This window comes from Hyphobacterium marinum (genome assembly GCF_036330325.1).
In the GTDB taxonomy this organism is placed as follows: domain Bacteria; phylum Pseudomonadota; class Alphaproteobacteria; order Caulobacterales; family Maricaulaceae; genus Hyphobacterium; species Hyphobacterium marinum.
Genome location: NZ_JAZDRO010000006.1, coordinates 1 through 56,608, shown reverse-complemented (window position 1 = coordinate 56,608; position 56,608 = coordinate 1). Strand labels below are relative to the sequence as shown.

The window sequence follows — 56,608 nt, the reverse complement described above, 5'->3', positions numbered from 1 at the left end:
CGATCTTTGAAGCCTCACCGAACACGTCAGCCTTCATCACCGTGATTGGCGCAACGACGGCACTTTTCGCCGCGACGGTTGGCGTCGCCCAGAACGACATCAAGCGCGTGGTCGCCTATTCAACGTGTTCGCAGCTCGGCTACATGTTCTTTGCCGCTGGTCTCGGCCTTTACGGCGCGGCGATGTTCCACCTCTTCACGCACGCCTTCTTCAAGGCGCTTTTGTTCCTCGGGTCCGGCTCGGTTATTCACGGCCTCCACCACGAGCAGGACATGCGCAAGATGGGCGGAATCTACAAGGCGCTGCCCTTCACCTGGATCCTGATGATCATCGGCACGCTGGCACTGACCGGCGTTGGCATACCGCTGCTCAATCTTGGCTTTGCCGGCTTCTATTCGAAGGACGCGATCATCGAGGGGGCTTTCATGGCCGGGCAGGGCGGTCTGCCGTTTGGCGTCATGGCCTTCTGGGTTGGCACGATCGCGGCGCTCCTGACCAGCTTCTATTCCTGGCGGCTGATATTCATGACCTTCCACGGCAAGTATCGCGGTCCGAAAGAAGTGCTCGATCATGCCCATGATGCACCGGCACCGATGATGATCCCGCTCGTCCTTCTGGCCGTCGGCGCAATCTTCGCCGGGGCGCTTTTCCGCGGCCCGTTCATTGGCGAGGGATCAGGCGATTTCTGGCGCGACGCGCTACCATCTGCCTACCATGGCACGGTCGAGGAATCCCATGACGACGACGGTCATGGGGCCGCTGACGAGGCCCATGGCGAAGTGGCGGCAGACAGCCATGGCGCTGAACATCGCGACGACGTCATCGATCAGCTGAGCCCGGCTGAAGCGGCATCCCTGGATGCGGCCACGGACGAGGCCGATCATGCTGCCGCAGACGATCACGCAGCCGAAGGCGACCATGGCGGCGGTCACCATCCGCCGACCTGGGTGCTGTTCGCGCCCTTCGTGGCGACGCTGATCGGCTTCCTCGGCGCGATCTGGTTCTACCTGGTCAAGGAAGGCATGGGCGCACGCATCGCGGCCCGGGGCGGTCCGCTGCACGCCTTCCTCTACAACAAATGGTATTTCGACGAGATCTACCGTTTCGTGTTCGTGCGCGGCGCGGAAAAGCTCGGCGATCTGTTCTGGAAAGTGGGCGACCGGAAGATCATCGACGGCTTCGGTCCCAACGGCTTTGCCGGCAGCGCGATGAGCGCCGCGCGGCGGCTGTCGAAAGCCCAGTCGGGTTATCTCTACCACTATGCGTTCGTGATGCTGATCGGCGTGGTGTTGCTGACGCTCTGGGTTGTCGCCCGGACGGGAGGGCAGTGACATGAGCGAGATCGTGCAATCCCTGCCGCTCCTGTCGGCGATCACCTTCCTGCCCACTGCCGTGGCGGTCTTCCTGGTCGGGCTGAAATTCCTGATGCGGGGCGAGGACAGCAAGGCGCTCGAAAAGAACGCCAAGGGCGTCGCCCTGTTTGCGACGCTGGCGACATTCGGCCTGTCCATCCTGCTGATCGCCGGATTTGATACCGCCGATCCGGGCTTCCAGTTCGTCGAGGAGCTGGAATGGTTCTCGGCCTTCGGGATGGGTTACCGGATGGGCGTCGACGGCATTTCGGTGCTGTTCGTCCTCTTGACGACCTTCCTGATGCCGATCTGCATCATCGCCAGCTGGCGGATCGAGAAGCGCGTCGTCGACTACATGATCGCCTTCCTGATCCTGGAAACCCTGATGCTCGGCGTGTTCTGCGCGCTCGACCTCATCCTCTTCTACATCTTCTTCGAAGGTGGCCTCATCCCGATGTTCCTGATCATCGGCGTGTGGGGTGGGGCGAACCGCGTCTATGCGGCGTTCAAATTCTTCCTCTACACGCTTCTGGGCTCGGTGCTGATGCTGGTGGCGATGATTGCCATGTTCCTGCAAGCCGGAACGACCGACATCACCGTGCTGATGGAGACGCCCTTCCTGCGTGAAGCGCAGATCTGGATGTGGCTGGCCTTCTTTGCCTCCTTCGCGGTGAAGATGCCGATGTGGCCGGTCCACACCTGGTTGCCGGACGCTCACGTGGAAGCCCCGACGGCGGGCTCGGTCATCCTGGCCGGTGTCCTTCTGAAACTCGGCGGCTACGGCTTCCTGCGTTTCTCCATTCCGATGTTCCCCGAGGCGAGCGCCTATTTCGCTCCGCTGGTCTTCGTCCTGTCGGTGATCGCCATTATCTACACCTCGCTGGTGGCCTTCCGGCAGACCGACATCAAGAAGCTGATCGCCTACTCGTCAGTTGCCCATATGGGCTTCGTGACGATGGGCATTTTCGCGATGACCCAGCTCGGCGTGCAGGGCGCGATCTTCCAGATGCTGTCGCACGGCCTCATCTCCGGCGCGCTCTTCCTCTGTGTCGGTGTGATCTATGACCGCATGCACACGCGTGAGATTGCCTTCTATGGCGGTCTTGTGCACCGCATGCCGGTTTACGCAGCCGTCTTCGCGCTGTTTGCGCTGGCCAATGTCGGCCTGCCGGGCACGTCCGGCTTTGTCGGCGAGATCATGACCATGGCCGGGACGTTCCAGGTCTCGGCGCTGGCGGCAGCCGGTGCCGCGGTCGGTGTCATCCTGTCGGCGGTCTACATGCTGACCGTCTACCGCAATGTCGTCTTCGGCGAACTGGTGAATGAAAAGCTTTCGGCGATCACGGACATGAACCGCCGCGAGTGGTTGATGTTCACGCCGCTTGTCATCGGTACACTGGTGCTCGGCTTCTTCTCGACGCTGATCACCGACGTCACGGCAGCATCGGTCGATTTGCTCATCGAAAACTATCAGGCGGCTCTGGCCGCCGCGCAGAACTAGGGGGGCGGGACAGTGACCGCATCCAGTCTTACGGCCGACCTGACGCTCCTTGCGCCGGAACTCATTCTGGCTATCGGGGCCATGGCCCTGCTCATGGCCGGTGTCTTCTTCAAGGACGAAGCCAGGGCGGCCCGGTTTATCGGCCCTGCCGGTGTTGTCCTCCTGGTCATCGGCCTGGCGGCGGCGTCCTACCTCGTGCCGGCCGGTGTCGCGACGGCCTTTGGCGGGGCCTTTGTCTTCGATCCGCTGGCGCTCTTCTCCAAGGTGGCGATTTTTGGCGCGGCGGCGCTCGCCATCCTTCTGGCGATGCCCTATCTGCGCGACGAGCGCCTGGCCCGATTCGAATACGCCATCCTCGTCGTGCTGGCTGCGGTCGGCATGGGTATGATGGTCTCGGCCAATGACCTCATCGCCATGTATATGGGCGTCGAGCTGCAATCACTGGCGCTCTACGTGCTCGCCGCCTTTAACCGGGACTCGCTGCGGGCCTCCGAAGCCGGCCTGAAGTATTTCGTCCTGGGCGCGCTTTCCTCGGGCATGCTGCTCTATGGCGCGTCGCTCGTTTACGGATTTACCGGTGCGACCGGCTTTGCCGAAATCGCGATTGCCGCACAGGAGCCGTCGGTTGGCTTGATCTTCGGCCTCGTCTTCGTGATCTGCGGCTTGGCCTTCAAGGTCTCTGCCGCGCCCTTCCACATGTGGACGCCGGACGTCTATGAAGGCTCGCCGACCCCGGTGACCGCCTTCTTCGCCACGGCACCGAAAATGGCGGCCATGGTGCTGCTGGCGCGTGTCCTGCTTGAGCCGTTCGGTGCAGCGTCCGACCAGTGGGTGCAGGTCATCTCCATCATCGCGGTTCTGTCGATGGCGGTCGGGGCGTTCGGCGCGCTGACCCAGCAGAACATCAAGCGTCTGATGGCCTATTCCTCCATCGGCAATATGGGCTACGCGCTGGTCGCGATTTCGGCGGCCAGCGAAACGGGACTGTGGGCGCTTCTGGCTTTCCTCGTCCTCTACATGATCAGCGTCATTGGCGCGTTCGGCGTCATTCTCGCCATGCGCACCGCGGAAGGTATGGTCGAACAGGTCGACGATCTTGCCGGTCTCGCGCAATCGCGTCCGGGCCTAGCCTGGGCCATGACCGGTGTGATGTTCTCCATCGGCGGTCTGCCCTTCATGGTCGGCTTCTTTGGCAAGCTCTTCGTCTTCTACGCTGCGCTGCAGGCGGGCCTTTTGTGGCTCGTCATTATCGCGGCGCTGATGTCGGTCGTCGCGGCGGCCTACTATCTGCGCGTGGTGAAGGTGATCTGGTTTGGTGAGCCGACGGCGCGTTTCGTCAATCCGGCCTTTACCACCGGCACGATTGCCAATCTCGCCGGTCTGGCGAGTGTCGTACTGGTGCCTGTGGCAGCCCTGGTCTTTCTGTGGGCGCGCGGCTCGGTGACGGGCCTGTTCTGACCGGGCAGGCGAGGGTGCGTATCGACTGGCTGGAGAGCGTCGACTCCACCAATGAGGAAGCCAAGCGCCGCGCCCGCGCCGGTGAAGCGGGGCCGGTGTGGATCGCCGCGCGCCGCCAGACGGCAGGCCGGGGTCGGCGCGGGCGGGCCTGGGAAGGCATGAGCGGCAATCTCTTTGCCACCGGCCTTTACACGCTGAAGACCGATCCGGCGCGTGCCGCGCAGCTCTCCTTTGCGGCCGCGCTGGCTGTCGCCGAAGTCTGCGAAAGTGTCATCGACCGCGACCGTATCCGGGTGAAATGGCCCAATGATGTGCTCGTCGGCGGACGCAAGAATGCCGGAATTCTCCTGGAAAGCGGCACGACGCCGGGCGGCGATCTCTGGCTGGCAGCCGGGATCGGGATCAACCTCGCCGCTCACCCGTCAGACACCGACCGTCCCGCGACGAGCCTCAAGGCCGAGGGCGTAAGCCTCGCCCCCGAAACCGCGCTCGACCGGTTGGTTGATGCCTTCGAACGCTGGCGGGCGGTCTGGTCGACAGAAGGCTTCGCGGGCCTGCGCGGCCCCTGGATCACACGCGCCTATGGCATCGGCGAGCCGTGTGAGGTCAGGCTGGAGGGCGAAACCCTGAAAGGTGTTTTCGCCGACCTCGCTCCGGACGGCGCGCTACGCCTTGATTTGCCGGGAGGGCAGCGGCGCATGATCACTGCCGGAGACGTGTTCTTTCCCGGCGCAGTGGGCTAAGAGGCTTCCATGCTTCTCGCGATCGACTGTGGCAACACCAATACGCTCTTTGCTGTCCACGACGGCAAGGGCTGGCGCGCGCAATGGCGCACGGCGACAAATGCGACCCGGACCGCCGACGAGCATGCTGTCTGGCTGACGCAGTTGATGGCCATGTCGTCCTTGTCTCTGCAGGACATCGACGCCTGCGTCATCTCGACCGTCGTGCCGCAGGCGCTGTTCAATTTCCGCAATCTGTCGCGCCGCTATCTCGACCGGGACCCAATTGTTGTTGGAGAGCCCGGTGTCGACCTCGGCATCACTGTCCGGCTCGAACGCCCGCAGGACGCCGGGGCGGACCGGCTCGTTAACGCGCTCGGCGCACGGATGAACCATGAAGGCGCGCTGTTGATCATCGACTCCGGCACCGCGACGACGTTCGACGTCGTCTCGGCGGACAATGCTTTTGTTGGCGGCATCATCGCGCCGGGCATCAACCTGTCCATGCAGGCACTTCACAAGGCGGCCGCGCGCTTGCCGCGTATCGCCATCCAGCGCCCGGCCAGGGTGATCGGCACCGATACGGTCAGCGCGATGCAGTCCGGTGTCTATTGGGGTTATGTCGACCTGATCGATGGCCTGGTCGGGCGGATCAAGGCGGAACATCCCGAGCCGTTGACGGTTATCGCGACGGGAGGCGTGGCCTCGCTGTTCGAGGACGCGGCGCGCACGATCGATCATTTTGATCCCGACGTGACGATCCGGGGGCTTCTGGAAGTCTGGCGCCGCAATGGAGGCCGCTGCGTATGAGTATCGAGGACGACGGCCTCTATTTTCTGCCCCTGGGCGGGTCCGGCGAGATCGGGATGAACCTCAATCTCTATGGCTATGGTCCGGAGCACGCACGGAAATGGATCATCGTCGATTGCGGGGTCACCTTTGGGGATCTGACGACGCCTGGTGTCGACCTGATCATGCCCGACCCGGCCTTTATCGAGGAGCGGCGTGACGATCTTCTTGCCATCGTCCTGACCCATGCCCACGAGGACCATATGGGCGCGGTCGCCCAGCTGTGGGAGCGCCTGCGCTGCCCGGTCTATGCGACGCCGTTCACCGCCTGGCTGATGCGTGACCGGCTGGCCGAAAAGGGGCTCGACAAAGTGGTTGAGCTACACGAAATCGCGCTGGATGGACGCCTGACGCTCGGACCATTCGACCTGCAATTCCTGACGCTGACCCATTCCATCCCCGAGCCCAACGGGCTGGCGATCCGGACGCCGGCAGGGCTCGTCCTGCACACGGGTGACTGGAAGATCGACCCCGATCCGTTGATTGGGGAAACCACCGATGTCGACGCCATCACGGCGCTTGGCGAGGAGGGCGTTCTCGCCCTTGTTTGCGATTCCACCAACGTCTTCACCGAAGGCGTGTCGGGCTCGGAAGGCGATGTCCGGGAGGAATTGATCAAGCTGGTCGGCGAACAGACCGGACGCGTCGCCGTCGCGGCCTTTGCCTCGAATGTTGCGCGCATGGAAACGGCGATCCGCGCCGCTGAGGCCAATGACCGCCGGGTCTGCCTGGTCGGCCGGTCGATGCACCGTATGGCGGCTGCGGCCAAGCATGTCGGCCTGCTGGCGGATGCGCAGCCCTTTGTCGATGAAGAAGACGCGGCGCATTTCCCGAAGGAGAAAATTCTCTATCTGTGCACCGGTAGCCAGGGCGAGCCGCGCGCGGCCTTGTCACGCATCGCCGAAGGCTCTCACCGCAATGTCACCCTGTCGAAGGGCGACAGTGCCATTTTCTCGTCGCGTGTGATTCCGGGCAATGAGATTGGAATCTTCGAACTCCAGAACAAGCTCGCCGAGCGCGGCGTTGACATCATCACCGAGCACGACCGGGATATTCATGTCTCCGGGCATCCGTGCCGCGAGGAATTGCGGGCGATGTACAACTGGGCCAAGCCCCGTATCGCCATCCCGGTCCACGGCGAGCGGCGGCACCTGATTGAGCATGCGGACTTCGCGCGCAGTCTGCAGGTCCCGATGGCTCTGGCCCCCAAAAACGGCGACCTGATCAGGATCAGCGCCGACGGCCCGCAGATTGTCGATGAAGTGCCCAGCGGCCGGCTCCATGTCGACGGCAATTTCATCACGGACGCCGATGCGGACTCGATGCGCGAGCGGCGCAAGTTGGCCTATTCAGGCCATATCGCGGTCTCGCTCGCCATCACCAACACCGGTGAGCTGGCCGCCGGCCCGGATGTGCGCGCGGTTGGCGTAGCGGACTCGCGCGACTACCCCCTGGAGCGCTTTCTCGACGATCTCGCCGATGCGGCAGAGCAGGCTTATGAGCGGCTGAGTCGCCGCGACCGTAGTGACGAGGAAGCGACCGAAGAAGCGATCCGCCGAGCCGTGCGCAAGGAAGCGAACCGGATCTGGGGCAAGAAGCCCATCGTCGATGTGACCGCGCTGACGGTCTGAACAGCTGCAGGAGTGACGCGATGAAAATCGGACGGCTCAACCATGTCGGCATCGCCACGCCCGATATCGAGGCGACCAAGGCGATGTATGCCACGCTCTATGGCGCAGACCGCGCCACCGAGACGAAGGATTTTCCTCATCTGGGCGTCCGGGTCTGTTTCGTCAGCCTGGAGAATTCCGAACTGGAATTGCTTGAACCGCTTGGCGAAGCCTCGCCAGTCCACAAATTCCTGGAGCGAAATCCCAAGGGCGGCCAGCATCATGTCTGTTTCGAGGTCGATGACATCATCACTGCGCGCGACACAATGCGCGCGCGCGGCGCGACTGTCCTGGGAACCGGAGAGCCCTATATTGGAGCGCACGGTGTGCCGGTCATCTTCGTTCACCCGAAGAATTCGGACGGCGTGCTGGTCGAACTGATGCAGAAACCGGATCACGACTGATGCTCAAAGGCGTCTCCATCGTTCTCGTCGCCCTGACAGTGGCCCTCTGGCTTGCGCAGTTTTTCCTGCCTGCGCACGGCATCGGTGTCGCGACAGGGCTGGTCATCTATCTGGTAGCGTGGTGGATCGTGCTCTTCACAATCCTCCCGCTCGGCGTGCGGGGCCAGCACGAGGATCACGAAGTGGTGGCCGGTACTGAACCAGGGGCACCAGTCGATCCCGGCCTGAAACGCAAGGCCTGGCTGACGACCGTTGTCGCCTCGATTGTCTGGCTCCTCATTTTCGCCGTTGTCGAATTCAGCCTGATCGATGTGAACAGCCTTCCGTTTCCGCGCTAGTCCTTCGCGCTCATGCGCGCATGCTCCCAAGAGATGAGGAGCACGCCGGCGAAAACGGTCGCGAACCCGGCGACGTGGATCAGCCGGAAGTCGTCTCCGAGCAGGACGTAGGAGAGGAGAAGCGCTGACGCCGGCATAACGCCCATGAAACCGGCCGCGACCGAGCCTTCCGCCTTTGCCACGCCCTGGTACCAGAGCCAGCTACCCAGCGCGAGCGTTCCGGCTCCATACCAGATGACGGCGGTCCAGCTGCCCGCGTCCATGCCCGACAGGTCGAACCCGCTCCACTGCCAGATGGCGAGCGGAACGAAGAGGGGCAAGGACATGGCCGCGGCGAGGAAGGCGACGACGACCGGATCGACGCGCTCCGAGGCCGTCTTGCCGACCAGCGTGTAGACACTTTCACAGCACACAGCGGCAAAGACGAGGGCGATGCCGAGCAGCATGGTTCCCGTGTCCGTGCCGCTGCCGCCGCTCCCGCCGAGATTGAGGATACCCACCCCGATGACGGCCAGCGCAATGGCGGCGAATTTGCGCCAGGTCGGTGCGTCCTTCAGGAAGATCATCGACGCGGCGGCCGTGACCGCCGGTGCGGTGCTCATCACGATGGCACCGGTGACCCCGGAGACCATGCGCATACCGTAGAGCATCAGGGCGGAAAAGCCGAACATGCCGAAGAGGGCGATGATAGTGATGCGCAGCCAGTCTCCGCGACTGATTGACCTGACATTATGGCGGCGGGTCCAGATGAAGGGGAGGAGAGCGAGGGCACCGATCCCGACCCGCAACGCTGAGCCGACGAAAACGGGCATGGCCTGGGTGACGATCTTGCTGACCGGCGTCGCGGAGCCAAAGGCGGCCATCCCCAGCGCCAGTTGCGCAAAGGTCATTGCTGGCTTTTCGCGTGGCGTTTCAGACATCGGGGCAGGGCGTTTTGCCATGACGATGCAACCCGATGGCGCTGCCAACGGTTCCGAAATGCGACACGCGCCCTTCATGGATGACAGTCAACTTGCTCCACCCTGCGGCACCGTCTAATGCTTGGTGCAACGCAACACGACCGCTCCGGACCGCTTCCCCATGCGCCTTTCGAACTATTTTCTCCCCGTCCTGAAGGAAACGCCTGCTGACGCGCAGATCGCTTCGCACCGGCTGATGCTGCGCGCGGGCATGATCCGCCAGGAATCGGCGGGTATTTACGCCTGGCTGCCGCTCGGCCTGAAAATCCTGAAGAAAATCGAGCAGATCGTGCGCGAGGAGCAGGACCGCGCCGGGGCTGTCGAGCTTCTGATGCCGACCATCCAGTCGGCCGATCTGTGGCGCGAAAGCGGGCGGTTCGACGCCTATGGCAAGGAAATGCTGCGCATTGTCGACCGGCATGACCGCGACATGCTCTACGGGCCGACGAACGAGGAGATGATCACCGAGATCTTCCGGGCCTATTGCAAGTCCTACAAGGACGTTCCGAAGCTGCTCTATCACATCCAGTGGAAGTTCCGTGACGAGGTCCGCCCGCGCTTTGGCGTTATGCGCGGCCGCGAATTCCTGATGAAGGATACGTATTCCTTTGATCTGGATGAGGCTTCTGCCAGAGCCGCTTACAACAAGATGTTCATTGCCTACCTGAACACGTTCGCGCGCATGGGCCTTAAAGCGGTGCCGATGCGGGCCGACACCGGACCGATTGGCGGCGATCTCAGCCATGAATTTATTATCCTCGCGGATACCGGCGAGAGCGAGGTCTTCTGCCACGCTGACCTCGTCGAGATGGGCGCGCCCGGTCCGGACGTCGATTTCAACGGCGACCTCCAGCCGCTGGTTGACCAGCGCACGGCGCTCTACGCCGCGACCGAGGAAATGCACGACGCCGCGAAATTCGAGGCCGAGGTGCCCGACGGCAAACGCCTGTCTGCCCGGGGCATTGAGGTCGGGCACATCTTCTATTTCGGTACCAAGTATTCCGACGCGATGAAGGCGATGGTCGCCCATCCCGACGGCTCGACCGTGCCGGTCCACATGGGCTCCTACGGTGTTGGTGTATCGCGGCTTGTCGGCGGGATTATCGAGGCGAGCCACGACGAGAACGGCATCATCTGGCCGGACTCGGTCGCGCCCTTCGGCGTCGGCATCATCAATCTGAAGGCGGGCGACACGGATACCGACGCCGCCTGCCAGTCGGCTTATGACGCGCTGTCGCGCGCGGGACGCGAGCCCTTGCTGGATGACACCGATGCCCGGCCCGGCGGCAAGTTCGCGACCATGGACCTGATTGGTCTTCCGTATCAGCTGGTCATCGGACCGCGCGGCCTGAAGGACGGCAAGGCCGAAGTAAAGGTGCGCCGCACCGGCGAGAAGCATGAACTGTCGATCGACGATGCCGTTGCACGCCTCGCCGAAGGCGCGTTCGCCGCATGAGTGAGCCAGCGGCACCCGGACGCGCGCGCCCCTTCGCGGGTCACGAATTCCAGCTGGCCACACGGTATCTGCGCGCCAAGCGCCGTCATGGCGGTATCGCCCTGATCGCGATCATTTCCTTCCTCGGAATCACGCTCGGCGTGGCCGCCCTGATCATCATCATGTCGATCATGAACGGCTTCCGGCACGAGCTCTTGAGTACGCTGCTGGGCGTCCAGTCGCATGTCTATGTTCATGCCCAGAACATGACGCCGGAGGAGCTCGACGAGTTATCGGGCCGGATCGAAGCGCTGGACGGTGTCATCAGTGTTGGCGCGCGCTATAATGGCCAGGCCCTGGTCACCGCCAATGGCCGGACCATCGGGGCCAATGTGGTCGGGATCACGCGCGAGGAACTGGCTCAACTCGAACGCATCGTCACCCCGGTCGAGGACAATCGCCCGGGGCTCCGCTATGGCAGTTTCGAGACGTTCGGGCAGGGCGAATACGGCGGGGACGACATTCTGGCCGGCCTTGGCGTGATCAACCAGCTCAATGTCATTGAAGACGAGGATATCACGCTGATCGCGCCCACGGGGCGCGCCGGGCCGTTCGGCACCCGCCCCAATCGCAAGCCTTACCGCGTGGCCGGCATTTTCACGAGCGGCATCTATGCCTTTGACCAGGTGACGGTATTCATGCCGCTGGAACAGGCGATGGTGTTTTTCGCCGCTGACCGGCCCCATTCCATTGACGTGCGGGTCGAGGACCCTGACGGCGTTGGACCGCTCGTGGCCGAAATCCGCGCCCTGGTAGGCAGTGCCGGCGTTGTTCAGGACTGGCGCGAGCGTGACCGCAGCTTCCAGACGGCGCTCAATGTCGAGCGCTTCGCCATGCGGCTCATTCTGGGTGTGGTCATCCTGATCGCCGCGCTCAACATCATCACCGGCCTGGTGATGCTGGTGAAGAACAAGGGGCGGGACATTGCCATCCTGCGCACCATGGGGGCGACGCAGAACTCGATCCTGCGTGTTTTCCTGCTGATCGGCCTGATGATCGGCGCGGTTGGTGCCATTGGCGGCGTCGTTCTGGGCGTTGTGTTCGTGTTGAACATCGACGCGGTCAAAGCCTTCATCCAGTTTATCACCGGCGTGAATGTCTGGGATCCGGAAGTCTATTTCCTCTCCAACCTTCCCGCGCGGCTGGACTGGGCGGAAGTGGTCTTCGCGTCGGTCTTCGGACTGGGCGCGGCCCTGCTTGCGGCGATCCCGCCAGCGCTGCGCGCGGCACGTCTCGATCCGGTGGAGGCGCTTCGCTATGAGTAAGCCGACGCCCGTCCTCGCGCTGACCGGGATCGAGCGCACCTACAAGACCGAAGCCGGCGCACTGAATGTGCTCAAGGACGCCGGGATGGAGCTCTTTCCCGGGGAAGTGGTCGGTCTCGTCGGACCGTCCGGTTCGGGCAAATCCTCTCTCCTGCATATCGCCGGACTTCTGGAAAAACCCGACGCGGGACAGGTCTTCCTCGACGGGCGCGATGTGACCGCGCTCTCCGACCGGGAGCGGACGGGGCTGCGCCGGTCGATGATCGGTTTTGTCTATCAGTTCCACCACCTGCTGCCGGAATTCGATGCCCGGGAAAACATTGTCCTGCCCCAGCTGATCAACGGTCAGTCGCGGCGCATCGCTCTGGCCGAGGCCGACCGCCTGCTGGCCTCGATGGGCCTGACCCAGCGCGCCCAGCACCAGCCGGCCCAGCTCTCGGGCGGTGAGCAGCAGCGCGTCGCGATCGCGCGCGCCTTTGCCAACAAGCCGAAGATCATCCTGGCCGACGAACCGACCGGCAACCTCGACCCGGCAACCTCGGACTCGGTCTTCCAGGCTTTTTCAAATGCCGCCCGGGACGAGGGCGTTGCCGCACTGGTCGCGACCCACAATCTGGCGCTCGCCGAGCGCATGGACCGGGTTTTGACCTTCCAGGATCACCACGTCACGGCCTGGCAACCCGCTGCCTGACCCGCCCGCCGTTAACGAAAAACTTTCCCGCGAATCACGGATTTTCCTTGACCGTACTCCGTCAATCTGAAAAAGAACAAAACAGGAACATTGATAACACGACGGAGATTTCTCATGCGCCGCATCATCATGGACGCCACCGCTGCCACCGCCCTGATGGGCTTTGCCTGGATGATCCTGGTGTGGGGGTCGGTTCTCGCCGGCTGATCCTTTCGCTAGGCTCGCGGCCCGGCCGTCGACTCGGACGGTCAGGGCGGGGCTTCAGGGAGCAATGGATACGGATATGGCAGCATCGGGACCCAGCTTCGTTCATTTAAGAACGCGCTCGCCCTATTCGCTGCTGGAAGGGGCCATCCGTATCAAGGACATGGCCGCGCTCTGTGTCGATGGCGGCATGCCCGCCGTGGCCCTTACCGACACCAACAATCTCTTCGGTGCGCTTGAGTTTTCCGAGACCATGGCCGGGGGCGGGGTTCAGCCCATCGTCGGTTGTACGCTCTCGGTCCTCATCTCGCCGCCCCATCCGGGCGAGCGGGTCGAGCCGGAAGGCACGATCGTCCTGCTTGCCCAATCTGAAACCGGCTACCGCAATCTCATGGCGCTATCGAGCGCTGCCTTCCTCGAGGCCGGGCCGACCGACCCGCCTCACATTTCCGCCAACCGCGTCCTGGAACTCAACGAAGGCCTGATCGCACTGACGGGCGGGCCGGAAGGGGCGCTCAACCGATATGTCGTCGCCGGGCGTGAAGCCGAGGCTGCGGCCTGGCTTGACCGTCTGGCGGCGGCTTTTGGCGACCGGCTCTATGTCGAGCTTCAGCGCCACGGCCGCCGCGAGGAATTACAGGCCGAAAACTGGCTCGTTGATGCCGCCTATGACCGGGGCCTGCCGCTGGTCGCAACCAATGAAGCCTTCTTCCCGCATCCTGACATGCATGCCGCACATGACGCGCTGCTGTGCATATCGCAGAGCTCCTATCTCTCGGTCGAGGACCGCCGCCGGGTCACGCCCGACCATCACTTCGCGAGTGCGGAGGAAATGGAATCCCGTTTCTCCGATCTGCCCGAAGCGCTCGCCAACACGGTCGATATCGCCCGCCGTTGTCATTTCCGTCCCAAGACCAGCCCGCCGCTACTGCCGCGGTTCGAGACCGCCGATGGCCGTGACGAAGCCGAGGAACTCGCCGCCCAGGCGAGGGCGGGGCTGACCGAACGCCTCAAGGCCGTCGAACCGGCAGCGCCCGAGTCCGAATATTTCGAGCGGCTCGACTTCGAGCTGAAGATCATCGCCCAGATGGGATTCCCGGGTTATTTCCTGATCGTTTCGGACTTCATCAAATGGGCGAAGGACCGGGACATCCCGGTCGGCCCGGGCCGGGGGTCAGGTGCGGGTTCGGTTGTCGCCTGGGCGTTGACCATCACGGATTTGGACCCGCTGCGGTTCGGCCTGCTGTTTGAACGCTTTCTCAATCCGGAGCGGGTGTCGATGCCCGACTTCGACATCGACTTCTGCCAGGAACGCCGGGGCGAGGTGATCCGCTATGTGCAGGAACGCTATGGCAGCGACCACGTCGCCCAGATCATAACCTTTGGCACGCTCCAGGCGCGCGCCGTCGTGCGCGATGTCGGACGCGTCATCCAGCTGCCGCTCGGTCTTGTCGACAAGATTGCCAAGCTGGTTCCGGCCAACCCCGCCAATCCCGTCACGCTGGCCCAGGCCATCGAAGGTGAACCGCGCCTGCAGCAGATGCGGGACGAGGACCCGGCGGTTGCCAAGCTCCTTCAGACCGCGCTGAAACTCGAGGGGCTCTACCGCAACGCCTCGACCCACGCCGCCGGTGTTGTCATCGGCGACCGGTCGCTGGTTGAACTCACCCCGCTCTACCGCGATCCACGCTCGGACGTCCCGGCCACCCAGTTCAACATGAAATGGGTCGAGCCGGCGGGCCTGGTGAAGTTCGACTTCCTCGGGCTGAAGACGCTGACCGTCATCGCGCGCACGCTCGATTATATCCGCAAGGGCGGGGGCGAGCCACCCGACATCGAGGCGGCGGATTACGACGACGCGGCCGTTTACGAGCTGCTGGCGACGGGCGCGGGCATTGGTGTGTTCCAGATGGAATCCACCGGCATGCGCGACACGCTGAAAAAAATGAAGCCGGACAAGATCGAGGACCTGATCGCGCTCATCTCGCTCTACCGTCCCGGCCCGATGAAGAATATCGACGTTTATGTCGACCGGAAATTTGGCCGGGCCGATGTCGATTTCCTGCACCCTGATCTCGAACCTGTCCTGAAGGAGACGCACGGCGTCATCATCTATCAGGAACAGGTGATGCAGATCGCCCAGATCCTGTCCGGTTACTCGCTCGGCGAGGCCGACCTTCTGCGCCGCGCCATGGGCAAGAAGAAAAAAGAGGAGATGGACCGCCAGCGCTCGCGTTTCATCGAGGGTGCGCGCGAGAAGGGCGTGGCCGAAGGCAAGGCAGCCTACATCTTCGAACTGGTCAACGAATTTGCCGGCTACGGTTTCAACAAGAGCCACGCGGCCGCCTATGCCGCCATCGCCTATCGCACCGGCTATCTGAAAGCCCATCACCCGGTCGAATTCCTCGCCGCGCTGATGAGCCTCGACCGGAACAATTTCGACAAGCTTGCGGTCTTCTTCCAGGAAGCGCGCAAGATGGACGTGCCGGTCCTCGCTCCGGACGTGAACCGCTCTCGCGCCGATTTCTCGGTGGAGGGCGGGGCGGTGCTCTATGCGCTCGGCGCGATCCGCAATGTCTCGCTGACCGCGATGGAACATGTCGTCGCCGAGCGCGAGGCCAACGGACCCTTCGCGGACCTCTATGACTTTGCCGAACGCGTGGACCCCAAACAGGTCAATCGCCGCACGCTGGAAAATCTTGCACGCGCCGGGGCGCTGGATTGCCTGGAGCCTGATCGCGCCAAGGCATTCGCTGCCGCGCCCATTCTCGCCGCCATGGCAACGCGCGCCGCCGACGAACGCGAAAGTGCGCAAGCCAGCCTTTTCGGTGCAGGGCCGGCAGACGAGGGCGGGTTGGCCCGTCCGCCCCTGCCCGAGGCTGACCCCTGGACGGGGACTCAACGCCTCGATGAGGAACTGGCGGCCATCGGCTTTTACCTGTCCGGTCACCCGCTCGATGATCTCTCGAGCGCGCTGGCGGCCCGCGGCGTGGTCTTCCTCGCCGATGCCCCGGCCCGCGTGGCCGAAGGGGCGACGGCCCTGCGCATGGCCGGCATGGTCCGCCGCCGCCAGGAACGGGTTTCGGCCAAGTCCGGCGAACGCTTTGCTTGGCTCTCTCTTTCTGACCCTACCGGCGAGTATGACGCACTCATCCCGCCCGAACTCCTGCGCTCCTCCCGTGATGCGCTGGAGACGGGCGCGGCCGTGCTTGTGGCGGTTCGGGTGGACGACAAGGAAGAGCAATTGCGCTTCTTCGCGGATTCGGTCGAGGTGCTCGATGCCGCCCCGGCCGCGGACGGTTTGACCATCCGACTCGACCGCGCGGCGCTCGAAGGCGTACGCAGCCGCTTGCAACGCGCCGCATCCATCGGTGGCGGGCAGGGCGGGGGCGGCGAAGTCCGCCTCGTCATGGGTATCGGCGGCGGGCGAGAGGCTGTTCTGCGCCTGCCGGGCAAGATCCCCTGCAGCCAGGCGGTCCAGGCCGCCCTGAAATCGGTGCGCGGCGTGGAAAGCGTCGAACCGCTCTGACACCCGGCCCGCTTACCGCCATCAGGCCTTGCGCAATGGGTATTCCGGCCATATAAGCCGCGCCATCACGCACGCGGGGCATCGGCGGCCATCTGGTCGTCGTTTCCGGTGTCGTCCGTCTCAACTGGAAAAGAGGCGGCGGCTCCGTCCTGCGGAGGCCAACCGGAACAAAGGAAACTGCACGATGGCACTGCCTGATTTTTCCATGCGCCAACTCCTCGAAGCGGGCGCGCACTTCGGACACCAGACCCACCGCTGGAATCCCAAGATGAAGGAATTCATCTTCGGCGAACGGTCCAACATCCACATCATCGACCTGTCCCAGACGGTCCCGCTGCTGCACCAGGCGCTCGTCCAGGTCCGCCAGGCGGCGGCTGGCGGTGGCCGCATCCTCTTCGTCGGCACCAAGCACCAGGCCTCCGAGCCAGTTGCCCAGGCCGCGAAGCGCTGCGCCCAGTACTATGTGAACCACCGCTGGCTCGGCGGTACGCTGACCAACTGGCGCACCATCTCTCACTCGATCTCGCGCCTGCGCGAACTCGAAACGCTGCTTGACGGCTCTCAGGAATCCTCCGGCTTCACCAAGAAGGAACTGCTGAACCTGACCCGCGAGCGCGACAAGCTTGAGCTGTCGCTCGGTGGTATCAAGGACATGGGCGGCATTCCCGACCTGATGTTCGTGATCGATACCAACAAGGAAGCGATCGCCGTCCAGGAAGCCCGCAAGCTGGGTATCCCGGTCGTGGCGGTTGTCGACACCAATTGCGACCCCGATCCGATCAACTTCCCGATCCCGGGCAATGACGATGCATCGCGCGCCATCTCGCTCTATTGCGAACTGGTGGCCGATGCGGTGCTCGACGGCATCACCGAAGGCGCGGCTGATCTCGGCGTGGATCTCGGTGCGGCCGAAGAGCCCGTCGAAATCGCGTTGAACGAAGCCGAGCCGGCTGCCGAGGATGCGGCTGCGGCTGAAGACGCCCCGGCGGACGCCGACGCGGGTGCGGACGCCAAGGACGAGAGCGAAGAGAAGGCCGGCTAACCGCCACCTTCTGTCACACATTACGTATAGAACGATCACGGATCAGGAGTGAAACCGATGGCTGAGATCACAGCGGCCCTCGTCAAGGAACTGCGCGACAAGACCGGCGCGGGCATGATGGATTGCAAGAAGGCGCTGAGCGAAACCGGCGGCGACCTGGAAGCGGCCGTCGACTGGCTGCGCACCAAGGGCCTGTCGAAAGCGGCCAAGAAGGCCGACCGCGTCGCCTCCGACGGCCTCGTTGGCGTGGCGGTTGCCGAATCCGGCAACGGCATGATCGGCGCGGCGGTTGAAGTGAACGCGGAAACCGACTTCGTCGCCCGCAACGAGCTGTTCATGGCCACGGTCAAGGAAATCGCCGGCCTGGCGATCCCGGCCAGGGGCGATGTCGCGGCGATCAAGACGTCGAAAATGGCGTCCGGCGAGACGGTCGACGAAGCGCTGACCAACCTTATCGCCAAGATCGGCGAGAACATGAATTTGCGCCGCGCGACCACGATCGAGGCCGATCCCGGCGTCGTGGCGACCTATGTCCACAACGCGGCGGGCGAAGACCTTGGCAAGATTGGCGTGCTCGTCGGTCTGAAGTCGGACGGCGACAAGGCCAAGCTGGCCGAAATCGGCCGCAAGCTGGCCATGCATGTCGCAGCCGGCTCCCCGGCCGTGGCGCTGTCGGTCGACGTGTCCGACCTGGATCCGGCCGAAGTGGACAAGGAACGTACTGTCCTGTCCGAACAGGCCCGCGAATCCGGCAAGCCGGAAGCGATCATCGAGAAGATGGTCGAAGGCCGTATCCGCAAGTTCTACGAGGAAGTCGTGCTGATGAAGCAGGTCTTCGTGATGGACCCGGACAACACGGTCGAGCAATTCCTGAAGAATGCCGAGGGCGATGTCGGTGCCCCGATCACCATTACGGGCTTTGCCCGGATGGCGCTCGGTGAAGGTGTCGAGAAAAAGTCTGACGACTTCGCCGCCGAAGTCGCGGCGATGTCCGGCAAGGGCTGACGATGATTTTCCTGGTGCCGGGGCGTTTCCGCCCCGGCACGCTTCGTCTAGTGTCCGTCTCGTGACCGATTCAGTGACCGATACTCCCGCCGATCTTCCGCCGCCCGTCTACAAGCGGGTCTTGTTGAAGATATCCGGCGAAGCCCTTATGGGCGATCAGAATTATGGCATTGACCTCAAGACCGCCGAGCGCGTCGCGAGCGAGGTCAAGCAAGCCGTCAATTCCGGTGTTGAAGTCTGCCTTGTCATTGGCGGCGGCAACATCTTTCGCGGGCTGTCAGCAGCCGCCAAGGGCATGGACCGCGCCGCGGCCGACTATATGGGCATGCTGGCGACCGTGATGAACGCGCTCGGCATGCAGACAGCGCTCGAGCGCATCGGCGTCCAGACCCGCGTCCAGTCCGCTATTCCCATGACCTCGATCTGCGAGCCCTATATCCGCCGCCGGGCGATCCGGCACATGGAAAAGGGCCGCGTGGTGATCTTCGCCGCCGGGACGGGCAATCCCTTCTTCACAACCGATACCGCTGCCGCCTTGCGGGCGGCCGAGATGGGCTGTGACGCGCTCTTCAAGGGCACTCAGGTCGACGGGGTTTATTCCGACGACCCGCGCAAGAACCCGGACGCGGAGCGCTATGACCAGCTCGACTATCTCGAAGTACTGTCGCGCGATCTGAAGGTGATGGACGCGGCGGCCGTGACCCTGATGCGCGAGAACGCCATCCCGATCGTGGTTTTCAGCATCCATGACAAGGGCGGGCTCGCCCGTGTACTGTCGGGGCAGGGCGTCTGCACCGTGATCGGTCAGCGGCCCGCGGCAAACGCTAACTGACACATCAGGACGGACTTCCATGAGCGGTGATATCAATATGAAGGATCTGAAGCGGCGCATGGACGGTGCCGTGGAGGCCCTGAAGAAGGATTTCGGCGGACTGCGCACCGGACGCGCCAGCGCCAGCCTGGTCGACACGATCAAGGTCGATGCCTATGGCTCGGTGACGCCGATCAACCAGGTCGCGACGATTTCCGTGCCCGAGCCGCGCATGATCACGGTCCAGGTGTGGGACAAGAACCTCGCGCCGGCCGTCGAAAAGGCAATCCGGAATTCCCCCATCGGCGTAAACCCGGTGGTGGAAGGCGCGATGATGCGCATTCCAATTCCGCCGCTTAATGAGGAGCGCCGCGCCGAACTGGCCAAGGCGGCCAGCGGTTTTGCCGAGAATGCCCGCGTCGCAATCCGCAATGTCCGCCGTGACGGTATGGAAAGCCTGAAGAAGGCGGAGAAGGACGGCGATATCGGCGAAGACGAACACAAGTCCAGGGCCGATGAGGTCCAGAAGCTGACCGACGACGCCGTGGCCAGTGTCGATGCTGCGCTGAAACACAAGCAAGACGAAATCATGCAGGTCTAGGGCCCGTTTTTAAAGGCTCCATCAGGAGACGCCCATGCCCGCCCCGAACACCGAAACGGCCACACCGGCCCATGTCGCCATCATCATGGACGGCAATGGACGGTGGGCGGCTGCCCGCGGGCGTCCGCGTGCCTTTGGGCACAAGCAGGGTGTCGACGCCGTGCGCGGTGCCGTGCGTGCGGCAGGCGAGCTGGGGATCCGGCATCTGACCCTGTTCGGCTTTTCGACCGAGAACTGGCGGCGGCCAGAGGAAGAGGTCGACGCGCTGTTCGACCTGATGCGGCGCTTCGTCGACGCGGACCTAGAAAAACTGGCGCGCGAGGATGTGCGGATCCGGATCATCGGCCGCCGCGAGGGGCTGAAACCGGAACTCGTCGAGATCATCGGGCGGGCCGAGACAAGGACCGAGGCCAATACCGGTTTCCATCTGACGATCGCGTTCAATTATGGCGGACGCGACGAGATTGTCCGGGCGGCCCGCCGCCTGGCTCTGGCCGCGCAATCGGGCGACGTGGATGCGACCGCCATCGACGAAGGCGTGTTCGCCGGATTTCTCGACACGACCGGCATACCCGATCCCGACCTGGTTATCCGGACCAGCGGCGAGCGCCGGATCAGCAATTTCCTGATCTGGCAGGCGGCCTATGCCGAACTGATCTTTCTCGATGTTCTGTGGCCCGACTTCGACGCCAGTCATCTGCAGGCGGCCGTGAACGAATATCACAGCCGTCAGCGCCGGTTCGGAGGCGTGGATGACAGCGCCGCCTGAGCGCCTGATTCGTCGCGACCCGGCATTTCTCGCGCGAGTCGTTTCCGCCGTCATCCTGGCTCCGGTCTCCGTCTTTCTTCTGGTCAGGGGCGGGGAGGCCTTCACCGCTTACGTGGCCGCCTTCGCGGCGGCCATGGCCTGGGAATGGCAGCGCATGGCCGATGGCGGTGCGCCAACCCGCAGCTATGCGGTCGCGGCGGTCGCGGCGAGCGGCGCAGTGATCTTTGTCGGCCATGGCGACCTGTTCTGGGCAGCGGCCTGGCCCCTGGCAGGTGCCATTGGCGTGGCGTTCGCGGGCGACATCCCGGTCCGCCGCCGCTGGCGCGCTCCGGCCGGCATACTCTATGTCGCGCTGACCTCCTGCTCGCTGGTCTGGATGCGTGATGCGGGCGACAACGGTCTCGTGCGCCTCGGCTTCCTGATGTGCGTGGTCTGGAGCGCGGACATTTTCGCCTATTTTGCCGGAACCTGGCTGGGCGGACCCAAGCTCTGGCCCAGGGTTAGCCCGAACAAGACATGGGCCGGTTTTGCCGGGGCCATGGTCGTTGGCACCTTCGCCGGCGGGCTGTACGCCCGCTATTTCGGCCTGCCATTTCCTGAAGCGGTCATCCTTGCCGCTGTGCTCGCGCTGGCCTCGGTCCTCGGTGACCTCCTGATGTCGCTCGCAAAGCGCCGCTTTGGCGTGAAAGATGCCGGCAAGATCATTCCCGGCCATGGCGGCGTGCTCGACCGTGTCGATGCGCTGATGCTGGCAACCGCAGTCGCGCTCGCGTCCCAGCTGCTGGTCCCGCAGGTCTGGTCATGAGCGCGCCGCGTCGGATCAGCGTGCTCGGAGCGACAGGCTCGGTGGGCCTTGCGACGCTCGACCTGGTGCGGCGGGCCCCACAGGGGACATTCGAAATCGTCGCGCTGACGGCACACAGAAATGTCGAGGGCCTGGCCGACCTGGCGAGGGAGTTTTCGCCTGAAATCGCCGTCGCCGCTGATCCCCAGTGCGGGTCGGCGCTGTCTGACGCTCTGGCCGGCACCAGCGTGCGGACCGCGTGCGGACCGGATGCGCTGATCGAAGCGGCCGGCATGGATGCCGACTGGGTGATGGCGGCTATCGTGGGTTCGGCGGGGCTTATGGCCAGTGCGGCCGCGCTTCGTCCCGGGGCGGCCCTCGCCATCGCCAACAAGGAATGCCTGGTCTGTTCCGGTGACCTGTTCATGCAGACCGCGCGAGCGCGCGGCGCGACGGTCCTGCCGGTCGATTCCGAGCACAATGCGATCTTCCAGGCCTTGCGGGACGAGCATCGCGGTCATGTTTCCCGGATCACGCTGACCGCTTCAGGTGGGCCTTTCCGTGACTGGCCGGCGGACCGCATGGCCGGAGTCACCCGTAGAGATGCGCTCGCTCACCCCGTCTGGGAAATGGGTGAGAAGATCAGTATCGACTCGGCGACGATGATGAACAAGGGGCTGGAGGTCATCGAGGCCTGCCGTCTCTTCGACCTGGCGCCAGCGAAAGTCGACGTGGTGGTCCATCCCCAGTCCATTGTTCACGGCCTTGTCGAATACGGTGACGGCAGTGTGCTCGCCCAGCTGGGCACGCCGGACATGCGCATCCCGATCGCCTCGACCCTGGCCTGGCCAGAACGGATGGAAACGCCAGCCGAACGGCTCGATCTCGCGCGGCTGTCGCGGCTGGACTTTGAAACGCCGGATCCGGAGCGTTTTCCCGCGCTGCGGGTGGCCCGCGAAGCGCTTGAACACGGGGAGGGGGCCACCGCCGCCCTGAATGCCGCCAACGAGGTTGCCGTGGCGGCCTTTCTCGCCGGACGCACCGGTTTTCTTGACATTGTGCGGACGGTTGAGGACGTTCTTTCCGCGATGGACAGGCGTGAAACGCTTCCCAAACGTTTTTCTGCGTTTGATGAGGCACTCGACATAGATGCACGCGCCCGCCGCGTGGCCGACGAGATGATCGGCCGCCTGTCGGCGTCATCCGCGTAAAGGGTCAGGATGGTTCATGCTTGATTTTTTCGGCTCCGGCCTGATTACTGCATTCGCATTCGTATTCGTGATTTCCATCGTCGTGGTGATCCACGAGCTCGGTCATTTCGCGGCCGGGCGCTATTTCGGTGTGCACGCCGAGGCTTTCTCGATCGGATTCGGACCGACCCTGTTCGCGGTACGTGACCGGATGGGGACGATCTGGCGGGTCGCAGCGCTCCCCTTGGGCGGATATGTCCGTTTTTTAGGCGACGCCGGCGCGGCAAGCGAGCCCGATCAGGACAAACTACGCGAGATGCGCGCCCGGCTCGGGCCGGATGCAGAGCGCTGCTTCCACTTCAAACCGGTCTGGCAGCGCGCGATCATCGTCGCGGCCGGCCCCATCGCCAATTTCATTCTGGCGATCACGATCTTCACGGCGCTCGCGCTGGCCTATGGCGACCGGGGCCTGGAACCGGTGGTCGGCCAGGTCCAGCCCGGGACACCCGCTGAAGCGGCGGGATTCCAGACCGGAGACCGGATCGAAGCCATCGCGGGCGAACCGATCAACCGGTTTGCCGATATCCGTGCCCAACTCGTCTGGCGCCCGAATGAGGTCGTTACCTTTGATATCCTGCGCGATGGACAGCCGATGCAGATTCGCGCAGCGGCGCGACTGACCGAAGCCGACGATGGCCTGGGTGGCCGCCGCGAGGTGGCACAGGTCGGATTCGGGTCCAGTGGCGACGTCTATCACCGCCCCTATAACCTGTTTGAGGCCTTCGGTGCCGGTTGTGCCCGTGTCTGGCAGGTCGTATCGATTACCGGGCGCTATGTCGCGCGGATCGTGACCGGGCAGGCCCCGGCCAACATGCTCAACGGGCCGGTCGGCATTGTCACGGTGTCAGGGCAGGTAGCCAATCAAAGCCTCGACAGTGCTCCGGACGCCGCAACCGGGGCGGGCCGGGCGTTGGTGAACCTGATTTCGCTCGCCGGCCTGTTTTCAATCGGGCTGGGATTGGTCAATCTGTTACCGATACCGCTGCTCGACGGCGGGCATCTGGTGTATTACGCCTATGAAGCGGTTGCGGGCCGTCCACTGAGTGCGCGTGTTCAAGCCATTGGATTCCGTGTAGGGCTTGCACTTGTGCTCGGTATGATGCTTGTAGCGACCGTGAATGATCTGAGTTACCTGCGCGGTCTGTTCTCCTGAACCCACGCGACAAAATGACGGCGGCCCGAATGTTGTTGAGTGTAATCCGCGCTTCCCTGGCGACCCTGCTTGCCTTCGCTCCCCTGTCGCTGGCGTCAGCCCGGGCGCAGGACGAAACCACCGAAGCTGAGGCACCTGCACCGCAGGTTGAAGCGCGTCCAGTCGTCCGCCAGATCCTGGTTCAGGGTAATCAGCGCGTCGAATCCGACACCGTGCTGTCCTATATGCTGGTCCAGCCCGGGACGGTGGCGGACCCCCGCGCAGTGAACCTGTCGATCCAGACCCTGTTTGCGACCGGTCTCTTCTCCGATGTCCGGATCGAGGACCGCGGCGAGATCGTCGTCGTCTATGTCCAGGAAAACCCGATCATCAACCAGGTGATTCTCGAAGGGAATCGCGCGGTTGACGACGACAACATCACCGATGAAATCCAGGCCCAGCCGCGCGCCATCTTCACCCGTGCGCGGGTGCAAGCCGATGTGCAGCGCATCATCGAGGTCTATCGCCGTTCCGGGCGGTTTGCTGCCCAGGTGACGCCGCGGATCATCGAACAGCCGCAAAACCGGGTCGACCTGATCTTCGAGATATCCGAAGGTCCGATGACCGGCGTGCGCCGCATCAACTTCATCGGCAACGAGGAATTCGGCGACCGCCGCCTGCGCGGAGAGCTCGTCACCCAGGAATCGCGCTGGTACCGCTTCTTCGGTTCGAACGACAACTACGACCCGGATCGCCTTGAGTACGACCGCGAACTGCTGCGTCAATTCTACCAGAATCAGGGCTTTGCCGATTTCCGCGTCGTGTCGGCTGTTGCCGAACTGACTCCGGACCAGGAAGATTTCTACATCACCTTCACGCTCGACGAGGGTGATATCTACACCTTCGGCGACATCACGGTGACGACCGAACTCCCCGATATTTCAACCGATTTCCTGCAGCGCGCCCTGCCGGCCCAAACGGGAAATCTCTACCAGGGCGAACTGATCGAGGACTCGGTCGAGACGCTGACCTTCGCAACCGGTGCTGCCGGCTATGCCTTCGTCAATATCCGCCCGCGCATCACCCGCAATCGCGACGACCGCACAGTGGACGTCGAATTCGTCATCGACGAAGGCCCGCGCGTTTATATCGAACGTATCGACATCGTCGGGAATACGCGGACGCTCGACCACGTGATCCGGCGCGAACTCGAGCTCGTCGAGGGCGACGCCTTCAACCGCGCTCTGATCGACCGGTCTCGCAACCGCGTGCGCCGTTTGGCCTTCTTCGAGGAAGTCGAGATCACCGAGACGCAGAGCTCTGCGGCCGACCGCGCGCGCCTGCAGGTAACGGTCGAGGAGCAGCCAACCGGCGAGCTCGCCTTCGGGGCCGGTTTCTCGTCGACCGATGCCTTCCTGGTTGACCTGTCGATTTCAGAACGGAATCTGCGCGGCCGTGGCCAATTCCTCCGCTTCCGGATTTCCGCCAGCTCACGCCGTCAGCAGGTCGATATCCGTTTTACCGAGCCGCGCTTCCTTGACCGTAATCTCGCCGCCGGTTTTGACCTTTTCCAGGTTCGCTCCGACTTTGCCCGGGAAGCGTCCTTCGAAACCGAAAGTACGGGTGTCAGCCTGCGTGCAGGTTTCCCGACCACGCGGTCGACCGAGCTGGGCTTGCGTTATACGCTGCGGACCGATGACGTCATCGTCTATGCCGGGGCCAACCCGGCCCTGCGTTCCCAGTCGGGTTCACGCGTAACGTCGGTGTTCGGCTACACGCTGCGTTGGGACCGAACCAATGATCCGATCAACCCGACGCGCGGTTTCGCGCTGCAATTCAGTCAAGATTTCGCCGGGATTGGCGGCGATGTTCGCTATGTCCAGTCAGAAGCCAGCGGTGCCGTTTACCGTGGCATCTGGGAGGACGTCGTGGCGAGCTTCACCTTCAACGCCGGCTTCATCATGGGCTGGGGTGGTGACTCGATCCGGATCAATGACCGGTTCTTCAAGGGCGGAAACACGTTCCGCGGCTTTGAAACGGCCGGTATCGGTCCGCGTCTGGTATCGCGGGACACCACGACAGGGCAACTGATCGGCGGCGATGCCCTTGGCGGGCGCGCTTATGCGATCGGTACCTTTGAACTGGCCTTCCCGCTCGGCTTGCCGGAGGAGTACGGCGTGCGTGCGAGTGTCTTCACCGACTTTGGCACCATCGGTCTCCTCGACGACGACAGTCAGATTGCCGAGACCGGCACGGGGACGTTCACGGCAGATGATCTGTCGCCGCGTGTTTCGGCCGGCCTGAGCATTTTCTGGGATTCGCCCTTCGGGCCGATCCGCTTCGATCTCGCAGAAGCCCTCGTGAACGAGGACTATGACAAAGCCGAATTCTTCCGCTTCAGCACACGTACAGGATTCTAAAATGAAACTGCATGCCATCTCCATCTGGGCCGCGGCCATCGTCGCGGCGACGCTCGCCGCCGTTGCGCCGGCCAGCGCCCAGACCAACGTCCTCGTTTTCAACGAGGCCCGTGTCCTGCGCGACAGCGCGGCCGGTCAGGTCATCGCCACCCGCCTTGAAGCCATTCAGGGTGAAATGGACTCCGAACTCCGTGCCGTGGCCGAACCGATCCAGGCCGAAGTCGAGCGCCTGAACGCCGAAACCGAGCCGATGACGCAGGAAGCCATTCAGCAGCGTCCGGACCTGATGCAGCGTATTCAGGCTGTTCAGCAACAGGGTCAGCAGGTTGAAGTCCTGCGCCGTCGTCTCAGCCAGGAACTGGCCGCGACCGAACGTCAGGCGCTGCGCCCGGTTCTCGAACTGCTACCGACCATCCTCGAGGAAATCGTCGCCGAACGCGGTGCCCATATCATCGTGGACCGCGCCAACCTGGTGTATGCCGCCGAGAGCGTCGACATCAGCGCGACCGTGATCGAACGCCTCAACCAGCGTTTGCCGACCGTGGCCGTCAACCGTGTCCGCCTGCCGCAAGGGGGCGAGGGCCAGGCCCAGCAATAACTTCTGCCGCAAGGGGGCGGGCATGGCCGATTCGCGTTTTTACGAGTCGCTCGGCCCGCTGACCCTGGCGGAGATCGCCGCAATTACAGACGGCCAGCTTGCCGGTGACCCCGGTGATCTGACCGTCGATGCGGTTGAGCCGGTCGAGACTTGCCGCGCCGGCGCGCTTTCCTACTTTTCCGGTGACACTGCGCCGGGTGACGGCCCTCCGCCTGCGGGGGCCGTTTTTCTTGCGAAAGAGAGCCTCGCGGAAGCCTTCGCCAGCAGTGGTGCCCATTTCATCGTGGTGTCTGATCCCCGCCGGGCCTTTGGGCTGGCGGCACCCCGGATTGTGGCCGAGCGCGTCCTGTTTGGGGATGACCGGATCGACCCGACTGCGCGGATCGGCGATGATTGTCTGATTGCGCCTTCAGCGACGGTGTCCGCCGGCGCGGTCATTGGCGCACGGACCGTGATTGGTCCCGGTGTCGTTGTCGGGCCCGGCGTCGAGATCGGCGAAAACAGCGATATAGGCCCGCACTGCGTGGTCCGCTGCACGATCGCCGGAGCGCGTCTCGTGCTCCAGTCAGGGGCCAGGATCGGGGAATCCGGTTTCGGCGTTGCGGTGGGGTCGGGACGCCCCGTCAATGTCCCGCATTTCGGGCGTGTTATTCTGGGCGAAGACGTCTTCGTCGGGGCCAACTCCTGTATTGACCGGGGCCTGTTTACCGACACCGTCGTCGGCGATGGCTGCAAGTTCGACAACCTGGTTCACGTCGCCCATAATGTCACCATTGGCGAAGGCAGCGTCTTTGCCGGTTTTTCCGCCATTTCGGGAAGTTGCAATATCGGCAAGAACGTCCTGTTTGGCGGCCGCGGCGGCTTGGCCGATCACGTCAATGTTGGTGACGGGGCCATCATTGGTGCAAATTCTGCGACCATGAAGGACGTGCCGGCTGGAGAATTCTGGTTCGGCTCGCCTGCGGTGCCGAAACGGGAGTATGTACGTGAGCGCATGGCCATCAAGCGCCTGATCAAGACCAAGACGCGCGACAGCTGACAAGGAGAGCCCTGTTGACCGATGAAACCCCGACCCTGGGCGAATCCTTTGGGCAGGACGAAATCCTGCGCCGCATTCCCCATCGCTATCCCTTCCTTCTCGTCGACCGCGCCGAGAATTACCTGGAAGGCAAGTCCATAGTCGGGATCAAGATGGTCACCGCAAACGAGCCGCATTTCACCGGGCACTTTCCGGGAAATCCCGTTATGCCCGGTGTCCTGATTGTCGAGGCGGTCGCCCAGACCGGCGCCATCCTGATGTCCAAGACGCTCGATGTGGATGTCACCAAGACCACCATCTTCTTCATGGGTGTTGACAAGGTCCGCTTCCGCCGGCCCGTCGTCCCCGGTGACGTGTTGCGGATGCCGGTCGATGTGACCTATGCCCGCCATGGCGTCTTCCGTTTTCACGGCCGGGCGACCGTCAATGACGCCCTCGTCACGGAATTCGATTTTGCCGCGAAGGGCGTCACCTTGCCATGAGCACGACCATCCACCCGACCGCGATTGTCGATCCGGGTGCCCAACTCGGCCAGGACGTGGAAATCGGACCGTTCTGCATCGTCGGGCCGAATGTCGTCCTGAAGGACGGTGTGAAACTGCTGTCCAGCGTCACGATCGACGGCCATACCGAAGTCGGTGAGGGGACCCGCATCTACCCCTACAGCGTGCTGGGGATGCCGCCCCAGGACTTCAAGTACAAGGGTGGCCCGACCCGCCTGATTATCGGTGCGCGAAACCTGATCCGCGAACATTGCACCATGCATCCCGGAACCGAAGTCGGGCGCGGCGAAACCCGAATAGGCGACGACGGCTTCTTCATGGTCGGCGTCCACATCGCCCATGACTGTATCGTCGGCAATCATGTTGCACTGGCCAATCACGTTGCGGTCGCGGGCTATGCCGTGATCGGCGATCACGTGATCAGCGGCGGTCATACGGGCGTGACCCAATTCACCCGGATCGGCCGTCATGCCTTCCTGGGCGGCATGGCGCTCGCCAATGCCGATGTCATTCCCTATGGCTTTGTCACCCGCAATCCGGCCCACCTGGAAGGGATCAACCTTGTGGGGTTGAAACGCCGCGGGTTTGCCCGCGACGTGATCCGGGAGATGCGCACGGCCTACCGTCTGCTTTTCGCGGAAGAAGGGACGTTCCAGGAGCGCATTTCCGACGTCGAGAAGCTTTATCCGGACAATGATCCGGTCAAGGAAATCATCGCCTTCATCCGCGCCGACGAAAGCAAGAAGCTGTGCATGCCGCATGACTGACGCCGGACCCAGACGCTGGTCCCGTCTCGGTGTCATCGCAGGCGGCGGCCAATTGCCGGTCTTGCTCGCCGGGGCCGAACACGCGGCCGGGCGAAACCCCTTCGTCGCCCGGCTTAACGGGTTTGCCGATGCTGATTTCACCGCGTTTGCCGGCGCGTCATTCAACCTCGGCGCAGTCGGAGGTTTGCAGAAGGCCTTGAAGGCTGCGGGCTGCGACGCGATCTGCTTTGCCGGAAAAGTCGACCGCCCCGATTTCCGGACGCTGGTCCCGGCCGATCTGACCGCGGCGAAACTCCTGCCGCGCATGATCGACGCTGGCCGAAAGGGCGACGATGCCCTGTTGCGGGAAATCCTGGCGTTTTTCGAAGAATCCGGGTTCGCGGTCGTGGGGGCCGATGACGTGCTGGCCGGCCTGATCCCGGCGGCGGGTGTTTTCGGGTCGGTCCAGCCGCGCGAGAGTGATCGTGCCGACGCGCGAAAGGCGCTGAGGACGGCCCGCGCAATTGGCGGTCTGGATATCGGGCAAGGTGCGGTCGTGTGCGGCGGGCTGGTTCTTGCCGTCGAAGCGCAGGAAGGAACGGATGCCATGCTGGCGCGGGTCGCCGGCCTTGCGGCGGATATCCGGGGCACCGAAACCGACCGCCGCGGCGTGCTCGCCAAGGCCCCGAAACCCATTCAGGAGCGCCGTATGGACTTGCCAGTCATAGGACGCTCGACGGTCGCCGGTGCCCGCGCGGCAGGGCTCGCCGGTGTCGCAGTCGAAGCGGGCGGTGCACTGGTTGTCGACCGTGAGGGCGTCGTGGCCGATGCGGATTCGGCGGGCCTGTTTGTCATGGCGATCACTGCGGACGAATTGGATGCCTGAACGCCGAAAGGTCTTTCTTGTTGCCGCCGAGCGTTCCGGAGATGCGCTCGGGGCCGGGCTGATACGGGCCTTGCGTGACCGGTTTGGCGATGATGTTGAATTCTCGGGCGTTGGCGGATCGGAAATGACGGCAGAGGGGCTGAACAGCCCGTTCGACATTTCAGAGCTGTCAGTGCTTGGATTTTTCGAAGTGCTGAGCGCTTATCCGCGGGTCGTGCGCCGGGCTGACGAAACGGCAGATCTGGCTGAACGGGTTAAGCCCGACGTTGCGGTTCTCATTGATTCCTGGGGCTTTACCCTGCGGGTCGCCCAGAGGCTGAAGGCCCGGATACCGGACATGCCCGTCGTCAAATATGTCGGTCCGCAAGTCTGGGCGACGCGGAAGGGCCGGGCCAAGACACTGGCCGAAACGGTTGACCGTCTGTTGACCATCCATTCCTTCGACGCCCCGATATTCGAGGCGGCGGGCCTGCCAACGACCTTCGTGGGTAATCCGACCCTGGAAAAGGATATCCGTGGTGACGGGATGGCCTTCCGGGAGCGCCACGGAATTGCGCCGGACGCGCCGTGTCTCGGCGTGCTGTTCGGTAGCCGGATGGGAGAACTGACGCGTTTGGCTGATCCATTTTCGGCCGCCCTGGAAAAGCTCAAGACCCGCTATCCGGACCTTCGCGTGATCATTCCCCTGGCGGCACCGGTCGCCGGAGCCGCGCGCGAACGCATGGCCGCTGATCCGAATTTCGCCGGGGCGGTCATCGTCGATGAAGCGGAAAAGCGCGACGCCTTTGCCGCTCTGGATGTGGCTCTGGCCTGTTCAGGAACGGTGACGACCGAGCTGGCCATGGCGGGCGTGCCGACGGTCGCTGGTTACCGGCTCGGCTGGGCGACCTGGGCGCTCCTGCGCGGCCTCCTGTTCAAGGGGACCTACATCACGCTGGTCAACATCGCGGCAGGCAAGGAGCTGATGCCCGAACGCATCCAGACGACCTGCACCGGACCGCGCCTGGCTGCAGATATCAGCCATTTCCTTGACGATACGGACTTGCGGGCCAGGACGTCGAAGGCTCTGGTCGAGACGACGGCCACGATGCGCGGCGACGGGCAGGCGGCCGCTAAGGCCGCTGCCGCCGTCGCGGAGTATCTCTAGCGATTAGCGCTTATCGATGGCGACGTAGTCGCGCTCGGTCGCACCGGCGAAAAGCTGGCGCGGGCGGCCAATCTTCTGCGTCGGGTCTTCGAGCATTTCGGTCCACTGCGCGATCCAGCCGACGGTCCGGGCCAGGGCGAACAGAACAGTGAACATCGAAGTCGGGAAGCCCATCGCACGCAGCGTGATACCCGAATAGAAGTCGATATTCGGGTACAGCTTCTTCTCGACGAAATACGGGTCTTCCAGCGCGATCTTTTCCAGCTCCAGCGCGACGGCCAGCAGCGGATCATCGGTTTCGCCGACTTCCTTCAGGACTTCGTGGCAGGTCGTCCGCATCACTTTCGCGCGCGGGTCGTAATTCTTGTAGACGCGGTGGCCAAAGCCCATCAGGCGGAAGGGATCATTCTTGTCCTTGGCCTTGGCGATGTATTCCGGGATCCGGTCGACCGAGCCGATTTCCTCGAGCATGTTCAGCGCCGCCTCGTTGGCCCCGCCGTGGGCCGGTCCCCACAGGCTGGCAATGCCCGAGGCGATACAGGCAAACGGGTTCGCGCCCGACGAACCGGCAAGGCGGACCGTCGAGGTGGAGGCGTTCTGTTCGTGATCGGCATGCAGGATGAAGATGCGGTCCATGGCGCGGGCCATGACCGGATTGACTTCATAATCCTCGGCCGGAACCGCGAAACACATGCGCAGGAAGTTAGCGGCGAAGTCCAGATCGTTGCGCGGGCTGACGAAAGGCTGGCCGACCGAATACTTGTAGGCCCGGGCAGCGATCGTCGGCATTTTCGCGATCATGCGGTGGCTGGCGATGGTGCGCGCCTTGGGGTCATTGATGTCGGTGGAGTCGTGATAAAACGCCGACAGCGCTCCGACCGTGCCGACCATGACCGCCATCGGGTGGGCGTCGCGGCGGAACCCGCGGAAGAACTGGTCGAACTGGTCATGCAGCATCGTATGATGCGTGATGGTCTTCTCGAAGCTCTCCAGCTGCGCCGCATCCGGCAATTCACCATGCAGCAGCAGATAGCAAACTTCGATGAAGCTGGAATTCTCGGCGAGCTGGTCGATCGGATAGCCGCGATACAGCAGCACGCCTTCATCACCATCGATATAAGTGATGTGGGATTCACAGCTCGCCGTCGAGGTAAAGCCCGGGTCGAGCGTGAACACGCCGGCATTCTTGTACAGCGTACGGATGTCGATAACGTCCGGGCCGACCGTGCCTTTCAGGACCGGAAAGTCATAGGACTGGCCATTGATGGTCAGGGTTGCGGTTCCGGATTCCTTGGCATTGCTTTTCATCACGTCATCCTCGTCTGTCGTTCAGCCGGCGGCGGCTTGTTGGTGGATACGATCCAACGATTCCGTCCGGCCAAGAAATAGCATGACCGCAGAAAGGTCGGGGGCTGGCGCACCACCGGTCAGGGCGGCGCGCAGCGGTTGTCCGATCTTGCCGAACCCGACCGCTTCGGCCTCGGCGAAGGATTTCAGGGCAGCGGCCAGGTTCTCTTCCGACCAGTCCGCCAGCGCGGCCAGCGCCGCATGCAGCCGGCCCAGCCGGGCGAGGGCGTCATCGTCTAGCGGTTTGGCGGCCTTGCCCTCGATCGCGAAGGGCGACCGACGCGTCAGGAAATAGGTCTGCTCTTCCAGCTCTGCCAGTGTCTTGGCCCGGGTTTTGAGCACTCCCATACCGGCCAGCAGGCGTTCGCGCGCAGTTCCTGCGTCGATTTCAAGCGTGCCCGCCGCCTCAAGGCGCGCCAGCAGGGCGTCGGTCAGCACCGTATCATCGCTCTCGCGCAGGGCCGTGGCGTTTACGCTGCCCATCTTGTCGAAATCGAGCCGGGCCGGGGCCTTGTTGAGCCCGTCGAGCGAGAAGGCGGCTTTCGCCTCGGCGTCGCTGAAATACTCCTGGTCGCCCTTCGACCAGCCCAGGCGCAGCAGGTAATTGCGCAGCCCGGCGGGCAGATACCCCATGTCGCGATAGGCCTCGACCCCGAGCGCGCCATGACGTTTGGAGAGTTTCTTGCCGTCCGGACCATGGATCAGCGGAATATGCGCGAAGACCGGGCGGTCCCAGCCGAGCGCGTCGTAGATCTGCGACTGGCGCGCGGCATTGGTCAGGTGATCGTCGCCCCGGATGATGTGGGTCACGCCCATGTCATGATCATCGGCGACGACGGCGAGATTGTAGGTCGGCGCACCATCGGTTCGCAGCAGCACGAGATCGTCGAATTCCTTGGCCTTCCAGCGGACATCGCCCTGGACGGCGTCGGCAATCACGACATCGCTGTCCGGTGCCCGGAAACGCACGACGTGGGGCGCGTCCGCCGGCGCGTCACTGTCCGGCCTGTCGCGCCAGGGTGATCGCAAGGCGCGGCCTTCGGCAAAGGCGGTCTCGCGCAACGCCGTCACTTCGTCCGGCGTGCAGTAGCAGCGGAAGGCGGCACCGGCGGCGACGAGCTCATCGACAACGGCGCGATGCCGGGCGGCGCGCGCATGCTGGGACACGGGCTCACCGTCCCAGTCGAGGCCAAGCCATTGCAGCCCTTCAAGAATTTTCTCGACGGCGTCCTCGGTTGACCGGGCGCGATCAGTATCCTCGATGCGCAGCAGGAATTGGCCGCCCTGGCCGCGGGCAAACAACCAGTTGAAAAGTGCGGTCCTTGCACCCCCAATGTGCAAATATCCCGTGGGGGAGGGCGCGAAGCGCGTGACGATGCCGGTTTGCTTGTTTTGCATGTGCGAAAGAATGCTGCGCTGCGGTGTGGTGCCGGGTGATACCATGCGTTTGCCGGAGGTCATAGGGGTATGACCGTATCGGAGCCAGTCCAACAACAGGCGGGCTCCTGGCGCGCGGCGATTGCCGCCAATCTGGAACGCAGCTGGGCTGCGCTGACCACGTCCCGGGTCATCACCGTACAGGACCTGCCACTCTGGTGTCCCGTGGCGTTTGCAATCGGTTCGGCCGTCTATTTCACGCTGCCCGCCGAGCCTTCAGCGGCTGCCGGCTGGACCGCGTTCGGACTGGCCGTGTGCGCCTTGGCCGGAGCGATCATCTGGCGCCACCGGACGAGCGTGCTGATCACGCTGATGCTCGCCGCCTTTGTCCTCGCGGGCGGGGCGAGAGGGCAATGGCGCACCCTTTCGGTCGCCGGACCGGTCGTTGCAGAGTCCGAGCGCGCGCGGACCGTCACCGGCTGGATCGAAAGCGTCCAGCAAAGCGGCGGGCGGCAGAGACTGGTCCTGCGCGTTGCGTCACTCGACGGCATGGATGAGCCGCCTCGGCGGGTTCGTGTGCTGGCCAACCGCGGCGCATTCCAGCCCGGCGACGCAATTACACTCCGGGCCGTTCTGGGGCCGCCGCCCCGGCCTGCGGCACCCGGCGGCTATGATGCTGGCTTCGCGGCGTGGTTTTCAGGGCTTGGCGGATCAGGATTTGCCGTAACGCGGCCCGAGGCGGCTGAATTTTACGGGGACAGCCGCGCCCGGGCCTTCGCCCGCGTCCGCTGGTCGATGGCCGAACGCATCCGTGAGCGCGCGCCGCCGCGCAGCGCCGGTATCGCCGCCGCCCTTTTGACCGGTGACCGGTCCGGAATATCGCCCGATGACGCCGAGGCGCTCAGGGCCACCGGACTCGGGCATATCCTTGCCATTTCCGGCTTGCACATGGCGCTCTTTGCGGGCGGTGTTTTCTTCGCGGTACGGTTCCTCTTTGCCGCGATCGAGCCTTTCGCACGGCGGCATGACCCGCGCTACCCGGCTGCGATTGCCGCCTTGCTCGCGGCTCTTGCCTATCTGGCGCTCTCGGGGGCCGCGATCCCGACCCAACGCGCCTTCATCATGACGGCGGCGGTGCTCATCGGCGTTCTGGTCGGCCGGCAAGCAATCTCCATGCGCTCAGTTGCGCTGGCCGCCTTTGCGGTTTTGCTCATCCAGCCCGAAAGCATCGTCACGCCGGGATTCCAGATGTCTTTCGCCGCTGCGTCAGCCCTGATCACAGCCTTTGGAGCCTTGCGTGATCACCGCCGGCCGGGGCCACGCCCGGGCGTTCTGCGCCGCGCCGCCGGATCAATCGGAGCCATTGGCTGGTCGTCCCTGATCGCGGGTGCGGCGACATCGGGATTTGCGGCCTTCCATTTCAACCGGCTCGCCGCCTTCGGCTTCATCGCCAATCTGGCGGCCATGCCGATCTTTTCCTTCCTGGTGATGCCGGCCGGCGTCATCGCGCTGGCGCTGATGCCGTTTGGCCTCGAAGCCATACCGCTCGCCGTGATGGGGGCGGGACTGGATGCGGTTCTATCCATTGCCCACTTTATCGCCGATTGGCCCGGCGCGCTGTCACCGGTCCCGGCGGGCCATGGCGCAGCCCTGCCGCTCTATGCCGCCGGATTTGCGGCTCTGGTGGCAGGCCGGGGATTGTTGAGGCTGGCGGGGCTGGTCTTCATGGGGGCCGGTCTCATCCTGTGGTGGGCCACACCGGTCCCGGACGGTCTTGTGACGGATAGCGGCGTGGTCATTGCCCACTATGACGCGGCAGATGGAGACTGGTCGGCCAGTACAACGCGGCGCTCGCGGTTTGCGGCGCGAGTCTTCCTCGAACAGACCGGTGACCGCGAAGTCAGACTGGCGAGGGGGATGCGTTGCGACGCCTCAGGCTGTGCAGGCCGGGCGCAGGGCGTGCTGATCGCGACGCCGGAAACCGAGGAAGCCCTGATCGAGGACTGCCGCACGGCGGATCTGGTCGTCACGCGCCTTGAGGTAAACCGGGTTCTCCGGTCGCGCTGCGATGCCGAACTGATCGATGCCGATGATCTCGCGCGTGACGGTGCCCGGACATTCCGGATCACCGATGGCCGTATCACGTCGTGGGAAACGGTCGCCGACCGCAGGGGTGACCGGTCCTGGACGGGGACGGGCACGGGCACGATGGCAGGGACACACCGCGACTAGACGGCGAAAGCCTAGTGATAGCGGCGGATGAGACCGACGAGACGGCCCTGTACCTGGACCCGGTCCGGTCCGAAAATGCGGGTCTCATAAGCCGGGTTGGCGGCTTCGAGCGCAATTGAACCGCCCTTGCGGCGCAGACGTTTCAGCGTGGCTTCCTCGTTGTCGACAAGCGCGACAACGATCTCGCCGGTATTGGCGGTGTTGCAGCGTTCGATGACGACGATATCGCCTTCAAGAATGCCCGCATCGATCATGGAATCGCCTTCCACTTCGAGCGCGAAATGTTCACCCGAACCGCCGGCAATATCGGGCGGCAACACGAAGCGGTCGGTCTCGTGCTGGATCGCCTCGATGGGGACACCGGCGGCGATCTTGCCAAGCAGGGGTACTTCGCGGCTGTCGCGCGCCTCGCGCGGCGGGCGCTTGAAGTCGGCTCGCACGACATTGGGGCCGAGATCGGCACCGGCAGGCGCGGCGGAATCCGGCATTTTGAGCACTTCAAGCGCACGGGCGCGGTGGGCGAGGCGGCGGATGAAGCCGCGCTCCTCCAGCGCCGTGATCAGGCGGTGCACGCCGGACTTGGACGCCAGTTCCAGCGCATCCTTCATCTCGTCAAAGGAGGGCGACACACCGGTCTCGGTGATGCGGCGGTGGATGAACAGCAAAAGCTGGTGTTGCTTGCGCGTCAGCATGGCGTTTCCTTCGCGACCGGCGAGCGGAACAAAACATAAACTTCACGCGATGTTCTATAAGTGTTCCGGGGGCGCGTCAAGTCCTCCTATCCCTTCGGTGCAAGTAGAGACGTGAAGGACACGGAATGACCTTGTTTGTGGCGATTTTGCCCCGGCCCGTGGTATGGGTTGGGGATGCTATACAAGTCCGCCTCGGCATTTTTGGTGATCGTTGCCAGCGTCTTCTTATTCATGATGGCCGATGGCCCTGCTCACTACGAATTAATAATTCTAGAATGGTGTGAGCGGTTTGGCTCGTCTTGTCCGGCTTGGGTCCAAGAACCGGCGTGGGGCTGGCTAATTGTTGGGCTGCTTTTGACGGCTGCGATTGTGCTGTTCTGGCCCTTTTGGATCGGCCTCGTCCGCAAAACGATTCCGCAGATAAAAGGCCAGTCGAGCCATGTCTCCATCGGTGAGGCTGGTATTTGGTTATACAATTCTCTTCCGGATGACCGGCGTAGAAACCTGCGTGACGGAGCGAGCGCTTGCGATGGCGGGAACATCGAAACGTATATGCGGCAAATTGCGTTGTTGGACGCAGAGCAGGCCGGAATTCAGCTATATGCGCGCTGGTGTGATGGCGGAGACATAGAGGCGGTCGAACATGGTGACGTGGTTGATGCCCCGGGCGATGGGTGGTTGTTTGACCGCTCAAAGCCACAGCCTATCGAGGTTTATATAAGGCGGTCGGATCGTGGGAAGCTACGGAAGTGTCATGTCGAATAACGCTGACAAATTCGACGCCCTCTTGCGAGCGACGCCCAGCGCGCCACCGGAAAGCTCTCCTTCCCGCCTCAAGTAAACGCTGCCGTCCCCATCAGGGTGCGCGTGGCCTTGGCCACATCGCCTTGCCGCATAAGGCTTTCACCCACCAGGACGGCGCGTGCGCCGGCCTCGCGGACGCGGGTGACGTCCTCCGGTGTGGCGATGCCGCTTTCGGCCACCGCGAATCGTTGACCGGCAAAGCGCGGGGCGAGGCGTTCAAACGTCGCCAGCGAGGTCTCGAACGTGGTCAGATCGCGATTATTCACGCCGATGAGATTGGCATTGAGCGTCAGCGCGCGCTCGACCTCGGCCTCGTTGTGCGTTTCCACGAGCGCATCCATCCCCCAGCCCCAGGCCGTCGAGATGAGGTCCGCGGCGAGCGCGTCATCGACGCTGGCGAGGATGACGAGAATGGCATCGGCCCCGAGCGCGCGCGATTCCACGATCTGCCACGGGTCGAGCATGAAGTCCTTGCGCAGGACGGGCAAGGCGCAGGCCGCCCGCGCGGCCACGAGATAGTCCTCATGGCCCTGAAAGCCGGGCGCGTCGGTCAGAACCGAGAGGCAGGCCGCGCCGCCAATCTCATAGGCCCGGGCGAGGGCAGCCGGGTCGAAATCGGCGCGGATCAGCCCCTTGGACGGGCTCGCCTTCTTGACCTCGGCAATGAGGGCGATGCCGTCGAGTGCGGCGCGTGCCTTCAGCGCTTTTAGAAAGCCGCGCGGTGCCGAGGCCTCACGCGCGTCCTCGGACATCTGGGCGAGCGGGCGGGCGGCCTTGCGCGCGACGATCTCCTCGCGCTTGTAGGCCTCGATTTTCTGTAACGCGTTCACGCCTCGCCCCGCGAGATGGCGGCCATGCGTTCCAGCGCGGATTTCGCTGCGCCGCTGTCGATGGCCGATTGCGCCTTGGCGGCACCGTCCTTGAGATCGTCAGCCAGACCGGCGATAACCAGCGCGGCGGCGGCATTGAGCACGACGATGTCGCGATAGGCCCCTGGCGCACCGTCCAGCAGCGCGCGCATCGCCTGAGCATTCTCCTGCGGCGTGCCGCCGACAAGATCATCGAGCGTGGCGGCCGGCAGGCCAGCGTCTTCGGGTGACACCGTGAAGCGCCGCGTACTGCCGTCTTTCAGCTCCACGACATCGGTCAGCCCGGTCGTGGTGATTTCGTCGAGCCCGTCACGGCCCCGGACCACCCAGGCGCGTTCGGCACCGAGGCTGTTCAGCGCCAGCGCCACCGGTTCCAGCCAGCGGTCATCAAACACGCCGAGAAGCTGACGCTTGGTTCCCGCCGGATTGGCGAGCGGGCCAAGAAGATTGAACACCGTCCGCGCGCGCAGTGCCTTGCGCGCCGCCGCCACGTGCCGAACGGCGGAATGGTGCGCGGGCGCGAAGAGGAAGCCGACATTGGCCTCGTTGAGGGCCCGTTCCACGCGCGCCGGACCGGCATCCATCGCGACACCGAGTTCGGCGAGGACTTCCGCCGATCCCGACTTCGACGAGGCGGCGCGATTGCCATGCTTGGCCACGCGGGCACCGGCACCGGCCGCCACGATCGCGGCGGCGGTTGAGATGTTATAGGTGCCGCGCGCATCCCCGCCCGTGCCGCAGGTGTCGATGGCCCCGTCCGGCGCGGTGATGCCGGTCATGCGGGCGCGCAGCGCGGTCGCCCCGGCGGCGAGATCGTCTGGCGTCTCACCAATGGCGGCGAGACCGATCAGAAAACCGCCGATTTCCGCGTCCCCGGCATCGCCTTCCATCAGGAGGGAAAACGCTCCGGCAATTGCTTCGGCGGCCGGGCGCTCACCGCGTGTGAAGGCCTGGATACATTCGAGCAGCGCGCTCATGCGGCTTGCGCGGCAGGTCCGCGTCCCGATTTGAGGAAATTGCCGATCAGCGAGTGTCCATGCTCCGAGGCGATGGATTCGGGATGGAATTGCACGCCGTGCAGGGGCCGGGTGCGGTGTCGCAGCCCCATGATCTCGCCATCCTCCGTCGTCGCAGTGACGATAAGCGAGTCGGGCACGCTGGCGGTATCCACCGCGAGGCTGTGATAGCGCGCCGCGGTGAAGGGCGAAGGCAGTCCGGCGAAGACGCCGCTGGCGTCATGCGTCACCGCACTTGTCTTGCCATGCATGATTTCGCGGGCCTGCACGATGGTTCCGCCAAAGGCCTCGGCAAGGGCCTGATGGCCCAGACACACGCCGAGAACGGGCAGATCGTCCGGCGCATTGCGGATCAGGTCGAGGCAGATGCCCGCCGCGTCCGGACGCCCCGGACCGGGCGAAATCAGGATGGCGGAATAGGTGCCGTCGATGGCCTCGGCGACCGTAATGGCGTCATTGCGCACGACGCGGGTCTTTGCGCCCAGCTCCTCGGCATAATGGACGAGGTTGAAGGTGAAGCTGTCGTAGTTGTCGATGATCAGCAGCATGCCGCCCATTCCTGCCCGCCGGTTCGCGTTGGAAGGTAGGGCAGGGCGACGGGGACGCCAACGACGAAACGCTGTCCGGGGCGGTATTAATCAAAGCTTAACCGAAGCGGCCGCCCTGTCGGTCCATGTCTAAGCGCCGGACGTCCGCCTCCCGGTTTCGCCGTATGGCCAGCCCGGCTGCGCCGGTCCTGGCCGCGGGCCTTGCCGCGACGGCCTTTGCGTTCGGGGCCTTCGCCTTCGAGGTCGGCGCGGCTCGCGCGGAACCTGTAGAGGTGATTGCGCCATCGACGATGCAGACAGCGTCTAGCGACGTCTCACGACCCGAGGCCGTTCCTGAAGCGGTGCCCCGACTGGACTTCGAAGCCCCGCAGACACAGCCAGGTCCCTTGGTGGCGATCGTTATTGACGATGCCGGACCGGACCAAGTGCTGACCAGCCGGGCCATCGCGCTTCCCGCTGCTCTGACGATCTCGATCCTGCCCTATGCCGAGGAGGCCTCCCGGATCGATGCAGAGGCCCGCAATGCCGGGCATGAGACCTTCCTGCATCTGCCGATGGAGCCGGGCGGGCTCGCCGATCCCGGTCCGCATGCCCTGACCCGTCACCATTCGCCCGCCGAGTGGCAGGCGCGCGTGCGCTGGTCCCTGGCGCAAGTGCCCGGGGCGACGGGGCTGAACAATCACATGGGCAGTGCCCTGACGGCGGACCGTGACGCCATGCGCGCCATCCTTGAACCGGTTGCGGGCACCGGTCTGGTGTTTCTGGACTCGGTGACTTCACCGCGCAGCCGGGCCCGGGATGCCGCACATGAGCTGGATATTCGATCGCTCAGCCGGGACATTTTCATCGACCATGACGACGATCCCGCGGTCATCGGTCGTCAGCTGGCGGCGATTGAAGCGAGAGCCCGACGCGACGGACGTGTCGTGGCTATCGGTCATCCGCGTCCCGCAACGCTCGATGCACTTGAAGCCTGGATCCCGGAAGCGGAATCGCGCGGACTGCGCTTCGTAACCGTGTCCACTCTGATGGCGGAGACGGGCTCAGGTGAAACGGTGCGCTTCGCCGGCGGCGCGCAATAGCGCTTTCGCCTTGTTCAGCGTTTCCTGGCGTTCGGCTTCGGGGTCGGAATCCAGAACGACACCGGCACCCGCCTGCACGTGCATCTGGCCGTCCTTCGTGACCGCCGTGCGCAGGGCGATACACGTGTCCATGTCGCCATTAGCACTAAAATAGCCCACCGCCCCGGCATAGATGCCGCGCTGATGGGGCTCGGCCGCGTCCAGAATCTCCATCGCCCGGACCTTGGGCGCGCCGGAAACCGTCCCAGCGGGGAAACCCGCAAACAGGGCCGAGACCGCGTCCTTTCCGTCTGCGATCTCACCTTCGACGTTCGAGACGATGTGCATGACGTGACTGTAGCGTTCGACGATCTCCCGCTCTGTGACGCGCACACTGCCGGGCCTGGCGACGCGGCCGACATCATTGCGCCCCAGGTCGAGGAGCATCAGGTGTTCGGCCCGTTCCTTCGGATCCGCGAGGAGGTCGGCTTCCAGATGGTCGTCTTCGGCCGGCGTCGCGCCGCGCGCGCGTGTTCCGGCGATGGGACGCACGGTGACGGTTCCGTCCTGCAGCCGCACCAGGATTTCCGGGCTGGAGCCGGTGACCGCAAAGCCGGAGAACTGGAAATGGAACAGGAAGGGCGAGGGATTGAGGCGGCGCAGCGCGCGATAGAGCGCGAACGGTGGATGCGGGAAGTCCAGCGTGAAGCGCTGGCTCAGCACGCCCTGAAAAATGTCGCCCGCGCGAATATGGTCGCGCAGAGTCTCCACGCCCGCCCGGAACGCGTCCGGTTCGGTGTTGGAGACTGGCTCCGCCGGATCCGGATTAGCCGGTTCGGTACGCCGTGAATGCGGCGCATCCAGCTGTTCGAAAACCGACCGGATCTGCCGTTCGGTTTCGGCATAGGCGGCTTCGAGACCCTCTTCACCCGGACGCAGCGGCGCGTAGACGGTGACGTCCTGTTTCAGGGCGTCGAAGACCGCGACGATGCGCGGGCGGATCAGGCGTGCTTGAGGAAGCCCCAGCGGATCAGGTGCATTGCCGGGCAAACGCTCGACAGCGCGCACCATGTCATAGCCGAGATAGCCGAAAAGGCCCGATGCGATGGGCGGCACGCCCACGGGCAGGTCGAGGCGCGCGGCCGCCATGGCCCGGCGCAGGGAGGCGAGCAGGTCGGTGCCGTCCGAGACCTCCTTGCCCGCAGCCAGATCCTCGCCGTCCAGAATGAAAGCTTCACCGTCCCGGACCGTCCATACGAAATCGGGGTCAAGACCGATCGCCGAATACCGTCCGCGCCAGGTCCCGCCTTCGACCGATTCCAGCAGAAAGGCATTGTCGCGATCCTGGGCTAGCGCCAGGAAGGCCGCGACGGGCGTTGTCAGGTCGTCCGCGCGGCTTGCGCGAAGCAGCACGCCGTTTCCGGCCTTGCGTTCACGGCAGGCCTCGAGCGACGGCTCGAGCGTGATCACTGTACCTGGGACGGATCGATCACGCCCAGGGCCTGATCGCGCAGCAGGGTATCGATGCGGGCCGGATAGCGTTCGGCCAGTGCCGCCGCGAGGCTGGTATCGAGATCGCGCTGGATCTGCTCGGCGAGCTGGGAGCGCATTTCAAGAATGGTCTCGGCATCGTCGCTCTGCCCGGTCTCGATGGCATCGAGCACGATGATCAGCCGCGAGCGATTATCCGAACCACGGGCTTCCTGGACATCACCCACTTCGATGAAGAAGGCGGCTCCCACGGCATCGCGCCCGAACGGCGCGGCCGTTTCGCTCCGGGTCAGAGAGGCGGATTCGACGCGGGCCCCTTCGATTGACGCCGCGATCGCATCGAGGGCTTCGCCATCCCGGGCGCGCTGGCGCGCGTCCTCGACGATCGCGTCCAATTGCTCATCAACGGTTTGCAGGCGCCAGACCGTGGTCGCGTCATCGCGGACATCGTCGAGATCCTGGACCCGGCTTGGCGTGATCGTTTCGACCCGGAAAGCGTAATAGTCGCCATCGCCATAGGGCTGGAGTTCGGTTTCGACGCCGGCCGTTTGTTCAAACACGGCTTCGAGTATTTCGGGCTGTTCGAAGAAAGAGAAAGCGTACTGGCCCTCTGCCGTCCGGTTCTGGGAATCGATGGGCGCAAACATTTCATAGGGAATGCCCGCCGCTTCGGCGGCTTCGTCGATTGTCGCGCCACCGGACAACGCGGACTCGTATTCGCCCATGGCGTCATACATCGCGTTTTCCGCTTCGGACCGGGCCATCAGGTCGCGGATCTCGTCGCGCCGTTCAGCATAGTCGGGCAGGGTGGCGTCCTGAGCGGCATCCACACGGACCACGAACCAGCCAAGACGGCCTTCGATGGCCGCGGCTTCGCCTTCCGCCATCGAGAAGAGGGCCTCCGCAACCGACTCGTCCGGGATCTGGTATTCCTGCCGGTCGGTCTGGACGAAGGGCGCGTCGGCACCGAGGTCCGCCGCAACGGCAGCAGCGCTCTCGCCGGCATTCAGACGCGCGGTGGCTGCCTGGGCCGTCTCGCCGTCGTCGAAACGGAGCTGGGTAAAGCTTCGCAGGGCCGGTTCACCGATCTGACCGGTCTCGACCTCATAGTCATATTGTTCGCGGATATCCGCTTCGTCGACGGTGACATTCGCGGTGAAATCGCTGACGCGGAACCGGACGAGCGTAAAGCTGCGGCGCTCGGGCTCGGTGAAGAATTGCGGGTTTTCGTCGATGACAGACTGGAGCGCCGCGTCATCCGGATCGCCGATATCACCGGCGGCTTGCGGCGGAATGACCAATGCGCGGAAGGTCCGGCGCTCATTGCTGAAGCGATCGATGACATCGCCATAGGCTTCCGGCGTCCGGATGCCCGCGAACAGCGCGTCAATCAGCTGACCGCGGATCATGTTCTCGGCAATTTCAGCCTCGAACTGGGCCGGCGTCATGCGCTGGTCGGCGAGATAGGACAGGTAGGCCTGGTTGTCATGGCCACCCGTGACCGGATCCAGAAACACCTGAAAACTATTGATCTCGTCACGGATCTGGGCGTCGGACACGGCGAGATTCATCTGGTTGGCAACCGCACGGATGCGGGCAGCGATGATCTGCTCGTTCAGGACCTGATCGCCCAGACCGTTGGCGCGCGCGGTTTCCGCTGTCAGCGCGGGGTTCTCGCGTTGCTCAAGACGCAGGCGTTGGTCGAAGGACCGGGCAAGATCGAGACGGGAGACGCGTTCGGGACCCACAACAGCCACGGCATCCCCGGTCCGGACAAACACGTCGCTGACGCCGAAAATCGCAAATCCGATGATCAGCGGAGCAATAATGATCACGAGCATGATCGGCGAACGGATTATCCTGCGGAGGGCAGCGAGCATGGGGGCATCTTCTTGCGTGGTTCCAGACGGGCGCGGACCCTAGCCAAGGCGTTTACAGGCGGCAAGCGCGCCGTCATTGTCCGCGCAGTCATTGGCCCCGCTTGAAGGGGATGAAAACACAAGGGGGATATCCGTGACGCGACGCCTGCTGATTGCCGGTAACTGGAAGATGCACGGGACGAGCGGCGCGCTCGCCTTCTTTGCCGATCCCGGCATTAACCGGACGTATGCCGGGATCGACCGGCTGATCTGCCCGCCAGCCACGCTGTTGCGAGCGGCAACGGAAGCCGCTTCTGCGACCGGTGTCATGATTGGTGGACAGGATTGCCATGCGCAGGCGGGCGGCGCGCATACTGGTGACGTGTCCGCCGAGATGCTGGCCGACGCAGGTGCCAGTCACGTCATTGTCGGGCACTCAGAGCGGCGCGCGGATCACGGCGAACGCGATGCCACTGTTAAAGCGAAGGCTGAAGCCGCGCTCAGGGCCGGGCTGACCCCCATCGTTTGCGTCGGCGAATCCCGGGCTGACCGCGAGGCCGGCCGGGAATTCGATGTCGTGGGTGAACAGCTTGCCGGCTCCTGGCCGGATGGCGGAACGGGCGACACGGTCGTCATCGCCTACGAGCCCGTCTGGGCCATCGGGACCGGGCTGACCGCGTCGATTGGCGATATCGATGCGATGCATGCCTTCATCCGGGAGGCGAGGGGCGGAGACCAATCGCTTCGGATCCTTTATGGCGGCTCGGTCAAACCGGCCAATTCCGGCGACATTCTGGGCCGGCCCGAGGTGGATGGCGCGCTGATCGGAGGCGCGAGCCTCACCGCGGAAAGCTTCGCCGCAATATGCCTTGCTGCGGCCGATTGATCGCATTCGACCGGTTCAGGTAAGCGGATTTCAAGCATTTTGACGCAGTCTGCCTGTTCGGTAGCCGCATTCGCGGTGCGCGGGGACAGACGAGACGATGGCCGAAATCGACTATCAGCACGCCCAGGTCCTGGTTTTCGACCCGGTCCACGTGAACCTGCGCACGACCCGCTATGCGCTGCACGAACTGGGATTTCGCTCGATTGAATCGGCCAGCACGCTGAAAGAGTTTGAACGCCAGCTCAAGGAAGGTGAGTGGGACCTGGTCGTGGGAGAATCTGCGGCACCGGGTGTCGACATTTTCCCGATAATCCGTCGTATCCGCCGCAGCGAACTGGGCACGAATCCCTTTGTCGTGATTCTCCTGACATCCTGGATTCGCGATGGCAGCCATGTCGGCCGGGCAATCGAATCCGGGTCCGATGACGTCGTTGTGCGTCCGTTCTCGACCTCGTTCTTCGGTGACCGGATACGTACGCTCGTCCGGGACCGGAAGTCCTTTATCGTGACCAGCGACTATGTCGGGCCGGACCGGCGGTCAGACCGCTCGCGCAGGTCAGATGCGCCGAATGTGAAAGTTCCCAACACGCTGCAGAATGTCGTGGAAGGCGATACCGAGGCCCGTGCCCGCGCGCAGGCCTGGATCGCCGAGGCCAGACAGACCGTTGAAGCTGAACGGGTGCGGCGGATCGCGATGCGGATCGTAGTGTCTCTGGAATTGCTGATCGACACGCCGCCCGGCGCGAACGGCCGCTTCGACTATCCCGACATTATCCATGCCGCGCGCGAATTGCGCCAGCAGTTGGAGCAGGCTGGAAGGATGGAGGCCTTGCAGGTGTCTGAAGCGCTTCTGGAGCAGGTCCGTGCTTTCCGTGCGCCGGACGAACGCAACGAGAAGAATTTCAAACTGGCCAAGGAATTGGCCCTGGGGGCCTATGCGGCCTACGCAAACGGCGATTCAATCGAGCGGTCGCAAGACGAGATCAAGCGCACGGTCGCGGCGCTGCGCAAGCGGATGCTGACAAAGACAGAGCCGGGTGGTGGCGCTTCCCCCGCCCATGCGCTAAATACCGCCGCCATGTAGCACGGAGCATCGGCTCCGGAGACGGCGGTAAGGCAATGACGACAGTTCTTCTGGTGGTTCACCTCCTCGTGGCGATTGCGCTTGTTGGCGTGGTCCTGATGCAGCGCTCCGAAGGTGGCGCGCTTGGCATGGGCGGTGGCCCCGGTGGCATGATGACCGGGCGCGGTGCGGCCAGCCTGCTGACCCGCGTGACGATCGGTCTCGCGGCGGCCTTCTTCGCGCTGTCCATCCTCCTGGCCATCGTGTTCGGTATCGATTCCCAGGGCCGCAGCGTTTACGACAACGCCGACGAAGCCATCCAGCTTCAGCTGGACGCGCCGGCCGAGGAAGAGGAAACACCGGAAGATCCCGTCGTTCCCATCGACGACTGATCACCGCCTCCAAACGCCCTCGGGCGCAATCCGGACTTTCAGTGCCCGCGAATCTGGGTTAGTCAGACCTCCCATGCCGCGATATATTTTCATCACCGGCGGCGTGGTCTCCTCATTGGGAAAAGGCCTCGCGTCCGCTGCTCTCGGAGCCTTGCTGCAAGCGCGCGGATACCGCGTCCGCCTGCGCAAGCTCGATCCCTACCTGAATGTCGACCCCGGCACGATGTCGCCTTACCAGCATGGCGAGGTCTATGTGACCGATGACGGGGCCGAGACTGATCTCGACCTGGGGCATTACGAGCGCTTCACCGGCGTACCGGCCGCGCAGTCCGACAACATCACCACGGGCCGCATTTACCAGAACATCATCGACCGGGAACGCCGCGGCGACTATCTGGGCGCGACGGTCCAGGTCATTCCGCACGTCACCGACCAGATCAAGGAATTCGTCCTGTCGGATGCGGGCGATGTCGATTTTGTCCTGTGCGAGGTCGGCGGCACGGTCGGGGATATCGAAGGCCTGCCGTTTTTCGAATCGCTGCGCCAGCTGGGCCAGGAACTGGGACGCGACAAGGCGCTTTTCCTCCACGTCACGCTGATGCCCTACATCAAGGCGGCCGGCGAGATGAAGACCAAGCCGACCCAGCACTCGGTCAAGGAATTGCTCTCCATCGGCATTCAGCCGGACATTCTCCTGTGCCGCTGTGAAGTGCCGATTTCGGCGAGCGACAAGCGCAAGATCGCGCTCTTCTGCAACGTCCCCGAAGGCGCGGTCATCGAGGGGCGGGATGCCGCCTCGCTCTATGACGTGCCGCTGGAATACCACAATCAGGGTCTCGACCGTGAAGTCCTCAAACGCTTCCGGATCGAGGATGCGCCCGAGCCCGACCTGTCGCGCTGGAAAAACATTTCCGAGACCATCCATGCGCCGGATGGCGAGGTGACGATCGGGATTGTCGGCAAATATGTCAGCCTGCTCGACGCCTACAAGTCGCTGATGGAAGCGCTCGCGCACGGTGGCATCGCCAACAATGTGAAAGTCCGCCTGAAATGGCTGGATTCCGCGCAATTCGAAGGGGGTGAGTCGCTGGCCCCGCTCGAGGATGTTCACGCCATTCTCGTTCCGGGCGGTTTTGGCGAACGCGGCGCGGAAGGCAAAATTGCTGCGGTCAAGTTCGCGCGCGAGCGCAACATTCCCTATTTCGGGATCTGCTTCGGCATGCAGATGGCCGTGATCGAGGCCGCGCGGAATCTCGCCGGGATTGACGGGGCTGGCTCTACCGAATTTGGCAAACCGGACGTCCCCATTGTCGGCCTGATGACCGAATGGGTGCGCGGCAACGAGGTCGAACAGCGCAGTGCCGGCGGAGACCTTGGCGGCACGATGCGGCTCGGGGCTTACCCGGCTGTGTTGGTGCAGGGATCGCGTGTCCGCGACATCTATGGCGCAGACCATATCGAGGAACGCCACCGGCACCGCTACGAAGTGAACATCGCCTATCGCGAACAGCTCGAAGCGGCGGGGCTGAAATTCTCCGGCCTGTCGCCGGACGGCGTCTTGCCGGAAATTGTCGAGCGGACCGATCACCCCTGGTTCATCGGTGTGCAGTTCCACCCGGAATACAAGTCGCGCCCCTTCGATCCGCATCCGCTGTTCGCGAGCTTTATCGCGGCCGCGATCGAGCAGAGCCGTCTGGTCTGACGTATCAGGTGTGAAGAAAGGGCGATGCCCACCGGTGATCCAGCGCGACCGGCTTCACAACGAGCTCTGATATCTTGATGTCGTGTGGTCCCCGGCGGGATCGCGTCCGATTTGTATAACACAAAAATGCGCCTTTGCCCATTTCGGCAATAAAGACGGGTCGTCGCCCACCCGATTCATGACCGCCTGCATCCAAATCGCGGTATCCCGGCATCAGGACAGGCGAGGGGGCATTCGCCACCATTTGTTATGGGAGATTACGGGACATGACACACACACTTCTGGCCGGCTTGGCCGCAGGACTGGCCCTGACAGCCAATGCCGCCGCACAGAATGCCGAGCAGACCTTCAGCCATACCGGTTTCGACCGCATCGATATCTCCGGCCAGTTCGAGGCCCGGATCGAGGTCGGCGAGACCTGGTCGGTGCAAATGAGCGGGGATGCTGACGACATGGACGATGTTCGGATCGGCACCGAAGATGGCGAGCTGCGCGTACGCGCACGTAATCGCTGGTTCGGCAATGGCGGCGATCTCGATGTGACACTCGTCGTCACCATGCCGGATATCGCCGCGGCCGAATTCGGCCGGGGCATTTCGGCGGACCTGTCAGGTGTGAATGCCGGGCAGTTTGACCTGGAAGTCTCGACCGGGGCGTCGGCTACGATATCGGGCCAGTGCACGCGGCTCGAAGCCGAAGTGTCCACCGGCGGCCTGATGCGCGCCCGCGCCCTGGAATGTGGGACCGTAGCAGTTGAAGCCTCGACCGGCGGCTCGGGCGATGTCTATGCGTCCGACCGGGTCGATGCGGAAGCCTCAACCGGCGGCGAGCTCGACATTTTCGGGTCACCACGCTCGCACTCGCGTGAAACCTCGTTCGGCGGTTCGATCCGCATCGTTTCGGGGAGTTGACCGGTCTGCATCGGGTCAGTGATGCAGCGGTTGCGCGTTCGGCACGAAGCGGCTATACGCCGCCGTTCTCGCGCAAGCGAAACCGATTGACGAACCAGATGGAGAGGCCCGATGGCGGTCCCTAAGCGAAAAACCACCCCGTCGAAGCGCGGCATGCGCCGCAGCCACGACAAGCTGGCGGCCCCGGCCTACATCGAAGACAAGGATTCGGGCGAGCTTCGCCGTCCGCACCACATTGATCTGAAGTCCGGCATGTATCGTGGCAAGCAGATCCTGGAGCCGAAGGACGACTGATCCTTTCCGGTTCCGACGCATTTGAAAACCCCGTGCGAGTGATCGCGCGGGGTTTTTCGTTTGGGCTCCAGTTCATCCCCCCACCCCGACCCTCCCCTCAAGGGGAGGGAGGTGTGCCGGTATCCTCCCCTGACAGGGGAGGGCAGGGGTGGGGTGAATTGCAAGCCAAGCCCGGGGCTTCCCCCATCGGATAGCCTCGTCTATGAAGCCCGCAAAATCCGCCCCTCACGATACGGAACCGCGCCATGACCGCCATTATCGACATTCTCGCCCGTGAAATCCTCGACAGCCGCGGCAATCCGACCGTCGAGGTCGATGTCCTGCTCGAGGATGGGTCGCTCGGCAGGGCCGGGGTGCCGTCTGGTGCCTCCACTGGCGCGCACGAGGCGGTCGAGAAGCGCGATGGCGGCAAACGCTATGGCGGCAAGGGTGTCCAAGGCGCGGTCGATGCTGTCGAGGGCGAGATTTTCGACGCACTGACCGGGTTTGACGCCGAAGACCAGCGCCGCATTGACGACGTACTGATTTCGCTCGACGGCACCGAGAACAAGTCGCGCCTAGGCGCGAATGCGACACTCGGCGTGTCACTGGCGGTTGCCAAGGCTGCGGCCATTGCCGCCGGCCAGCCGCTCTACCGCTATGTTGGCGGCCTCAATGCCCGCGTCCTGCCGACGCCGATGATGAACATCATCAATGGTGGCGCGCATGCCGACAATCCGATCGACTTCCAGGAATTCATGATCATGCCGGTCGGCGCGGAAAGCTTTTCCGAGGCGCTGCGCTGCGGCGCGGAGATTTTCCACGCATTGAAAAGCGCCCTGAAGCAGGCCGGTCACAATACCAATGTCGGCGATGAGGGCGGGTTCGCACCGAATCTGAAAAGCCCGGAAGAAGCCCTCGACGTGATCCTCAAATCCATAGAGGCCGCCGGCTACAAGCCGGGCGATGATGTCGCCCTCGCGCTGGACGTCGCCTCGACCGAGTTCTTCAAGGAGGGCAAATACGTGCTTGATGGCCCGGGCGTGACCCATGACGCGCAGGGCTTTGCCGACTATCTCGCCAAGCTCGCCGGGGATTACCCCATCCTCTCCATCGAGGACGGGATGGCCGAAGATGACTGGGAGGGCTGGGTCGCGCTGACCGAAACGCTCGATGGCAAGTGCCAGCTCGTTGGCGACGATCTCTTCGTGACCAATCCGAAGCGCCTGGCGCGCGGGATCGAGATGGCGGCGGCCAACGCCATCCTCGTCAAGGTCAACCAGATCGGCACGCTGACCGAGACGCTCGAAGCGGTCGATATGGCGCTGCGCTCGGGCTATGGCGCGGTGATGAGCCACCGGTCGGGCGAGACCGAGGACGCGACCATCGCAGACCTCGCTGTCGCAACCAATTGCGGACAGATCAAGACCGGTTCGCTGGCGCGTTCCGACCGTACCGCGAAATACAACCAGCTTCTGCGAATCGAAGCGGAACTGGGCGACCAGGCCGACTATGCCGGCCGCGATCCGCTGGCGGTTTAGGCCATCTATTCCTTCCCCTTGATGGGGAAGGTGGCCCGAAGGGCCGGAAGGGGTGGGTCACTCCAATCGATTGCGGTTTCCACCCTCTCCGTCCGCTTCGCGGACACCTCTCCCATCAAGGGAGAGGAGGGGCATGGCAACTACCGTCATTCGGTAACCCTTGATTCACGCTGATGGATTTTAATCCGTCTCATGGGTTGGCCCACAGACCTGCATCAAAGCAGGCGGGCGACATGGGACGGGGTGTTTGGCCGCGATGGCATTCATCAAGCGCATTCTGCCGACATTCGCCTTCGCGATGCTGATCGCCTATTTCGGCTATCATGCCTTGAATGGCGAGCAGGGCGTCCTGAACTGGATCGTCGTCAAGAACCGGATCGTCGAGACCGAGGCCGAACTCGCCGCGACGGTTGCCGAACGGGAAAGCCTGGAACTGCGGGCCGAGCGCCTGCGGTCTGACAGTCTCGATCTCGACTATATGGAGGAGCGCGCCCGCGCCATCCTGAACGTCGCTCATCCGCGCGATTTCATCGTCAAGACCGACGCCCGCGCTGATCGCTAGCGCGTTTTCGCATAACGCCAATCACTTGCCGCAGAGCGTCTCCGTCTGATAAGGCGGACACCTCACGGGCAAGGAGCGCGAACATTGGTTCGTGTGTGAAATAAATGGCGACGAAGAAACCGGCGAAACGCACCACGACCACGGCGGCCCGCAAGGCTGTTCCCCCGAAGGCAAAAGTCACCAAGGACGATGCGCTCGCCTACTACCGTGACATGCTGCTGATCCGCCGCTTTGAAGAAAAGGCTGGCCAGCTTTACGGCATGGGGCTGATCGCCGGCTTCTGCCACCTCTATATTGGCCAGGAAGCCGTCGTCGTCGGCGTGCAGGCCGCGCTCGAAGAGGGCGATCAGGTCATCACCGGTTATCGCGACCACGGCCACATGCTCGCCTGCGGCATGGACCCGAATGGCGTCATGGCCGAGCTGACGGGCCGGGAAGGCGGCTATTCGCGCGGCAAGGGCGGCTCGATGCACATGTTCTCCCGCGAGAAGCAATTCTTCGGCGGGCACGGCATTGTCGGTGCGCAGGTTTCCATCGGCACCGGCCTCGCCTTCGCCGATCTCTACAAGAATAACGGAAAGGTCTCGGCGACCTATTTCGGTGACGGCGCGGCCAACCAGGGTCAGGTCTATGAGAGCTTCAACATGGCCAAGCTTTGGAATTTGCCGGTCATCTACATCATCGAGAACAATCAATACGCCATGGGTACGAGCGTGAAGCGCGCCAGCTCGGAAACCGAGCTCTACAAGCGCGGCGCAAGCTTCGGCATCCCCGGCGAACAGGTCGACGGCATGGACGTCATCGCCGTACGTGAGGCCGCCGCCAAGGCGCGCAAGCACTGCACCGATGGCAATGGCCCGTTCATCCTGGAAATGAAGACCTACCGCTATCGCGGCCACTCCATGTCCGACCCGGCGAAATACCGCACCCGCGAGGAAGTCGACGACATCCGCTCGCACCATGACCCGATCGAAGGCGCGAAGAAGCGCATCCTCGACGAGAAATGGGCGACCGAAGAGGAGCTGAAAGCGCTCGACAAGGAAATGAAGGCCATTTCCGCCGCCGCGGCTGACTTTGCCAAGGAAAGCCCGGAGCCGGACCCGTCCGAACTCTACACCGACGTGCTGATCGAGGCGTAACGCCATGGCCGCCGTCACCACGTTTGAAATCCACGCCTCAGACCCGGCCGCCTGCATCGCCTTCTACGAGGCGGCATTCGGCTGGGAATTTGTCGAGCACAAATTCGGCGACACGTCCTACTGGGAAATCCGCTCCGGTGAGGCCGAACCGCGTGGCGCGATGGGCCGCATGATCTGCCGGCACGGCAATCCGCCCGCCGACGGCGCGCCGGTGATGGGGGCCGTTATCACGGTCGATCTGGACGACCTCGATGCCGCCTTTGCCGCCGCGCTCGCGAATGGCGGCGTTGAGGCGATGGCGAAATTTGCCATCCCCGACATTGGCTGGGTCGCCTACGTGAAGGATCCCGACGGTAATGTCCTGGGCCTTTTCCAGTCTGATGGAGGCGCGGCATGACCCCGGCCGAATTTCTCGCTACCTGGCATGAAGCCGTTAAAAAGCGCGATGCGGCGCTGATGGACTCCATCATCGCCGAAGGGTGCGAACTGCACTCGCCGGTCGTGTGGAAACCGACCACCGACAAGGCCTATCTGTTGCACATCCTGCAAGGTGTGATCGATCTGGTCGATGGCTTCGACTATCGCCGCGAATGGGTGGACGGAAACGAGATCATCCTGGAATTTACCGGCACAGTTGCTGGCAAGGGGCTCGTCGGTATCGACAAGATCACGCTCGGCGAGGACGGTCGCATGACGCGCCTGGAAGTCCTGATCCGGCCCATGAACACCTACATCGAATTTGCCACGCGCATGCGCGACCACGCGCTGGCCTTCAAGTCTCCCGCAGAGGAAACCGCCTGATGCCCATCGAAATCCTCATGCCCGCCCTGTCTCCGACGATGGAGGAGGGCAATCTCGCCAAATGGCTCGTCAAGGAAGGCGACGAGGTCAACTCCGGCATGGTTATCGCCGAGATCGAGACCGACAAGGCGACGATGGAAGTCGAAGCCGTTGAGGAAGGCCGCGTCGGCAAGCTGCTCGTCGCCGAAGGGGCCGAAGGCGTGAAGGTCAACACGCCCATCGCCCTGCTGCTCGAAGAGGGCGAAGATGAGGGCGATCTTGAAGGGGCTGGCAAGACAGACACCCCACCCCAACCCTCCCCTCAAGGGGAGGGAGAGGGAAGCGGGACCGAAAACCCTCCCCCTCAGGGGGAGGGCAAGGGTGGGGGTGCAGACCCCGAACCTATCCGCCACGCCAAGCCGGCGGCCAGCGATCCCGAAATCCCGTCCGGCACCGACATGGTCCCGACGACCGTGCGCGACGCGCTGCGCGATGCCATGGCTGAGGAGATGCGCCGCGACGAGACCGTTTTCGTCATGGGCGAGGAGGTCGCCGAATACCAGGGGGCCTACAAGGTCACGCGCAATTTGCTGCAGGAATTCGGCGCGAAGCGCGTGGTCGATACCCCGATCACCGAGCACGGCTTTGCGGGTCTCGGCGTGGGTGCGGCCTTTGGCGGACTGCGCCCCGTCATCGAATTCATGACGTTCAACTTCGCCATGCAGGCGATCGACCACATCATCAATTCGGCGGCCAAGACGCTCTACATGTCCGGCGGCCAGATGGGTTGTCCGATGGTGTTCCGCGGCCCGAACGGCGCGGCGAGCCGTGTCGGCGCGCAGCACAGCCAGGACTATTCGGCCTGGTATGCGCAGGTGCCGGGCCTGAAAGTCATCGCGCCCTATGATGCCGCCGACGCCAAGGGCCTTTTAAAAGCCGCGATCCGGGATCCGAACCCGGTGGTCTTCCTTGAACACGAGCTGATGTATGGCGAGACGTTCGATGTGCCGGCGATCGAGGACTGGGTCCTGCCCATCGGCAAGGCGAAAATCCGCCGTGAAGGGTCGGACGTCACCATCACCGCGCATTCGCGCATGGTGGGCTTTGCGCTGAAAGCCGCCGAGGAATTGGCAGAGCAGGGCATCGAGGCCGAAGTCATTGATCTGCGCACGCTGCGCCCGCTCGATTCAGCGACCATCATCGAGAGCGTGAAGAAGACCAACCGCATCGTCTGCGCCGAGGAAGGCTGGGGACAGCACGGCGTCGGTGCCGAAATCGCCGCGCGCGTTGTCGCCGAGGCCTTTGACTATCTCGACGCCCCGCCCGTGCGCGTCCACCAGAAGGACGTGCCGCTGCCCTATGCCGCCAATCTCGAAGCCCTGTCCCTGCCGGGCAAGGACGACATCGTGAAGGCGGCCAAGCAGGTCTGCTATGCCGACTGACACCAAACCCCGGTCCGGCGGTTGCCATTGCGGCGCGGTGCGTTGGGAAGCTGATCTGCCGGATCAGGTCGTTGCGCTGTCGTGCAATTGCTCGATCTGCGCGATGACCGGGTTTATCCATGTCATCGTGGACAAGGGCGATTTCCGACTGGTGCAAGGCGCTGAGAACCTGACCGAATACACGTTCAATACCGGTGCGGCGAAACACCTGTTCTGCTCGGCTTGCGGAGTGAAGAGCTTCTATCATCCCCGCTCGCATCCCGATGGCATTTCGCTCAATCTGCGCTGTTTTGATGCGGAGTCCGGGATTGCTGGCCGCATCGAGGAATTCGACGGCGCGAACTGGGAAGACAGTGTCGCCTCGATCAATCCGGAGGCCGCCACGCACTGACCATGACCGAAGCTGAAGTCGTCCCGCTCCTCATTGAATTCATGCATGTCCTGCTCGCCGGGATATCGGTCTATTTCACCATCGTTTCGGCCTATGTGGTCGGGCTTTACGCCTTTCTGGTGCGCGCAAACATCGTGCTGAAAGTCGTCGCCTTCCTGTTCTTCACACTGATCTTCTTCTTCCTGATGCAGTTCAATTACGGGGCCGGCGTCTTCCAGCGCGGCCTCGTGGAAGTCCTCGCCGGGCTCGAAACCACGACGGGTCTCTCTGCGGCTGGCCAGACCGCCCTCGACAGCGCGCGTTCGGGTCTGAATGCCAAGGTCCGCACCGTGATGTGGCTCGGATCGCTCGCGACCTATCTCGCGCTCTTCTATCTCACCTTCTTCCATCGCTGGAGCCATCTCATGGGCGATGACAAGGCGGATGAGGGTATGCCGACATGATCCTGGCCCTTCTACTCGCTCAGGCCGTGACGGGCGATCTGCCCGCGATCGATACGGACGCGCACTGCCAGTCCCGGGCGGCCACCGTTCGGGTCGAGGATTGCGTCGCGCGCGAAGACACGGCGTTAGCCCGTCTCCAGACGTCATGGCCGGACTTCTCCGACGCTGCGCAGGACAACTGCGCGTCCCGCCTCGAAGAAGACGACATAACCAGCTGGTCAGGCCTTGAGGCCTGCCTCGTGATTGCCAGCCTCAATGCACCGCGCCGGGCCCCGCCCGGCACCATTGCCCTTCAATCCGCTTCACCGGAAAGTCAGACCCATGCCGATTGAGATCCTCATGCCCGCCCTGTCTCCGACGATGGAGGAGGGCAATCTCGCCAAATGGCTCGTCAAGGAAGGCGACGAGGTCACCTCCGGCATGGTTATCGCCGAGATCGAGACCGACAAGGCGACGATGGAAGTCGAGGCCATCGATGAGGGCGTGGTTGGCAAGCTCCTCGTCGAAGAGGGCACGGAAGGCGTGAAGGTCAACGCCGTCATCGCGCTTCTGCTTGAAGAGGGCGAGGATAAGAGCGCGCTTGATGGAGCGCGGAAGGCTGCGAAGGCCGGCACCCC

At 63.8% G+C, this 56,608-nt stretch carries 55 protein-coding genes (1 of these 55 cut by a window edge); 46 read left to right on the top strand and 9 right to left on the bottom strand.

Translation table 11 applies throughout. From position 1 onward, the window contains the following. The 8 genes in view from nuoL to V0U35_RS12725 are tightly spaced (at most 20 nt apart) and all read left to right on the top strand, a layout consistent with a single transcriptional unit that may run on beyond the window. A protein-coding gene (gene nuoL / locus V0U35_RS12760) for an NADH-quinone oxidoreductase subunit L (RefSeq protein WP_330197118.1) crosses the window boundary here: on the top strand, nucleotides 1-1,331 show its 3' portion. It extends 823 nt beyond the left edge of the window; 1,331 of the gene's 2,154 nt are visible here — the last part of the coding sequence; its start codon lies off the left edge, out of view; it ends in the stop codon at nucleotides 1,329-1,331. A 1-nt stretch (nucleotide 1,332) separates the two neighbouring features. Beyond that, entirely contained in the window at nucleotides 1,333-2,853 is a 1,521-nt protein-coding gene (locus V0U35_RS12755) for an NADH-quinone oxidoreductase subunit M (protein ID WP_330197117.1), read from the top strand. 12 nt (nucleotides 2,854-2,865) lie between these two features. After that, complete coding sequence (nuoN, locus tag V0U35_RS12750; protein WP_330197116.1) at nucleotides 2,866-4,311, top strand: NADH-quinone oxidoreductase subunit NuoN; 1,446 nt, start codon at nucleotides 2,866-2,868, stop codon at nucleotides 4,309-4,311. Between the two features lie 14 nt (nucleotides 4,312-4,325). After that, entirely contained in the window at nucleotides 4,326-5,054 is a 729-nt protein-coding gene (locus tag V0U35_RS12745; protein WP_330197115.1) for a biotin--[acetyl-CoA-carboxylase] ligase, read from the top strand. Nucleotides 5,055-5,063: 9 nt separating this feature from the next. Beyond that, entirely contained in the window at nucleotides 5,064-5,843 is a 780-nt protein-coding gene (locus V0U35_RS12740; RefSeq protein ID WP_330197114.1) for a type III pantothenate kinase, read from the top strand. After that, a complete protein-coding gene (locus tag V0U35_RS12735; RefSeq protein WP_330197113.1) occupies nucleotides 5,840-7,513 on the top strand; it encodes a ribonuclease J in 1,674 nt (557 codons plus the stop codon). The genes V0U35_RS12740 and V0U35_RS12735 overlap by 4 nt, the downstream gene beginning before the upstream one ends. A 20-nt stretch (nucleotides 7,514-7,533) precedes the next feature. After that, a complete protein-coding gene (gene mce, locus V0U35_RS12730) occupies nucleotides 7,534-7,956 on the top strand; it encodes a methylmalonyl-CoA epimerase (RefSeq protein ID WP_330197112.1) in 423 nt (140 codons plus the stop codon). Next, complete coding sequence (locus V0U35_RS12725; RefSeq protein WP_330197111.1) at nucleotides 7,956-8,294, top strand: DUF1467 family protein; 339 nt, start codon at nucleotides 7,956-7,958, stop codon at nucleotides 8,292-8,294. Before mce ends, V0U35_RS12725 begins: the two co-directional genes overlap by 1 nt. Here V0U35_RS12725 and V0U35_RS12720 read toward each other — a convergent pair. Then, a complete protein-coding gene (locus V0U35_RS12720) occupies nucleotides 8,291-9,184 on the bottom strand; it encodes a DMT family transporter (RefSeq protein WP_330197110.1) in 894 nt (297 codons plus the stop codon). The two genes, V0U35_RS12725 and V0U35_RS12720, sit on opposite strands and share 4 nt — an antisense overlap. Nucleotides 9,185-9,374: 190 nt before the next feature. On the opposite strand from V0U35_RS12720, the gene proS reads away from it, so the two are divergent. The 19 genes from proS (at nucleotide 9,375) to lpxB (ending at nucleotide 31,170) form a co-directional block, all read left to right on the top strand. Further along, nucleotides 9,375-10,709: a proline--tRNA ligase gene (proS, locus tag V0U35_RS12715; RefSeq protein WP_330197109.1), complete on the top strand. Its 1,335-nt coding sequence runs from the start codon at nucleotides 9,375-9,377 to the stop codon at nucleotides 10,707-10,709. After that, nucleotides 10,706-12,013 carry a lipoprotein-releasing ABC transporter permease subunit gene (locus tag V0U35_RS12710; protein ID WP_330197108.1) on the top strand — a complete coding sequence of 436 codons (1,308 nt, stop codon included), beginning with the start codon at nucleotides 10,706-10,708 and terminating at the stop codon, nucleotides 12,011-12,013. The genes proS and V0U35_RS12710 overlap by 4 nt, the downstream gene beginning before the upstream one ends. After that, nucleotides 12,006-12,704, top strand: coding sequence for an ABC transporter ATP-binding protein (locus V0U35_RS12705; protein ID WP_330197107.1), 699 nt, complete (start codon nucleotides 12,006-12,008; stop codon nucleotides 12,702-12,704). Before V0U35_RS12710 ends, V0U35_RS12705 begins: the two co-directional genes overlap by 8 nt. Before the next feature lie 271 nt (nucleotides 12,705-12,975). Next, on the top strand, nucleotides 12,976-16,437 hold the full coding sequence (gene dnaE / locus V0U35_RS12700; protein ID WP_330197106.1) for a DNA polymerase III subunit alpha: 3,462 nt from the start codon (nucleotides 12,976-12,978) through the stop codon (nucleotides 16,435-16,437). Between the two features lie 184 nt (nucleotides 16,438-16,621). Next, nucleotides 16,622-17,479 carry a 30S ribosomal protein S2 gene (gene rpsB, locus V0U35_RS12695; RefSeq protein ID WP_330197105.1) on the top strand — a complete coding sequence of 286 codons (858 nt, stop codon included), beginning with the start codon at nucleotides 16,622-16,624 and terminating at the stop codon, nucleotides 17,477-17,479. Nucleotides 17,480-17,536: 57 nt separating this feature from the next. Then, nucleotides 17,537-18,484 (top strand): translation elongation factor Ts, encoded by a 948-nt coding sequence (gene tsf / locus V0U35_RS12690; RefSeq protein WP_330197104.1) that lies wholly within the window; start codon nucleotides 17,537-17,539, stop codon nucleotides 18,482-18,484. Between the two features lie 73 nt (nucleotides 18,485-18,557). After that, nucleotides 18,558-19,316, top strand: a complete 759-nt coding sequence (gene pyrH / locus V0U35_RS12685) for a UMP kinase (protein WP_330197103.1) — start codon at nucleotides 18,558-18,560, stop codon at nucleotides 19,314-19,316. 19 nt (nucleotides 19,317-19,335) lie between these two features. Further along, the gene (frr, locus tag V0U35_RS12680; RefSeq protein WP_330197102.1) at nucleotides 19,336-19,896 is read left to right on the top strand and encodes a ribosome recycling factor; all 561 of its coding nucleotides are present in this window, start codon (nucleotides 19,336-19,338) and stop codon (nucleotides 19,894-19,896) included. A 34-nt stretch (nucleotides 19,897-19,930) separates the two neighbouring features. Beyond that, entirely contained in the window at nucleotides 19,931-20,665 is a 735-nt protein-coding gene (locus tag V0U35_RS12675) for an isoprenyl transferase (protein ID WP_330197101.1), read from the top strand. Further along, on the top strand, nucleotides 20,649-21,470 hold the full coding sequence (locus V0U35_RS12670; RefSeq protein WP_330197100.1) for a phosphatidate cytidylyltransferase: 822 nt from the start codon (nucleotides 20,649-20,651) through the stop codon (nucleotides 21,468-21,470). Before V0U35_RS12675 ends, V0U35_RS12670 begins: the two co-directional genes overlap by 17 nt. Further along, the gene (gene dxr / locus V0U35_RS12665) at nucleotides 21,467-22,660 is read left to right on the top strand and encodes a 1-deoxy-D-xylulose-5-phosphate reductoisomerase (RefSeq protein WP_330197099.1); all 1,194 of its coding nucleotides are present in this window, start codon (nucleotides 21,467-21,469) and stop codon (nucleotides 22,658-22,660) included. Before V0U35_RS12670 ends, dxr begins: the two co-directional genes overlap by 4 nt. 16 nt (nucleotides 22,661-22,676) lie before the next feature. Next, entirely contained in the window at nucleotides 22,677-23,852 is a 1,176-nt protein-coding gene (locus tag V0U35_RS12660; RefSeq protein WP_330197098.1) for a M50 family metallopeptidase, read from the top strand. A 29-nt stretch (nucleotides 23,853-23,881) separates the two neighbouring features. Next, nucleotides 23,882-26,251, top strand: a complete 2,370-nt coding sequence (gene bamA, locus V0U35_RS12655; protein WP_330197097.1) for an outer membrane protein assembly factor BamA — start codon at nucleotides 23,882-23,884, stop codon at nucleotides 26,249-26,251. A gap of 1 nt (nucleotide 26,252) precedes the next feature. Next, nucleotides 26,253-26,849 (top strand): OmpH/Skp family outer membrane protein, encoded by a 597-nt coding sequence (locus V0U35_RS12650; RefSeq protein ID WP_330197096.1) that lies wholly within the window; start codon nucleotides 26,253-26,255, stop codon nucleotides 26,847-26,849. Nucleotides 26,850-26,871: 22 nt separating this feature from the next. Next, entirely contained in the window at nucleotides 26,872-27,888 is a 1,017-nt protein-coding gene (gene lpxD / locus V0U35_RS12645) for a UDP-3-O-(3-hydroxymyristoyl)glucosamine N-acyltransferase (RefSeq protein ID WP_330197095.1), read from the top strand. Between the two features lie 14 nt (nucleotides 27,889-27,902). Then, nucleotides 27,903-28,370 (top strand): 3-hydroxyacyl-ACP dehydratase FabZ, encoded by a 468-nt coding sequence (gene fabZ / locus V0U35_RS12640; RefSeq protein WP_330197094.1) that lies wholly within the window; start codon nucleotides 27,903-27,905, stop codon nucleotides 28,368-28,370. Continuing rightward, on the top strand, nucleotides 28,367-29,158 hold the full coding sequence (lpxA, locus tag V0U35_RS12635) for an acyl-ACP--UDP-N-acetylglucosamine O-acyltransferase (RefSeq protein ID WP_330197093.1): 792 nt from the start codon (nucleotides 28,367-28,369) through the stop codon (nucleotides 29,156-29,158). Before fabZ ends, lpxA begins: the two co-directional genes overlap by 4 nt. Beyond that, nucleotides 29,151-30,023 (top strand): LpxI family protein, encoded by an 873-nt coding sequence (locus V0U35_RS12630; protein WP_330197092.1) that lies wholly within the window; start codon nucleotides 29,151-29,153, stop codon nucleotides 30,021-30,023. The genes lpxA and V0U35_RS12630 overlap by 8 nt, the downstream gene beginning before the upstream one ends. Next, nucleotides 30,016-31,170 carry a lipid-A-disaccharide synthase gene (lpxB, locus tag V0U35_RS12625; RefSeq protein WP_330197090.1) on the top strand — a complete coding sequence of 385 codons (1,155 nt, stop codon included), beginning with the start codon at nucleotides 30,016-30,018 and terminating at the stop codon, nucleotides 31,168-31,170. Before V0U35_RS12630 ends, lpxB begins: the two co-directional genes overlap by 8 nt. A gap of 3 nt (nucleotides 31,171-31,173) precedes the next feature. Here the strand turns inward: lpxB and gltA are convergent, their stop codons facing one another. Further along, the gene (gene gltA / locus V0U35_RS12620; protein ID WP_330197089.1) at nucleotides 31,174-32,478 is read right to left on the bottom strand and encodes a citrate synthase; all 1,305 of its coding nucleotides are present in this window, start codon (nucleotides 32,476-32,478) and stop codon (nucleotides 31,174-31,176) included. Nucleotides 32,479-32,499: 21 nt separating this feature from the next. Next, nucleotides 32,500-33,915: a glutamate--tRNA ligase gene (gene gltX / locus V0U35_RS12615; protein WP_330197087.1), complete on the bottom strand. Its 1,416-nt coding sequence runs from the start codon at nucleotides 33,913-33,915 to the stop codon at nucleotides 32,500-32,502. Between the two features lie 69 nt (nucleotides 33,916-33,984). Here gltX and V0U35_RS12610 point away from each other — a divergent pair, with 69 nt between their 5' ends. Further along, complete coding sequence (locus V0U35_RS12610) at nucleotides 33,985-36,126, top strand: ComEC/Rec2 family competence protein (protein ID WP_330197086.1); 2,142 nt, start codon at nucleotides 33,985-33,987, stop codon at nucleotides 36,124-36,126. Between the two features lie 11 nt (nucleotides 36,127-36,137). Here V0U35_RS12610 and lexA read toward each other — a convergent pair whose 3' ends face one another. Further along, a complete protein-coding gene (gene lexA / locus V0U35_RS12605) occupies nucleotides 36,138-36,818 on the bottom strand; it encodes a transcriptional repressor LexA (protein ID WP_330197085.1) in 681 nt (226 codons plus the stop codon). 174 nt (nucleotides 36,819-36,992) lie between these two features. Between lexA and V0U35_RS12600 the strand changes: the two genes are divergently transcribed. Further along, nucleotides 36,993-37,583 (top strand): hypothetical protein, encoded by a 591-nt coding sequence (locus V0U35_RS12600; RefSeq protein WP_330197084.1) that lies wholly within the window; start codon nucleotides 36,993-36,995, stop codon nucleotides 37,581-37,583. A 68-nt stretch (nucleotides 37,584-37,651) separates the two neighbouring features. Here V0U35_RS12600 and trpC read toward each other — a convergent pair whose 3' ends face one another. Genes trpC through V0U35_RS12585 form a run of 3 tightly spaced genes read right to left on the bottom strand, consistent with a single transcriptional unit; the run spans nucleotide 37,652 to nucleotide 40,055 of the window. Then, nucleotides 37,652-38,452, bottom strand: a complete 801-nt coding sequence (trpC, locus tag V0U35_RS12595; RefSeq protein ID WP_330197083.1) for an indole-3-glycerol phosphate synthase TrpC — start codon at nucleotides 38,450-38,452, stop codon at nucleotides 37,652-37,654. Next, nucleotides 38,449-39,468 carry an anthranilate phosphoribosyltransferase gene (trpD, locus tag V0U35_RS12590; RefSeq protein WP_330197082.1) on the bottom strand — a complete coding sequence of 340 codons (1,020 nt, stop codon included), beginning with the start codon at nucleotides 39,466-39,468 and terminating at the stop codon, nucleotides 38,449-38,451. The genes trpC and trpD overlap by 4 nt, the downstream gene beginning before the upstream one ends. Continuing rightward, nucleotides 39,465-40,055 carry an anthranilate synthase component II gene (locus tag V0U35_RS12585; protein WP_330197081.1) on the bottom strand — a complete coding sequence of 197 codons (591 nt, stop codon included), beginning with the start codon at nucleotides 40,053-40,055 and terminating at the stop codon, nucleotides 39,465-39,467. Before V0U35_RS12585 ends, trpD begins: the two co-directional genes overlap by 4 nt. 164 nt (nucleotides 40,056-40,219) lie before the next feature. Here V0U35_RS12585 and V0U35_RS12580 point away from each other — a divergent pair, with 164 nt between their 5' ends. Next, the gene (locus V0U35_RS12580) at nucleotides 40,220-41,137 is read left to right on the top strand and encodes a divergent polysaccharide deacetylase family protein (protein WP_330197080.1); all 918 of its coding nucleotides are present in this window, start codon (nucleotides 40,220-40,222) and stop codon (nucleotides 41,135-41,137) included. Here the strand turns inward: V0U35_RS12580 and trpE are convergent. Continuing rightward, complete coding sequence (gene trpE, locus V0U35_RS12575; RefSeq protein WP_330197079.1) at nucleotides 41,099-42,586, bottom strand: anthranilate synthase component I; 1,488 nt, start codon at nucleotides 42,584-42,586, stop codon at nucleotides 41,099-41,101. The two genes, V0U35_RS12580 and trpE, sit on opposite strands and share 39 nt — an antisense overlap. Beyond that, nucleotides 42,583-44,487: a peptidylprolyl isomerase gene (locus V0U35_RS12570; protein ID WP_330197078.1), complete on the bottom strand. Its 1,905-nt coding sequence runs from the start codon at nucleotides 44,485-44,487 to the stop codon at nucleotides 42,583-42,585. Before V0U35_RS12570 ends, trpE begins: the two co-directional genes overlap by 4 nt. Before the next feature lie 133 nt (nucleotides 44,488-44,620). Here V0U35_RS12570 and tpiA point away from each other — a divergent pair, with 133 nt between their 5' ends. The 16 genes from tpiA to V0U35_RS12490 form a co-directional block, all read left to right on the top strand. Next, nucleotides 44,621-45,352, top strand: coding sequence for a triose-phosphate isomerase (gene tpiA, locus V0U35_RS12565; protein ID WP_330197077.1), 732 nt, complete (start codon nucleotides 44,621-44,623; stop codon nucleotides 45,350-45,352). Nucleotides 45,353-45,449: 97 nt separating this feature from the next. Beyond that, nucleotides 45,450-46,436 carry a response regulator gene (locus V0U35_RS12560; RefSeq protein ID WP_330197076.1) on the top strand — a complete coding sequence of 329 codons (987 nt, stop codon included), beginning with the start codon at nucleotides 45,450-45,452 and terminating at the stop codon, nucleotides 46,434-46,436. Nucleotides 46,437-46,471: 35 nt separating this feature from the next. Next, nucleotides 46,472-46,807 (top strand): preprotein translocase subunit SecG, encoded by a 336-nt coding sequence (gene secG, locus V0U35_RS12555; RefSeq protein ID WP_330197075.1) that lies wholly within the window; start codon nucleotides 46,472-46,474, stop codon nucleotides 46,805-46,807. Nucleotides 46,808-46,880: 73 nt separating this feature from the next. Further along, entirely contained in the window at nucleotides 46,881-48,509 is a 1,629-nt protein-coding gene (gene pyrG, locus V0U35_RS12550) for a CTP synthase (RefSeq protein WP_330197074.1), read from the top strand. A gap of 266 nt (nucleotides 48,510-48,775) precedes the next feature. Further along, nucleotides 48,776-49,420: a GIN domain-containing protein gene (locus V0U35_RS12545; protein WP_330197073.1), complete on the top strand. Its 645-nt coding sequence runs from the start codon at nucleotides 48,776-48,778 to the stop codon at nucleotides 49,418-49,420. Nucleotides 49,421-49,531: 111 nt separating this feature from the next. Continuing rightward, nucleotides 49,532-49,714: a 50S ribosomal protein L32 gene (gene rpmF, locus V0U35_RS12540; protein WP_330197072.1), complete on the top strand. Its 183-nt coding sequence runs from the start codon at nucleotides 49,532-49,534 to the stop codon at nucleotides 49,712-49,714. A 245-nt stretch (nucleotides 49,715-49,959) separates the two neighbouring features. Beyond that, the gene (gene eno / locus V0U35_RS12535; protein ID WP_330197071.1) at nucleotides 49,960-51,234 is read left to right on the top strand and encodes a phosphopyruvate hydratase; all 1,275 of its coding nucleotides are present in this window, start codon (nucleotides 49,960-49,962) and stop codon (nucleotides 51,232-51,234) included. Between the two features lie 256 nt (nucleotides 51,235-51,490). After that, nucleotides 51,491-51,796: an FtsB family cell division protein gene (locus tag V0U35_RS12530; RefSeq protein ID WP_330197166.1), complete on the top strand. Its 306-nt coding sequence runs from the start codon at nucleotides 51,491-51,493 to the stop codon at nucleotides 51,794-51,796. A gap of 104 nt (nucleotides 51,797-51,900) precedes the next feature. Next, nucleotides 51,901-52,935 (top strand): pyruvate dehydrogenase (acetyl-transferring) E1 component subunit alpha, encoded by a 1,035-nt coding sequence (pdhA, locus tag V0U35_RS12525; protein WP_330197070.1) that lies wholly within the window; start codon nucleotides 51,901-51,903, stop codon nucleotides 52,933-52,935. A gap of 4 nt (nucleotides 52,936-52,939) precedes the next feature. Beyond that, a complete protein-coding gene (locus V0U35_RS12520; protein WP_330197069.1) occupies nucleotides 52,940-53,332 on the top strand; it encodes a VOC family protein in 393 nt (130 codons plus the stop codon). Continuing rightward, nucleotides 53,329-53,736: a nuclear transport factor 2-like protein gene (locus V0U35_RS12515; protein ID WP_330197068.1), complete on the top strand. Its 408-nt coding sequence runs from the start codon at nucleotides 53,329-53,331 to the stop codon at nucleotides 53,734-53,736. The genes V0U35_RS12520 and V0U35_RS12515 overlap by 4 nt, the downstream gene beginning before the upstream one ends. Continuing rightward, nucleotides 53,736-55,157, top strand: coding sequence for a pyruvate dehydrogenase complex E1 component subunit beta (locus V0U35_RS12510; RefSeq protein ID WP_330197067.1), 1,422 nt, complete (start codon nucleotides 53,736-53,738; stop codon nucleotides 55,155-55,157). Before V0U35_RS12515 ends, V0U35_RS12510 begins: the two co-directional genes overlap by 1 nt. Continuing rightward, nucleotides 55,147-55,548, top strand: coding sequence for a GFA family protein (locus V0U35_RS12505; protein ID WP_330197066.1), 402 nt, complete (start codon nucleotides 55,147-55,149; stop codon nucleotides 55,546-55,548). The genes V0U35_RS12510 and V0U35_RS12505 overlap by 11 nt, the downstream gene beginning before the upstream one ends. Before the next feature lie 2 nt (nucleotides 55,549-55,550). Continuing rightward, entirely contained in the window at nucleotides 55,551-55,991 is a 441-nt protein-coding gene (locus V0U35_RS12500; protein ID WP_330197065.1) for a hypothetical protein, read from the top strand. Next, nucleotides 55,988-56,323 (top strand): hypothetical protein, encoded by a 336-nt coding sequence (locus V0U35_RS12495; protein WP_330197064.1) that lies wholly within the window; start codon nucleotides 55,988-55,990, stop codon nucleotides 56,321-56,323. Before V0U35_RS12500 ends, V0U35_RS12495 begins: the two co-directional genes overlap by 4 nt. Then, on the top strand, nucleotides 56,313-56,608 hold a 296-nt coding region (locus V0U35_RS12490), incomplete at its 3' end, for a biotin/lipoyl-containing protein (RefSeq protein ID WP_330197063.1). The genes V0U35_RS12495 and V0U35_RS12490, both read left to right, overlap by 11 nt.

Bases quoted from the DNA above. Each gene is read 5' to 3' on its own strand.
- V0U35_RS12755 (WP_330197117.1), top strand. From the start codon at position 1,333: ATGAGCGAGATCGTGCAATCCCTGCCGCTCCTGTCGGCGATCACCTTC.
- V0U35_RS12740 (WP_330197114.1), top strand. From the start codon at position 5,064: ATGCTTCTCGCGATCGACTGTGGCAACACCAATACGCTCTTTGCTGTC.
- V0U35_RS12735 (WP_330197113.1), top strand. From the start codon at position 5,840: ATGAGTATCGAGGACGACGGCCTCTATTTTCTGCCCCTGGGCGGGTCC.
- mce (WP_330197112.1), top strand. From the start codon at position 7,534: ATGAAAATCGGACGGCTCAACCATGTCGGCATCGCCACGCCCGATATC.
- V0U35_RS12725 (WP_330197111.1), top strand. From the start codon at position 7,956: ATGCTCAAAGGCGTCTCCATCGTTCTCGTCGCCCTGACAGTGGCCCTC.
- V0U35_RS12720 (WP_330197110.1), bottom strand. From the start codon at position 9,184: ATGACCTTTGCGCAACTGGCGCTGGGGATGGCCGCCTTTGGCTCCGCG.
- proS (WP_330197109.1), top strand. From the start codon at position 9,375: ATGCGCCTTTCGAACTATTTTCTCCCCGTCCTGAAGGAAACGCCTGCT.
- V0U35_RS12710 (WP_330197108.1), top strand. From the start codon at position 10,706: ATGAGTGAGCCAGCGGCACCCGGACGCGCGCGCCCCTTCGCGGGTCAC.
- V0U35_RS12705 (WP_330197107.1), top strand. From the start codon at position 12,006: ATGAGTAAGCCGACGCCCGTCCTCGCGCTGACCGGGATCGAGCGCACC.
- dnaE (WP_330197106.1), top strand. From the start codon at position 12,976: ATGGATACGGATATGGCAGCATCGGGACCCAGCTTCGTTCATTTAAGA.
- rpsB (WP_330197105.1), top strand. From the start codon at position 16,622: ATGGCACTGCCTGATTTTTCCATGCGCCAACTCCTCGAAGCGGGCGCG.
- tsf (WP_330197104.1), top strand. From the start codon at position 17,537: ATGGCTGAGATCACAGCGGCCCTCGTCAAGGAACTGCGCGACAAGACC.
- frr (WP_330197102.1), top strand. From the start codon at position 19,336: ATGAGCGGTGATATCAATATGAAGGATCTGAAGCGGCGCATGGACGGT.
- V0U35_RS12675 (WP_330197101.1), top strand. From the start codon at position 19,931: ATGCCCGCCCCGAACACCGAAACGGCCACACCGGCCCATGTCGCCATC.
- V0U35_RS12670 (WP_330197100.1), top strand. From the start codon at position 20,649: ATGACAGCGCCGCCTGAGCGCCTGATTCGTCGCGACCCGGCATTTCTC.
- dxr (WP_330197099.1), top strand. From the start codon at position 21,467: ATGAGCGCGCCGCGTCGGATCAGCGTGCTCGGAGCGACAGGCTCGGTG.
- V0U35_RS12660 (WP_330197098.1), top strand. From the start codon at position 22,677: ATGCTTGATTTTTTCGGCTCCGGCCTGATTACTGCATTCGCATTCGTA.
- bamA (WP_330197097.1), top strand. From the start codon at position 23,882: ATGTTGTTGAGTGTAATCCGCGCTTCCCTGGCGACCCTGCTTGCCTTC.
- V0U35_RS12650 (WP_330197096.1), top strand. From the start codon at position 26,253: ATGAAACTGCATGCCATCTCCATCTGGGCCGCGGCCATCGTCGCGGCG.
- lpxD (WP_330197095.1), top strand. From the start codon at position 26,872: ATGGCCGATTCGCGTTTTTACGAGTCGCTCGGCCCGCTGACCCTGGCG.
- lpxA (WP_330197093.1), top strand. From the start codon at position 28,367: ATGAGCACGACCATCCACCCGACCGCGATTGTCGATCCGGGTGCCCAA.
- V0U35_RS12630 (WP_330197092.1), top strand. From the start codon at position 29,151: ATGACTGACGCCGGACCCAGACGCTGGTCCCGTCTCGGTGTCATCGCA.
- lpxB (WP_330197090.1), top strand. From the start codon at position 30,016: ATGCCTGAACGCCGAAAGGTCTTTCTTGTTGCCGCCGAGCGTTCCGGA.
- gltA (WP_330197089.1), bottom strand. From the start codon at position 32,478: ATGAAAAGCAATGCCAAGGAATCCGGAACCGCAACCCTGACCATCAAT.
- gltX (WP_330197087.1), bottom strand. From the start codon at position 33,915: ATGCAAAACAAGCAAACCGGCATCGTCACGCGCTTCGCGCCCTCCCCC.
- V0U35_RS12610 (WP_330197086.1), top strand. From the start codon at position 33,985: ATGACCGTATCGGAGCCAGTCCAACAACAGGCGGGCTCCTGGCGCGCG.
- lexA (WP_330197085.1), bottom strand. From the start codon at position 36,818: ATGCTGACGCGCAAGCAACACCAGCTTTTGCTGTTCATCCACCGCCGC.
- V0U35_RS12600 (WP_330197084.1), top strand. From the start codon at position 36,993: ATGCTATACAAGTCCGCCTCGGCATTTTTGGTGATCGTTGCCAGCGTC.
- trpD (WP_330197082.1), bottom strand. From the start codon at position 39,468: ATGAGCGCGCTGCTCGAATGTATCCAGGCCTTCACACGCGGTGAGCGC.
- V0U35_RS12585 (WP_330197081.1), bottom strand. From the start codon at position 40,055: ATGCTGCTGATCATCGACAACTACGACAGCTTCACCTTCAACCTCGTC.
- V0U35_RS12580 (WP_330197080.1), top strand. From the start codon at position 40,220: ATGGCCAGCCCGGCTGCGCCGGTCCTGGCCGCGGGCCTTGCCGCGACG.
- V0U35_RS12570 (WP_330197078.1), bottom strand. From the start codon at position 44,487: ATGCTCGCTGCCCTCCGCAGGATAATCCGTTCGCCGATCATGCTCGTG.
- V0U35_RS12560 (WP_330197076.1), top strand. From the start codon at position 45,450: ATGGCCGAAATCGACTATCAGCACGCCCAGGTCCTGGTTTTCGACCCG.
- secG (WP_330197075.1), top strand. From the start codon at position 46,472: ATGACGACAGTTCTTCTGGTGGTTCACCTCCTCGTGGCGATTGCGCTT.
- pyrG (WP_330197074.1), top strand. From the start codon at position 46,881: ATGCCGCGATATATTTTCATCACCGGCGGCGTGGTCTCCTCATTGGGA.
- V0U35_RS12545 (WP_330197073.1), top strand. From the start codon at position 48,776: ATGACACACACACTTCTGGCCGGCTTGGCCGCAGGACTGGCCCTGACA.
- rpmF (WP_330197072.1), top strand. From the start codon at position 49,532: ATGGCGGTCCCTAAGCGAAAAACCACCCCGTCGAAGCGCGGCATGCGC.
- eno (WP_330197071.1), top strand. From the start codon at position 49,960: ATGACCGCCATTATCGACATTCTCGCCCGTGAAATCCTCGACAGCCGC.
- V0U35_RS12530 (WP_330197166.1), top strand. From the start codon at position 51,491: ATGGCATTCATCAAGCGCATTCTGCCGACATTCGCCTTCGCGATGCTG.
- pdhA (WP_330197070.1), top strand. From the start codon at position 51,901: ATGGCGACGAAGAAACCGGCGAAACGCACCACGACCACGGCGGCCCGC.
- V0U35_RS12520 (WP_330197069.1), top strand. From the start codon at position 52,940: ATGGCCGCCGTCACCACGTTTGAAATCCACGCCTCAGACCCGGCCGCC.
- V0U35_RS12515 (WP_330197068.1), top strand. From the start codon at position 53,329: ATGACCCCGGCCGAATTTCTCGCTACCTGGCATGAAGCCGTTAAAAAG.
- V0U35_RS12510 (WP_330197067.1), top strand. From the start codon at position 53,736: ATGCCCATCGAAATCCTCATGCCCGCCCTGTCTCCGACGATGGAGGAG.
- V0U35_RS12505 (WP_330197066.1), top strand. From the start codon at position 55,147: ATGCCGACTGACACCAAACCCCGGTCCGGCGGTTGCCATTGCGGCGCG.
- V0U35_RS12500 (WP_330197065.1), top strand. From the start codon at position 55,551: ATGACCGAAGCTGAAGTCGTCCCGCTCCTCATTGAATTCATGCATGTC.
- V0U35_RS12495 (WP_330197064.1), top strand. From the start codon at position 55,988: ATGATCCTGGCCCTTCTACTCGCTCAGGCCGTGACGGGCGATCTGCCC.